The sequence below is a fragment of the Nocardia sp. NPDC050175 genome (genome assembly GCF_044459885.1).
GTDB lineage: Bacteria > Actinomycetota > Actinomycetes > Mycobacteriales > Mycobacteriaceae > Nocardia.
On the sequence record NZ_JBITJI010000002.1, the window covers coordinates 1 to 56,050 of the forward strand.

The following is a 56,050-nucleotide window of genomic DNA, read 5'->3' on the forward strand; positions in this document are numbered from 1 at the left end:
TGCGTCCTGCCATATCGATCAGTGTCCCTTCTCGGCCCTCACCAGGCCAAACAGGACTCTAATACCGAGTGGTCTCATTCATCGGGGACGGCCCAAACCCACATATCTGGGGACAACCCGCCAGCGCAAATCCGGTTTTCCAACTCAAGCGCGTTGACGACTCCGGATGGTTCGACAACTACACCGAAAGCTTCGATGCCATCTGGGCAGACGCGAAACCCTGGATACCCTGACGAAAGGCCGATCATGGGCAGGATCGAGTACTACTACGACCCGAAGGCACCCAAGCCCAATTCGCTTGTGGTGGCGTGCAATCTGCTTGTCACAGACGAGCACGAGGCGATTCTGTTGCAGCGGCGTCGTGATACGGGTCAGTGGGCGTTGCCTGGCGGAGCTATGGATATGGGCGAGACGCCCGCCGAGTGTGCCATCAGAGAATGTCAGGAAGAAACCGGTATCATGGCTGAAATCACAGGCTTCCTAGGCGTTTACAGCAACCCGAATCACATCGTCGCCTACACCGATGGCGAAATACGTCAGCAGTACGAGAACACTTACATCGGCCGACCAGTCGGCGGGGAGCCCACTATCAACGACGAGGCCGACGGCGTAACATTCGTGTCGCCTGCGGATTTGGACCAGTACGACATACACCCGAGCATGCGCCAACAGATCGGCGATTATCTGTCGGGAAACTATCCCTACCTCGGATGAGCCAATAGAGCTTGCTCGATCCACGTCACTGTCGCAAATATATCCGGCGCAGCACGCTGAATGAACCGACCCACCAAGGTATCTGGACCGTAGCGGCTCAGAATTTCTGCCACCCGGTCGCCCGCTGTGGTCCGCGTGCCATCCGGTGTTGTTGTTATGTCGCAGTAGGTCAAGGCATCCACCAGCAGCGGATCATCCAGGATAGGAAACTCTGACTCCAGTTCGTCACGCAAACCGCGCTCGTCCGCTTCCAGCAAAGCGAAGGTGTGGTTGGCAACCAGGCGGACAAGCCGCTCGTCGGCGCGATGCTCGTCCCGCAGGAAACGGGCACCGTCCAACGGATGAAACCCGGTCACTGCAAGCCTGGGCGCGTAGCCAACGTCATGGAGGATGGCGGACGCTTCGAGCAAATCCCGGTCACAACTCAGTTGTGCCGCAAGCTCAACCGCGGCTTTGGCTACTCCCTTCGAGTGCGCCCAACGTCGACGCAGCGGTATCTCCAACTCGCGCTTAGCCAAATCCCAAGCCCAAGACGACGACTCGAAGACGGTCATCGTCCAACGCTAACCGTTGTTGGGTGCACTTGGTGGTGATTGCGCGACACCTGGCGGCCCACCCCTTACCCCCCAGCGCATACCGAAGCGTTCCTTATAGCAGGCGCGAGCCTGTACGGGTTACCGGGTTGTGCGCGAAAGAAAGGGGACCTGGGTGGCTATACCCTCCTCCCCTCTCTGTTCACGGCCCACCCTCAGGCATGCGGGCCAAATCTATCTCGGTGAGGGGGAGGGGGGTCGAGCGTGCGGTTTGCTCGATACACCGTTCAATCATCGGCTCGGCAAACCGGACTGCCGATCATGTAGACCATGCTCGACTGGTGGGGCTACTGGGGGAACTGTGAGCTGCGCACCGAAGATGTAACTCGGCCCGCGCGGTAATGGGATGCCGACACATCGAGCGCAGCTAGCGACTACACGGGATTGGTGAGTTACCAACATGACTCGCGTTCCCGGCAATCGGACGGCGCATCATGAAGTAGGGTGCGGCCATGGTTAGCTATCGCGACCTCTTTGAGGTCAATCTTCGCTACACCGACTATGTCCGAGAGAAGTCTTTAACAATCCATCAGTACATGAAGAACATCTCGGCCAGCGGGGCGGGTGTCGAGAACGAAGTACGCCAGATACTCGAATCCATCCTTCCTGCTCGTTTCAAGGTGACGTCCGGTTACATCATCAGTGCCGAAAGCCGAGCGGAGGAACCGGCAGTCAGCCCGCAGGTCGACATCCTGATCGTGGACACCCTCGTTCCGCACTCGCTGTGGGTGGTCGATCAAGCGCACGGAATCGAGATGGTTCCCGTGGAAGCTGTAGTGGGGATAATCGAGGTAAAACGAACCTTGGATGCTGGCAGCATTGCTTCCGCGACCGAGCATATTCGAGATATCGTGACTGCCTCGCGGGTACGAAAGGACGATGAAACTCAGTACTTGCCAGGTGGACTCGTGGTTGGAGGTGGCCTAGACAGTCCTTATCGTGGAAATCCGTTACTCGGCATAATTGGCCTAGTAGCGGCCGATGATTTTGCCGATATACCTGGAGCGATCACGAGCAAGGCTATAGCAAAGGCCTCGGCTAACTCCAATGTCGCGATGCTCGATTTCGCACTAGCGCTTTCCGGAACGTTTGCGGCAGTTGCAGATGAAAACGGCAGATATGAGGTCGCGACGGTGCGCGCAAGCGATCGGCTTTCACGCCTCCTGACTGCTGAGTCGTCAACGCGGCATGGCAGCGGCGGGCGGGTTGCACTGGCTCATGGGCTCGGCTACATCCAGGCGTACATCGGCAAGACTTGTGGTCGCACGGCCAATGTCGAGAACTATTTCTTCAATGACTCCATCAGGTAACTGAGTTTACGAGACCAGGGTGTATTGCCGGGTGGCAGGTACCCACGGGGTCACCCCCTCTCCGGTCGTTCTGGCCTGCCCTCAGGCATACGGGCCAATATCCCCCCGAGTGGGATTCGTGGTCGAGGGACGGGAGGATGCGCCGGAAGCGTGCGATAGGGATGTCTGAGTGGGTGCGCCCTTGACCCTCGGAATCCGTATCCAGAAGACACAACCAAGCGGTGCGGGGTGGCTCAGGTAGTCGGGGGAGGGGTCCCTGGCCCGGTTGGTTTCAGCCAGACGCGAGCATTCGGTGACAAGAATCTGACAAAGAACGCCGGTCGAAGGTGATCTATGACCGGGTATGCGAGTGAATGAAGATCGCTGTACACCAGGATGTTTGACTGAAATTGCCTGATCGTGGTAGTGGGGTGACGGAGCGTTCAAATCCCTCCGCCACCGCCAAAGCCCCTCACCTGATTCAGGTGAGGGGCTCTTTGTTGTGAGGCGTCAGAGGATGATTCGGTCTTTGCCCAGCTCTTTCGTTCCAGTCCTGTTGTAACAACTCGGGTGTTTCGGCCTAGCTCTCGATCCTCAGGGCCTCGGCGATCTTCTCCACGCCCATCTCCGAATCGGTGGCCACCAGGTGCACCAGTTCGAACGCCTCATCCTCGGATAGTGCCGAAAAGTAGCGGCCATTGATCCACAGCATGATTTCCATGGCGGACCACGCGGTGCGCTTGTTGCCGTCCACGAACCCGTGATTGCAGATCAAAGAGTGAAGCAGCGCAGCTGCTTTCAACTCCATCGTGGGGTACGCGTCGGTTCCGAACATCCCGGAGGAGGGACGACCCGCGGAGGAAGCCACCAGACCCGCATCGCGTACGGCCGCAGTGCCGCCCAGGTGGCGGGCATTGAGGTTCACGATGTCCTCCGGGGTCAGGTAGATCATGCGTCGGCCAACCGCTTGAACAGCCCGGCCCGACGTGCGAACACCTCGTCAGCGGCCTCGGCGACCAAAGCTGCGCGAGTCTGCTGCGCGGCCCACTGCTCCACGGCCTGCACCACGGCTGCGTTGGCGGATATGTGCGAAGCCTCGGCGGCCTGCTCGAGGCGAGCCTTGGTCTCGTCGGGGAATCGAACACTCATCGTCTTGGTCATACCGAAATGATACCACATAGGTGAACCATTTTGGTATCACTAGGAGGGTGGGCGCCCGGAAACGACTCGGCCCCGCACCCGAAAGGGGTCCGGATATCGCGAAGATGTTGGGCTGTTCCCGGGCCACCGTCTACCGCTACATGTCGGGTCCCGTTGGCCGGTGCCACGGTCTTCGGCCGCAACAGACCGCGCGGGATGCGCATGTATGTTCGAGCGCGAGTGTGAACCCGAACCGGCCCTGCCTTGCTGTTTGCAAGAAATCGCCTGGTAGCGCTAACTCGGCAACAGGGGTTCAAATCCCTCCGCCTCCGCCAAAGCCCCGCACCTGTTCCGACAGGCGCGGGGCTTTTCCTTTCCCATTGCCTCGGCATGGCGCGGATATCTATCCCGTTTTGATGCAGGAACTTCCGGTGTAGAGGCCGGTTCCGTCGACGTTGATGGTGGTGAACTTCGTTGACGTGTATTGCCCTGGGACGCTTTGGATTGCGGTGAGGTTTTGGGGGCCGGTTTGAGTGGGGGTCCACGTTGTGGTGACGGTGTTGTTGGCTGGGTGGTGGATGGGGTCGCCGGGGAGGCGTTCGCCGTTGCCGGGGATGACGCCGCCGGAGAGCCAGAAGAAGACGGTGCCGGGTGGGGTGGCGGCGTCGGTGAGTGTGGCGGTCACTCGGTAGTGGCAGCCGGTGACGATGCCTTCGGAGCCGAGGTCGACGCTGACGCCGGTCACCTCGGCGTTGGCCGGTGGTCCGGCCAGCACTGCGGTGGCGGTCGCGGCCGCGAAGGCGGCCGCGCCGACTGCGGCGCGAGAGTAGGACCTGCTCATCGTGCTACCTCCCTGACTGGAATTTCACGATTGCCTCACCGTTGCGGCTTACCCAGTCCAGCAGACTGTGCAATCGTTCCGCTACTTCCATACCCATCGGGGTGAGTGAGTATGTGACTTTCGGTGGGGTAGTTGGTTCCACGGTGCGGTCGGTGAGGCCGTAATCGGTGAAGGTGCGCAGGTTCTGCGACAGCATCTTCTCGCTGATGCCGCCGATGTGGTCGCGCAGGACGTGGAACCGCATCGGTCCGTCGCGCAGGGCGGACAGAATCAGCACGCCCCAGCGGCTGGTCAGCTTATCGAGGACGGTGCGGCCGGGGCAGTCGGTGTCGAATATTGCCTGCCGTGTGGTGCCGGGCGAGCTATTGACCAGGGAACCTACCTTCACGGTTAGAGCTTACTTTGAGGTGGGGCCTTACCAAAGGTTAGTCGCTTTCGTATGGTGAGCTCATGGCTCAAATAGCGAAGGTTTTGGTGATCGGTGCGACCGGTCATGTTGGCGGACAGGTTGTTTCGCAACTCGCGGAGACCGAGGTGACGGTGCGCGCGCTCGCTCGCAAACCCGAGGCGGCGTCATTTCCGACCGGCGTCGAGGTCGTGCCCGGCGATCTGACCGCGCCGGAAACGCTGATCCGCGCGCTCGACGGAGTGGACGCCGTCTACCTGACCTGGCCGAATTTGCCCGCCGACAACGTGATTCCGGTGGTCGAGGTGATCGCCGAGCACGCGCGCCGCATCGTCCTGCTGTCCTCCGCCGCGGTCCGCGACGATCTCGAGGAACAGGACAACCCGATCGGCAAGGTACACGCGCTCCTCGAAGAGCCGATCAGGAATTCCGGACTGGAGTGGACTTTCTTGCGCCCCTACGGTTTTGCGACCAACACGTTGGAGTGGGCACCACAGATCCGCACTGGCAACGTCGTGCGCGGCGCATACGGAGCCGCATCGATGACCTTGCTACACGAGGCGGATATCGCGGCGGTCGCGGTGCGGGCACTGATCACAGACGAGCACATCGGTGCGCGATATGAGCTGAGCGGTCCGGCCTCACTGAGCAGGGCCGAGCAGGTAGCGATCATCGGTGCGACGCTCGGTCGCCCACTGGTCTGGGAGGAGATCACCCGCGAACAGGCCGAGGCGCAGATGGATTGGGTACCGGCGGAATTCGCCGACTACATCCTCGGCGGCCTGGCCGCGATGGTGGACACGCCGGGGCTGCCGACGTCAACGATCCAGGAGGTCACCGGATCACCCGCCCGCAGCTACGCGCAGTGGGTCGCCGATCACGCCGCCGACTTCGCCTGACACCTATCCGATACGCAGACAGGAACTTCCGGCATCGAGCCCACTGCCGACAACGTCGACGGTGATGAACTTCGACGACGTGTACTTGCCCGGTTCACTCTGCATGCCGATCAGGTTCTGTGAACCGACCCGGGTCGGCGTCCAGCTGAGGGTGACGGTGTTGTTCTCCGGGTGATGCACGGCGTCACCCGGGATCCGCTCCCCATTGCCCGGGATTACGCCGCCGGCCAGCAGGAAGAACACCGAGCCGGGCGGAACCTCCGAATCGGTGACCGTCGCCGTCACGGTGTAGTGACAGCCGGTCAGCAGCCCTTCGGGCCCGGCGGCGACGCTGACGGATTCGACGTCGGCGTTCGCCGGTGGACCGATCATCACGGCGGTGACGGCAGCGGCCGCGAAGGCCGCGCCACCCACCACGGTTCGAGAGAAAGACCTGCTCATCGTGCTACCTCCTGGAAGGTCGGCATGCGGGCGAGCTGAAAGAAGCGTAATCGCTGACCGGACCTGGCAACCGGCAGTCGTGCCGAATCGTGCGCCGACCCGGGCTTCCTTGCCCTTCATGCAGGCGCTGCGGACTTGTCCACGGTAGCGCCGATACGCCGCGTCGAGGTGAGTACGGCAGCGCCGAGCACCACACACAACAGGGCAGCACCCGCTCCCACCGGAAACAGCCCGACCTGCCAGATCGAGTACACACCCCAAGCGGCCAGCACCGTACCGACCACCGCGGGCACCGTCGTGTCGCGCGCGGCGTACCGCGCACAGAACGCATCCCAGCGCATGCTGACCCGCACCACGAAGAACAACACCACCCCACCGACCAGAATCCACAACGGCCTTGTCTCCCACCAGATTTGCGGATCGTCCGGCAGCAATCGCGACGGCGCCAGCGTCGCCGCCCCGGTCAACATCGCGATCACGGGCACATGCCACAGATAGATCGTCATCAACAACGGCACGATCGCGGTGATCACCCGCCGCACCGACCGGCGCGGTTCCCACCCACCAACCCGCCGGTCCACCCACGTCAACACCGCCAGCTGAACGACGGCGAGAATCGAGATGGCCGAAGTGGGCGGCGCCAGATTGGACACCGGCGCATCGGCCACCCCGAGGGTGGTCGGAAAGTACGGGCCCGCCCCGACCATCACCACCAGCAGCCCGACGCCGACCCCGGCAAGAAGCAGTACACCGGCATCGGTGACCGTCCGCAACAGCCCGCGCGCGTGTACCACCCCGAGCTGATGACAGAACAACCACACGAAGACCAGATTCCACTCGGCGAACCGCCCCGCACCGCCGAATCGCAAGGCGTCCACCGCAATCGAGCACCCCAGCAAAACCAACGGCAACAGCAGCGGAGCCCGATCGTGCAGCACCACCGCGCCAGGTGCCACCGCCACTGCCATCAGATACACCGCGAGAAACCACAGCGGACTGGCGACGACATGCGCGGCCGTCGCCGCCGTCCGCTCGGAGTAGACACCGAGTACCGCGATCACCGGAGCCAGCACCGCGACCAACGCGAGCACCGGCGTGACCAGCCGCCGCGCCCGCGGACCGAGATACTCCCCATAACCCAACCCGCTTGCCCGCCAACGATCCACGATCAGCGTGTTCGCGAATCCGCCCGCGAGAAAGAACAGCGGCATCACCTGAATCAGCCAGGACAACGCCCAGATCGGCCGCCCGTGCAGCGCGGGCTCGCCACGCAGCACACCGTCGGTAACGGTGACCCGCACCGAAATCCAGTGAATGACAACGACGACCCCGATCGCGAAGACCCGACCGAGATCGATCGTCCAACTGCGCGGTCTAGTCACACTCATGGGCGTACCCGCCCCGGCTGAACAGCGGATGAAATGCACCGCACGCCTGCGGTATCGAACCGGCGAGCGATAGTTCGGCGGCAACGGATATTTCGGGCGAATGGGGGTATACGCCGGATAGCTAAATGCGGGAAGGACGTGGTGGCCCATGCGCCGTCGTGCAGTCCGCTCGAGACCGATGAGCGAGAGAAACATGAGAATCGGAAGCCTTATTGTCCTGGTCTGGTTGCTGATCGGCGTTGTCGCCGCAGCTCAGCGGGACTACTTCGACAGCGGACCGGTGAATTGCGCCGGGTTCGGCACCATCGCCGTCACGGTGATCGCAGGCCCGCTCAACTACATGGGCGTGAATCCCAAGGTCGACGATTGCAATGTGCCGCAACCAAGTCCGTAATCCACGGCACCGGTGACCGCGTACCGCACACCGGCCCAACCTGATTCGGCGAACCTCGCGTCCGGCAACGGGCGCGAGGTTCGTTGCGGCGCGCAGGCCGTGTCGCCGCGTTCGGCGCGTCGCGTTCGGGACCCGATAATGAGGGTCGCTCAGAAGACGCCGACGAATGAGGCACTATGCGACTTGGCAGCCTGATTGTCGTGCTCTGGCTCGTGATCGGTGTGATCGCCGCAGGCCAGCGCCACTACTTTGACAGTGGCCCGATCAATTGCGCCGGATTCGGCACCACCGCGCTCACCGTCTTGGCCGGTCCGCTCAACTACGTCGGCATCAACCCGAAGATCGCCGACTGCAACGTTCCGCAGCCGAGCCAGTAGGGGATAAACGCTGATCAGGCGGGGTATTCTCAGGTGGGGAGCACGGAAAGGGAGCGACGACATGCGCGACCAAGAGATTCGCAGCCGCGGTTTTCGCGGCCGAGCAGTGCGCCACACCGGTACCAGAGTGTTCAGCACACTGTTGCTCATCTGGTTGGCCATCGGCCTGATCGCCGCGGGTCAGCGTCACTATTTCGAGAGCAGCCCGACGAACTGCGCGGGTTGGGGCACGATCGCCCTCACATCGCTGGCCGGCCCGCTCAACTACATGGGTATGAACCCCAAGGTCGATGACTGCACGTTGCCGCAGCCGAGCCAATAAAAACCAGCCCCCACCCGGAGAACCGCGTGGGGGCGAATTCTGGAAAATCAGCCGACGTCGGCGGGCAGCTTCGCATCGCCCGGCGTCGGTTGCCCGCGCAACGCGAACAACTTCGCGCCCTCCACATCGATGTCCGGCACGATCTTGTCCAGCCACTGAGGCATCCACCAGGCCCACTTGCCCATCAGCGCGAGCAGCGACGGAATCAACACCATCCGCACCAGGAACGCGTCGAACAGCACGCCGGCCGCCAGCGCGAAACCCATCATCTTCGCGGTCACGTCGGTCTCCAGCAGGAACGAGCCGAACACCGAGATCATGATGACCGCGGCAGAGGTCACCACCCGGGCCCCGTGGTGATAACCGCTGATCATCGCCTCCTTCGGCGGCTTGCCGTGCACGTATTCCTCGCGCATGCGCGTCACCAGGAACACCTGGTAGTCCATCGCGAGGCCGAACACCAAGCCGACCAGCATGATCGGCAGGAAGCTCACGATCGCACGCGGATCCTGGATCAACCCGAGCTTGCCCTCCTGGAAGATCAGCACCGTCGCACCGAAGGTGGCCGCCATCGACAGCAGGAAGCCGAGCGCGGCGGTCAGCGGCACCAGGATCGATCGGAAGACCAGGATCAGCAGGATGAACGCGGCGCCCGCCACGATCGCCATGTACGGCACGATCTTGCCGAGCAGCACGTGGTCGATATCGGCATAGATGGCGGTGGTTCCGGTGATGCCGTATTTCATCCCGTACTGCGATTCGAGCCTGCCCTCGGCCGCGCGGGCGTCCCGGACCAGGTCCTTGGTCGACTGGTCGTTCGGCCCTGACTTCGGTACACCGTTGATGAGCGCGCCGAGTCCGTCCTGACTCAGCCGCGGCTCGGTCACGTAGTCCATGTCCGGTGAGGCCGCGAGCTCGTCGTGCAGCGAATTCAGTGCCGCGGTGCGCTTTTCCGCCGGAACATTCGCCAGATCGACCGCGACCTGCAGCACGCCGTTGCTGCCTTCGCCGAACCCGGCCGTGCGCAGCTCATAGGCCTTCCGGACGGTGGAGGTCTTGGGCATGCTGTCCTCGCCGGGCAGCCCGAGGTTCATGTTCGTCGCGGGCAGGGCGAGCAGCCCGAGCACGACGATACTGAGCACCAGTGCGACGGCGGGCGCCTTGCCGATGGCCTGGGCGAAGCGCATGCCATTGGTGATCGAGTTGTCGTCTTCCGGATCGTGCTGCGCGATGAGCGGCAGCTTCGGCTTGAACAGGTGCCGCCCGAACGCGCCGAGCAGCGCGGGCATCAGCGTGATCGCGGTGAGCACCGCGAACCCGGCCGCGATCGCGCCGCCCAGACCCATGAAGGTCAGGAATCGAACGCCGACGATGCTGAGCCCGACCAGCGCGATGATGACGGTGAGACCGGCGAACACCACCGCCGAGCCCGCGGTCCCGAGCGCGGTGCCCGCCGCCTCGTCCGGTGAATCCTGTACTGCCAGTTCATGTTTGTATCGCGAGACGATGAACAGCGCGTAGTCGATGGACAACGCGATACCGATCATCGACGCGAGGAACGTGGTGAAGCTGGGGATAGAAAGGAACGAGGTACCGAGGAAGATCAGCGCGGTAGCCGCACTGAGCCCAACCACCGCCGTGATGATCGGCACGAACGCGGCGACGATCGCGCCGAACGCCACGATCATCACGATCAACGCCACCGCCATGCCGATCATCTCGGACTGACCGCTCGGCGCCTGCTGCTCCGTCGCGATGGTGCCGCTCAGCTCGACCGTCAAACCCGCGCCGCGCGCCTGGTCGGCCACGTCGTAGGCGGCCTTGCGGCTCTCGGCGGTGACGTCGGTGAAGTTCTTGATGCCGAACGGCACGCTGAAGAACGCGACCGTGTCCCGGTCGGTCTTGTTGAGCACGTTCAGCGGTGCGCCGCTGCACTTCGAGGCGTCCGGCTCGGCGACGAGACAGCCCATCTCCTCGGTCGCGGTGATCGGGTTCGGGATCGGCTTGCTGTGGTCGACGATGCCGAGCTGGTTCAGCTTGTCGATCAGCGCGTCGATCGCCTGCCGGTTGACCGGGTCGGTCAGCTTCTGGCCCGCGGGTGCGCCGAGCACGTAGGTCCCGGTGACGGCGTCGAATTTGAACGCCTCGGACATACCGGGGAAGTGCTGGTCGAGGATCTGCGTCGCGCGCTCCGACGGCAGGTTCGGCATGCTGAAGTCGTCGCTCATCGGCTCCTTCAGCTGGGTGCCGAGCACGCCGAGGATCAGGAAACCGACGATCCAAATGGGCAGCACAATCCACTTGTGGCGGAAGGCGAACTTGCCCCATCGGTATAGATACACGGACACAGGGTTCTCCTCGCGGTGGTCGAGTCGGGCCGGATCGAGCGTCTGAACGCCCGCGGGCCGACTGCGCCCGCCGGGGAACTACCGAGCTGGAGAGGTCGAACTTCTTCTGAGTCTGCTGCGGACGGCGCACAAGATCAAGAACCGACCGCGCAAACAACTCGGCCCCGCACCCGAAGAATCGAGTGCGGGGCCGAGTGCGGAGTGATCAGCTGACGCCGACCGGCACCTTCGCCGTTTCCGTCGACCGCTGCTGCAGTTCACGCAGCTTGGCGCCTTCGACGTCGATATCGGGCACGATCCGGTCCAGCCACTTCGGCATCCACCAGGCCCACTTGCCCATCAGGACGAGCAGCGACGGGATCAGCACCATCCGGACGATGAACGCGTCGAACAGCACGCCGGCCGCCAGCGCGAAGCCGAACGACTTGGCGGTCACGTCGGTCTCGAGCAGGAACGAGCCGAACACCGAGATCATGATGATCGCCGCCGAGGTCACCACGCGGGCACCGTGGTGATAACCGGCGACAACCGCTTCCTTCGGTGACTTGCCGTTGACGAACTCCTCGCGCATTCGGGTCACCAGGAACACCTGGTAGTCCATCGCGAGGCCGAACACCAAGCCGATCAACATGATCGGCAGGAAGCTGATCAGCGGATGCGGATCCGCGATCAGCCCGAACTTGCCCTCCTGGAAGATCAGCACCGTCGCACCGAACGTCGCACCCATGGAGAGCAGGAAGCCGAGCGCCGCGGTCAACGGCACCAGGATCGAGCGGAACACCAGGATCAGCAGGATGAACGCGGCACCGGCGACGATCGCCAGATACGGCACGATCTTGCCGAGCAGCACGTTGTCGACGTCGGCATAGATGGCGGTGGTGCCGGTGATGCCGTATTCCATGCCGAACTCGGCCTGCAGCTGGCCTTCCGCGTCGCGAGCGTCCTTGACCAGGTCCTTGGTGGCCTGGTTGTTCGGCCCGGACTTCGGCACGCCGTCGAGCAGCACGCCCTGCTTGTCTTCGCTCCACTTCGGCTCGGTCACGTAGTCCATGCCGGGGTAGGCGGAGAGCTTGTCGCGCAACGCCTTGACCGCGTTGTCCCGGTTCTCCACCGGCACCTTGGACAGGTCGGCCGCCACGTTCAGCACGCCGTTGCTGCCCTCACCGAAGCCCTCGGTGCGCAGCTCGTAGGCCTTGCGGATGGTGGAGGTCTTGGGCTGGCTGTCGTCGCCGGGCAGGCCGAGGTTCAGCCCGGCCGCGGGCGCGGCGAGCGCACCGAGCACCAGGACGCTCAGTCCGAGCGCGAGCCAGGGTGCCTTGCCGATCAACCGGCCGAAGCGCATGCCGTTGGTGACCGAGTGGTCGTCCTCCGGATCGTGCTGCGCGACCAGCGGCAGCTTCGGCTTGAACAGGAACCGCCCGAACGCGCCGAGCAGCGCGGGCATCAGCGTGATCGCGGTGAGCACCGCGAACGCCGCGGCGATCGCGCCGCCGAGACCCATGAAGGTCATGAACTGCACGCCGACGATGCTGAGTCCGCCGAGCGCGATGATCACCGTCAGGCCGGCGAACACCACCGCGGACCCGGCCGTGCCGAGCGCGGTACCGGCCGCCTCCTCCGGCGAATCCTGTACCGCCAGTTCATGTTTGTAGCGCGAGACGATGAACAACGCGTAGTCGATGGACAGCGCGATGCCGATCATCGAGGCGAGGAAGGTGGTGAAGCTCGGTACCTCGATCACCGAGGTGCCGAGGAAGATCAGCGAGGTGGCCGCGCCGAGACCGATGATCGCGGTGAGGATCGGCACGAAGGCGGCGACGATCGCGCCGAACGCCACGACCATCACGATCAGCGCGACGCCCATGCCGATCATCTCGGACTGGCCGCTCGGCGCCTGCTGCTTCATCGCGATCGAGCCGCTCATCTCGACCGTGAGCCCGGCATTGCGCGCGTCGGCGGCGACCGCGTAGGCCGCGTCGCGCTGCTGGTCGGTGACGTCGGTGAACTTCTTGATGGTGAACGGCACGTTCATCACCGCCACCGAGTCGGGCACGGTCTTGCTGAGCACGTTCAGCGGTGCGCCACTGCACTTTCCGGGATCCGGGTCGGCCAGACATCCCATCTTCTCGGCGGCCGCGACCGGGTTCATGATCGGCTTGCTGTGGTCGACGATGCCGAGGTCGCCCAGCTTGGCGATGAACGCGTCGACGGCCGTGCGGTTCGCCGGGTCGGTGAGCTTCTGGCCCGCCGGTGCGGCGATCACGTAGGTGCCGGTGACGGCGTCGAACTTGAACGCGGCGGACGCGCCCGGAAAGTGCTTGTCGAGAATGTCGTTCGCGCGCGCGGACGGCAGGTCCGGCATGCTGAAGTCGTTCGTCATCGGCTTCTTGAGCTGCGCACCCAAGCCGCCGAGAATCAGGAAGAGCAGCAGCCAGACGGGGAGCACTATCCATTTTCTTCGGAAAGCGAACTTTCCCCATCTGTAGAGGTACACGGACACGAGAGATCTCCTAGCGGTGCTGGGGGACGTGCTGATTCAGGCCGGTGACAGCACTCGCGGGGTGCCCTGCTTGTCCCCGCCTCCACGTGACGCTTTCTGCCTACCGTGCGGTAGGTAGACTATTCGAGGACTAAGCGGAGGTGCAACCTCTATTTCGCCGACACTGTTAGCTCGGCGCACGAATGGTGAGAGGATCATCCGATGACCGCGCGATCTACCCACGGCAGCGTTGCCGCTGGTCGAGGCACGAAATCCGCGATCCGCGACGCCGCGGTGAAGCTATTCGGCGACAAAGGATTCGAGCAGACGAGCCTGCGCGAGGTCGCGGATGCGGTGGGAATCACAAAGGCCTCGCTCTACTATCACTACGCCTCGAAGCTCGACCTGCTACACGCGATCATCGATCCGATCATCGATCACATGCATTCGGTGGTGCTCGATCTGGGCCAGGCCACCCGCGACGCGGACGGCATCAGGGACGTGCTGCGCAACTATCTGCGCGGCCTGGTGCACCACCGCGCCGCGGGCGCGCTGGTGCTGCGCGACACCGTGACGATCCTCAACGCGATGGCCGACCGGCATCCCGATCTCGTCGAGGACGATCAGACGCTGCGCGAATGGCTGGCCGGACCGGACGCCACCGATGAGGCCAAACTGCGCGCGGGTGCGGTGCTCGCGATGCTCGGCGTCGCGCTGATGTCCAGGGAGTTCGCGCCGGGCGCCGACGATGCGCTGGTGGAAACCACCATGCTCGATGCGGCGACCTGCGTGCTCAACGCGCGCAACAGCGCGTAGATTGCAGCTACTCGACGGACCAACCGGAAAACGCCAGGAGATGCTGTGCACATCACCGCGAAGGTCGACTACGCGGTGCGGACGTTGCTCGAGATCGCCCGCGCACCGCAGCTGAACCCGGCCGTGCTCGGCCCCGTCGTGCAGGCCGCGCCGGTGGTGAAGGCCGAGGCGATCGCAACGGCCCAGCGAATCCCGCCGAAGGTGCTGGAGACGGTGCTCGGCGACCTGCGCAGGGCCGATCTGGTGATCAGCAGGCGCGGTCCCGACGGCGGCTACTGGCTGGCCCGCCCGGCCACCGAGATCTCCGTCGCCGACGTGATCAGGGCGATCGAGGGCCCGCTCGCGTCGGTGCGCGGCGAGCGCCCGGAGGACGTGACCTATCAGGGCGCGGCCGAATCGCTGCAGCGTGTCTGGATCGCCTTGCGCGTGAATATTCGTGCGGTACTGGAGAATGTGTCGATCGACGACGTCGCCAACAATCGGCTACCCGAGTTCGTCGACGCGCTCACGAATGATCCGGGCGCATGGGCGCGTAGAGAGCGCCCGCTGAATTAGGTCCGCTGAATCAGACATATCGCCCGCTGAATCAGATGCCAGGGCCACCGAATTGGACGCCAGGCGCGGGTAAGCGCCTCGACGGGAGGGCATTTATGCAGGTCAGAAATGTTTGCGACGCACGTCACTGTTCGCCGGTATTCTGCGATTCATCATGCTGATTCGACTTCTGCGCACCTATCTGTACCCCTACCGCGCCCAGCTGGCGGGGGTCGTTGTGCTGCAGTTGATCTCGGTGATCGCGATGCTGTATCTGCCGAGTCTCAACGCCGATCTGATCAACAACGGCGTCACCAAGGGCGATATCGGATATATCTGGAGCACCGGTCTACGGATGCTCGCGGTCACCTTTGTCCAGATCGTCAGCTCGGGCTGCTCGGTCTACCTCGGCGCGCAGGCGGCGATGAGCGCGGGCCGCGATATGCGGGGCGCGCTGCTGCACCGAGTCGGCACCTTCTCCGCGCGCGAGGTCGGCATGTTCGGCGCGCCGTCGCTGATCACCCGCAATACCAACGACATTCAGCAGGTGCAGCTGCTCATCGCGATGTCGGCGACCATCCTGGTGATGGCGCCGATCATGTGCATCGGCGGCATCATCATGGCGTTGCGCGAAGACCTCGGCCTGTCCTGGCTGCTGCTCATCGCGGTGCCGGTGCTCGGGCTGTCGATGGGCTGGATCATCAGCAGGATGGTGCCCGGGTTCCGGGACATGCAGACCAGGATCGACGAGGTGAACCGGGTACTGCGCGAGCAGATCACCGGTATCCGCGTCGTCCGTGCCTTCGTCCGGGAACGCCAGGAAACCTGGCGCTTCGGCGTCGCGAACACGGAGCTGACCGATACCGCGTTGCGCGTCGGCAGGCTGATGGCGCTGATGTTCCCGCTGGTCATGCTGATCAGCAATGTCACTGCGGTGGCGGTGATCTGGTTCGGCGGGCACGCCGTCGACGGGGGCACCATGCAGATCGGCTCGCTCACCGCGATGCTGTCCTACATCATGCAGATCCTGATGGCCGTGATGATGGCCTCGTTCCTGGCCATGATGGCGCCGCGCGCCGCGGTCTCCGCCGAACGGATCGGGGAGGTGCTGGAGACCGAGTCCTCGGTCGTGCCGCCGCCGCTGCCGCAGCCGTTCAAGGGCGACCCGGCCGAGGTCGACTTCCAATTCGCCGAGTTCGCGTACCCCGGCGCGGAGAAGCCGGTGCTGAAAGCCATTCGGTTCCAGGTACAGCCGGGCACCACCACCGCGATCGTCGGCTCCACCGGTTCGGGCAAGACCACGCTGCTCAATCTCATTCCGCGGCTGATGGACGTCACCGACGGCGCGGTATACCTGGGCGGCACCGACGTCCGGCACATCGACCTCGAGGTGCTGCGCGCACAGATCGGCCTGATCCCGCAGAAGGCGTACCTGTTCTCCGGGACGGTCGCCAGCAACCTGCGCTACGGCAATCCGGACGCCACCGACGAGGAACTCTGGCGGGCGCTGGAGATCGCGCAGGCCGACGACTTCGTCCGAGAGATGGCGCAGGGCTTGGAAACTCCGGTCGCCCAGGGCGGCACCACCGTCTCCGGTGGCCAGCGCCAGCGGCTCGCCATCGCGCGGGCACTGGTGAAGCAGCCGAGGGTCTACCTGTTCGACGACTCGTTCTCCGCGCTCGACCAGGCGACCGACGCCAGGCTGCGCGACGCGCTGCGGCCGGTGACCGGTGACGCCTCGGTAATCATTGTGGCGCAACGGATTACCACGATCCGCGACGCTGACCAGATCGTGGTGCTCGAGGACGGCGAGATGGCCGGAATCGGCACGCACGAACAACTGATGCGTGACTGCAAGGAATACCAGGAAATCGTGTCATCCCAGCTGAGCGCGGAGGAGGTGCGATGAGGCCAGGAATGCCTGCCCCCGGTGCGCCGGATGCCAAGGCGAAGTCGTTCGGCCCGTCGCTGAAGCGGCTGCTGCACCGGCTCGCACCGGAGAAGAAGCTCGTCTGGCTCGTCATGCTGCTCGCCATCACCTCGGTGGTGCTGAACACGCTCGGTCCATACATGCTCGGCAGGGCGACCAACCTGGTCTTCGACGGCTTCGTCGGCAAGCACCAGCTGCGGTTCCCGCCGGGGACCACCAAGGATCAGGCGATCGACTACCTGCGGGCCAGCGGCAACAACACCTTTGCCGACATGGTCGGCGCCATGGACGTCACCCCCGGCGTCGGCATCGACTTCACCGCTGTCGGCCATGTGCTCCTGCTGGTGCTCGCGCTCTACATCGGCGCCTCGGTGTTCGGCTGGTTGCAGGCCTTCCTGCTCAACATGGTGATCAACCGGACGGTCAAGCGGCTGCGCGGCGAAATCGAGGACAAGATCCATCGACTTCCGTTGCGCTACTTCGATTCCCAGCCGCGCGGTGACGTGCTGAGCCGGGTCACCAACGACGTCGACAACGTGTCGCAGAGCCTGCAGCAGACGATGAGTCAGCTGATCGTCTCGGTGTTCACGGTGCTCGGCATCCTGGTGATGATGTTCTGGATCTCGCCGCTGCTCGCGCTGATCGCCCTGCTCACCGTGCCCGCCGCGATCGTGGTCACCGCGCTGATCGCGAAACGCTCCAAGCCGCACTTCGTGGACCAGTGGAAGCACACCGGTCTGGTGAACGCGCAGGTCGAGGAGGCCTACACCGGGCACGAGATCGTCACCGCGTTCGGCCGCAACCAGGAGGTCGGCGCCGAGTTCGACAAGCGCAACGAGGAGCTCTACCAGTCGAGCTTCAAGGCGCAGTTCATCTCCGGGCTGATCATGCCCGCCATCATGTTCCTCGGGAACGTGAACTTCGTGCTGGTGGCGCTGGTCGGCGGCCTGCGGGTCGCGACGGGTCAGCTCTCGCTCGGCGAGGTGCAGGCGTTCATCCAGTACTCGCGTCAGTTCAGCCAGCCGCTCACCCAGATCGGCGCGATGGCCAACCTGCTGCAGTCCGGCGTCGCCTCGGCCGAGCGGATCTTCGAGATCCTCGACGCCGAGGAGCAGAGCCCGGATCCGATCGCGGCCGATACCCGCCCGGTCGACCGCGGCGAGGTCGAGTTCGAGGGCATCTCCTTCCGCTACGAGGAGGAGAAGCCGGTGATCGAGCGGCTGTCGTTGATCGCCGAGCCCGGCCACGTGGTCGCGATCGTCGGTCCCACCGGCGCGGGCAAGACCACGCTGGTGAATCTGCTGATGCGGTTCTACGAGCTGGACTCCGGCGCCATCACCATCGACGGTGTCGACATCACCCGGATCAGCCGCGACAACCTGCGCTCCCGCATCGGCATGGTGCTGCAGGACACCTGGTTGTTCAAGGGCACCATCCGGGAGAACATCGCCTACGGCAACCCGAACGCCGGCGAGGAAGACATCCTCGCCGCCGCGCGGGCCGCCTATGTGGACCGTTTCGTGCACGCGCTGCCCGACGGCTACGACACGGTCATCGACGAGGAAGGCTCCGGCGTCAGCGCCGGGGAGAAGCAGCTGATCACCATCGCCAGGGCGTTCCTGGCGAAGCCGTCCATCCTGATCCTGGACGAGGCGACCAGCTCGGTGGACACTCGCACCGAACTGCTGGTGCAGCACGCGACCGCGGCCCTGCGCCGCGACCGCACCAGCTTCGTCATCGCGCACCGCCTGTCCACCATCCGCGACGCCGACCTGATCGTCGTCATGGAGGCGGGCCGCATCGTCGAGCACGGCACCCACGAACGCCTGCTCGAGGAACGCGGCGCCTACTACCGCCTGTACAACGCCCAGTTCGCGGCGGCCTCGGCCGACGTATAGCGCTCGACCAAGGGCCGCTTCGCCGTTCGCCACGGCGGGGCGGCCTTTGTCGTGCCTGCGGTGGGGGCTGTCGTGCCTGCGGCGGGGGCCGACATCGCGGCCGATTCCGTGCTGGGAGGATGTTCGGGTGTCAGACCCTGGTTCCTTCTCGTTCACCGTCGGTAACCGCCTCGACGGGCGGCACGGCCGATCAGGTGTGATCAACACTCCGCACGGCTCGATCGCCACGCCCGCGTTCATTCCGGTGGGCACCAAGGCGACGGTGAAGGCGGTGCTGCCGGAGACGATGAAAGAGATCGGCGCGCAGGCACTGCTGGCCAATGCCTACCACCTCTACCTGCAGCCGGGTTCCGACATCGTGGACGAGGCGGGCGGGCTCGGCACGTTCATGAACTGGCCGGGGCCGACCTTCACCGACAGCGGCGGCTTCCAGGTGATGTCGCTGGGCGTCGGCTTCAAGAAGGTGCTCGCCATGGAGGCGGTCGACGTACGCAGCGACGACGTGATCGCGAAGGGTAAGGAGCGCCTGGCCACCGTCGACGACGACGGCGTCACCTTCCGCTCGCACCTGGACGGCTCGAAGCACCGGTTCACCCCCGAGGTGTCCATGGGCATCCAGCACCAGCTCGGGGCCGACATCATGTTCGCCTTCGACGAGCTCACCACCCTGCTCAATACCCGCGGCTACCAAGAGAAGTCACTGCAGCGCACGCACGAGTGGGCGCAGCGCTGCCTCGACGAACACGAGCGCCTGACCGCCGCCCGCACGCACCGCCCGTACCAGGCGCTTTTCGGCGTGATCCAGGGCGCGCAGTATGAAGACCTGCGGCGCAAGGCCTGTCGCGGCCTGGAATCGCTGCGCGGCAGCGAGGGCACGAGTTTCGACGGTTACGGCATCGGCGGCGCGCTGGAAAAGAGCAACCTCGGCACCATCGTCGGCTGGTGCTGCGACGAACTGTCCGAGGACAAGCCACGGCACATGCTCGGCATCAGCGAGCCGGAGGACATCTTCACCGCGGTGGAGCACGGCGCGGACACCTTCGACTGCGTGAACCCGTCCCGGGTCGCCCGCAATGCCGCCATCTATGTCGCCGAGGGCCGATTCAACATCAACACCAGTCGTTTCCGGCGCGACTTCACCCCGATCGACGACACCTGCGACTGCTACACCTGCGCCAACTACACCCGCGCCTACCTGCACCATCTGTTCAAGGCCAAGGAAATCCTCGCGGCAACGCTGTGCACAATCCACAACGAGCGCTACACCATTCGGCTGGTCGACCGTATTCGCGCGAGCATCGAGGGCGGCTATTTCGATGAGCACAAGGCCGAGACGCTCGGTCGCTGGAAGGGCCGAGTTCCGACCCCGTGAACCGGTGGCCCCGAACTCCACCGCGTGGAGTTCGGTGGCCGCCAACATCTTTCAGCTCAGTAGCGCGGGTTCTTTGCTCGGTGCGTAGGTCGGCTCGTTCTTCTTGAGCCAGGCGATCACCCGGTAGGTGATCGGCAGCACGATGACCTCCGCGAGCGTCTTCCACACGAAGCCGACGATCACGTAGTTCACGAACTGGCCCCACGAGTCGATGCCGATGGCGGTGGCCGCGATCGAACAGAAGATCAGCGTGTCACCGAACTCGCCGACCACGGTGGAGCCGATCAGTCGCGCCCACAGGTGCTTTTCCTTGGTCCGTTCCTTGATCAGCACCAGCGTCGCGGAGTTCAGCATCTCACCGACGAAATAGCCGGCCAGCCCGGCCGCGACCAGCTGCGGCGTGGTGCCGATGACGGTGCGGAACGCGTCCTGGTTCTCGTAGAACGTCGCAGGGGGCAACTCGATAGCGATCTTGAAGCAGACCACCACCAGCAGCAGGATGCCGAAGCCGTAGTAGATGGCCCGGCGGGCGGACTTGAAGCCGTAGATCTCGCTCAGCACGTCGCCGATGATGTAGGCCAGCGGGAAAAGGAACCAGGCGCCGTCGGTGCTGATCGGCAGCACCTCCACCGGCCCTATCTTCACCGAGTGGTCGGTGAAGAACTGCACGCCCTTGGTCGCACAGATGTTAGAGATGATCAGCGTTGCCGTGAACAACGCCACGATCGGTGTGTAGTACCCCCGCGCCACCTGGGCGAATGCCGCATGGTCGGGCGCGGGGTGCCCAGATTCGGGCGCTTCGGTTTTATTCGGCTCACTCACCCGCATCATCCAACCAGGTTGTGGAATACCCTGTAGCAATGACGAATCCCGGCGATTCCGACGAATGGTGGAAACAGTACGGCGGCCAAGGCGTATCGCCGGAATCCGGTGCGCAGAGCTCGGTTCCGCAATACCCGAACGCTGAACAGCCATCGGGGTATCCGTCGGCGCCGCAGTACCCGCAGCAACCCGCCCAGCCCATGACCCCGCCGCCGCAACAGCAGTACCCGGGCTACCAGCAGCCGCAGCAGGCATATGGGCAGCAACAGCCGCAGCAACCCTACGGCCAGCCGCAGCAACCGTACGGTCAGCAGCCGAACTACGGTTACCAGCCCGCCTACCAGCCGTACGGGCTGCCGCAGCAGCAGGGCACCAACGGCATGGCGATCGGCGCGCTGATCGCCTCGCTCGCCGGATTCATCACCTGCGGCATCGGCTCGATCGTCGGCATCATCCTCGGCGTCATCGCCTTGAACCAGGTCAAGCAGAGCGGCCAAGAGGGCAAGGGCATGGCGCTGGCCGGCATCTGGATCGGCGTCGGCGCCATCGTGATCGCCATCCTCTGGTTCGCCGTCGTGCTCATCGCCGGAACCACTTAGTCTCGACCGCACCAAAACGTCAGGGGCGCACCCGATAACGGGTGCGCCCCTGCGCGTGTTTTCAGCCGATCGGCGTCAGGACTTGACGACCTGCGTGCCACCGGCGAACTTGTCGTGCCAACCCTGCTTGTTCGGGTCCTGCGAGATGGTGATCATGATGTAGATCGCGAGCCCCAGCGAGACCAGGCCACCGACGCACGGAATGATGTTCGCCGCGACGAAGATGTTGCGCTTCAGCGAGGTGACCGGCTCGATCTTGGCCGCGCCGCCGGGCGCGAGGACCTTCAGGCCGAGCACCTTCTTGCCGATGGTGGTCCCCTGCGAGGTCTCCATGCCGACGAAGTAGGCGAGCTGCACCAGGGTCCAGACCAGGCCGAGGCCGATGGCCAGCCCGAGGCTGTTCTTCACCAGGAAGTAGATGATGAGGTAGGGGATGTAGAGGATGAGTGCGTCGATGACGCGCGCACCGATGCGGGTGCCGAGGTCACCCGGCTGCCCACCGTACTGGTTGAAGCCGCCCGGCTGCTGCGGGTACTGGCCGTACTGATCCTGCTGGCCGTACTGCGGCGCCTGACCGTACTGCGGCTGCTGGCCGTATTGCGGCGGCTGCTGCCCGTACTGCGGCGGCTGCTGGCCGTACTGTCCGCCCTGGGGGAACTGTTGGCCGCCCTGCGGGAATTGCTGACCGCCTTGCGGATGTTGCTGGCCGCCTTGCGGGTACGGCTGCCCATACGGCTGCCCGCCCTGCGGATATTGGTTGGGGTCGTACCCACCGCTTGTCATAGTTTGTCCTCGTCGAGTGATCAGTAGTTGGACGAATGCGTACGTTACGGACATCGACTGCGTTGCAACAACCCATTCCCGTCGAGTATCCACGGTTCGTGTGGCAGATGTGCCGGGTCGAAGCTGTCGAGCAGTTCCGCCGCCGAGGTGGCCGGGTAGCCGAGCGAGTGGGCCAGTACGGCCACTACCTGGTCGGGCGTGTTGCCGAGCGCGCGTTGATCGGCCAGCGTGACCGCGCCGTCGCGCTTAGCCAGACGTTGTCCTTCGGCATTGAGTACCAGCGGAACATGGGCGTAGTGCGGCACCGGAAGATCGAGCAGCGTCGCGAGATAGGCCTGACGCGGGGTGGACGGTAGCAGGTCGTCGCCGCGCACCACCTGATCGATGCCCTGCGCCGCGTCGTCGACCACGACCGCGAGGTTATAGGCCGGGACGCCGTCCGCGCGCCGCAGCACCACGTCGTCCACGGGTGCCCGGTAGCGTCCGTGCAGGTCGTCGACGATCTCGAATTCGGTTGCCGCCGCCCGTAAGCGCAGCGCCGCTGGACGTCCTTCCTCGCGAAACCTGGTGCGCGCCTGTTCGGTCAGGGTGCGACAGGTGCCCGGATAGGCGCCGAGCGGACCGTGTGGCGCCGTCGCCGCCTGCTGGATTTCCTTTCGCGTGCAGAAGCATTCGTAGGTGAGTCCGGCGGCGGTGAGTCGATCGATCGCGTCCTGGTAGTACGGGAGACGCTCGGACTGCCGGACCACCGGGCCATCCCAGTCGAGTCCGATCGCGGCGAGATCGTCGAGCTGTCGTTGCTCGGCGCCCGCCCGCACCCGGTCCAGGTCCTCGACCCGGAGCAGGAAGCGCCGACCGGTCGAGCGGGCGAACGCCCAGGCGAGCAGCGCCGTGCGCAGGTTGCCCAGGTGCAGATCACCGGACGGGCTCGGCGCGTACCGGCCCGCACCCAGCTCAGGCACGGGCCCGGCCCGGGCGCGATGACGTGAACACGGTGCCCATCGTAGATATCAGCCGCGCAGCTGCGGCATCAGCTCCGTCGGCGCGATCGGTGTCTGCGCGTCCAGCGCGTCGAGCAGGGCCTGCGAGTGGGCGATCAGGCCCGCGCGGTCGATGCCGTAGGTGTCCGCGCCGTCCTCGGGCCGGTACTCGGTCAGCCGGGTGATCGCGCGGGTGAGCAGGGTGCGCGCGCCCTTGGGATTACCGCGCTGGATGTGTGTGACACCGACAGCAAGTTGGGCAAGGGCCTGCCACAGCATCCGTTCGGCGAACGGTCCGTTCTTCCACGCGGCCTCTAATACCTCGTGCGCGTTGAATGCCAAACCGTCGTCCAGCAGTTGCTGAGCGAAGGTGAGCGTTTGCTCCGGCGGCAGGTCCAGATCGTCGGGAATTCGGGCAACTCCGGCACTACCGGGTGGCATCGGGCGGCCCAATCGGTCACGCGGACGAGAGTTAAGGGCGCGACCTGCGTCGTCGCGATCGCGGTCAACCATGACTTCCATCATGCCCGCACCCGGCGGTGGCGTCGATGAGCCAGTGTCCACAGAAAGAAACTATGACGGATCACGGAGCAATCACATCGGCCGAAATGTTTGCGGAAGTCCGATCAGAGGAATGGTCAATACCCGCTGGCAATGTTTCCGCAACATTTCATCTTCGCAAACTTGGCAGTTGCGATGTTTCAATAAGCAAGAGATGGGCAAACTTTCGATAGACCTGCTAGTGTTTATCGCGCGGGGGCAACCTCGCGGGGTGTATTCACTCCGACGTACAGTGCGATAACGACGCACCGTTGAGTTGCGCGCTTCTAGCAGGCGCACAGGGGATTCGGCGTTGGTTGGCCGGGTGCCGGTGCTAGTTAGAACGATGTCAGAAGAAATCTCGTTCTCGACGCAGCAAAGGAGCTAGTGCCGTGGAGGTTGATTTGACGGATGCTGTGTGGCGCAAGAGCACATACAGCGGCCCCGATGGGAACTGTGTGGAAGTCGCCTTTCTAGTCGACGGCAAAATCGCGGTCCGTGACACCAAGGACAACGGATATGGCCCGGTGCTCGCGTTTGCCCCGGGGCAGTGGGACACATTCCTAACTGGAGTGGCGCAGGGGGAGTTCGGCTGCGCCTGATAGCAACAGGTCGTCTGAACAGGCACTACGGGCCCCGGGTCGGCACGGACTCGGGGCCGCGCAATATTCGGGCATCGGATTTCCGGCGTCCGAATACTTGCATGTCGCCGATAAAGCACGCCGGTCAGCTATTGGTCGTCGACTAACGCGCACTGCCGTTGCCGCCCGCGCCGTTCCGGCTATCGCGTTCCTGGTAATTCCGCAGCACCGCGAGCTGGCGCCGTTCCTCGTTGTGGTCGGCCTCGTGATTGCGCTCGGATTCCTCCGACGGATCGGCCCGGAAGAAGCTGCCGGTCCCCGGCTTGCCCGCCAAGCCGAGCTTGCTCATCTTCTTCGGCACCGGCGCGCCCTGGTACTCCAGCGGGATCGGATGGCCGTGGTCGTCCACCGGGCCGAGCGGCTGATGCAGCTCGATGTACTCACCGTCCGGCAGCCGCCTGATCACGCCGGTCTCGACGCCGTGCTCGAGCACGGCGCGGTCGCCGCGCTGCAGGCCGAGGCAGATCCGATACGCCACGAAGTAGGCCAGCGGCGGCAGCAGCAGGATGCCGATCCGTCCGGTCCAGGTCGTCGCGTTCAACGAGATGTTGAACTTGTAGGCGACGATGTCGTTCACGCACGACAGGGTGAGCACGACGTAGAACGCGATCGACATCGCACCGATCGCGGTGCGCACCGGCACGTCCCGCGGGCGTTGCAGCAGGTTGTGATTCACGGCGGAGTCGCCGGTCAGCCGTTTCTCGATCCACGGGTAGGTGATCAGCGCCGTGAACACCAAGCCCATGATCAGCGCGCCCCACACCGGGGCGGGCACCGTGTAGCGGCCCAGATATAGCTCCCACGGTGGGATGAGGCGCATCATGCCGTCGGTCCACATCATGTAGAAGTCCGGCTGCGAACCCGCGGAGATCTGAGAGGGGTTGTACGGACCCATGTTCCAGATCGGGTTGATCTCCAGCAGGCCGCCCATGATGGCGACGATGCCGAGGGTGAACGCGAAGAACGAGCCCTGATCCAGCGAGAACACCGGCACGATGCGCGCGCCGACCACGTTGTTCTCGGTGCGGCCCGGACCGGGGAACTGGGTGTGCTTCTGATACCAGACCAGCGCGACGTGCGCCGCGATCAGCGCGAGCATGATGCCGGGGAACAGCAGCACATGCGCGATGAACAGGCGCGGAATGATGATGGTGCCCGGATAGTCGCCGCCGAACATCAGCCAGTGCATCCAGGTGCCGACGATCGGTATGCCGAGCGTGATGGACGAGAACGCGGCCCGCAGGCCGGTACCCGAGAGCAGATCGTCGGGCAGCGAGTAGCCGAAGTAGCCCTCGAACATCGCCAGGATCAGCAGCAGCGAGCCGATCACCCAGTTCGCCTCGCGCGGCTTGCGGAACGCGCCGGTGAAGAACACCCGGAACAGGTGCACGATGATCGACGCCGCGAAAAGCAAGGCGGCCCAATGGTGTACCTGCCGCACGAACAACCCGCCACGCACCTCGAACGAGATGTTCAGCGCCGTCTCGTAGGCCCGCGACATGGTGACGCCGCGTAACGGCTGGTAGGCGCCGTTGTAGACCACCTCGGTCATCGATGGGTCGAAGAACAGGGTCAGATACACGCCGGACAGCAACAGGATGATGAAGCTGTACAGCGCGATCTCGCCGAGGAGAAACGACCAGTGCGTCGGAAAGACCTTGTTGATCGACCGCTTGAGAAAGTTCGCGGCCTGATATCGCTCGTCGGCGGAATTCGCCTGCGCGCTGACCTTGCGACCGAGTTGAGTTGCCATGGTCGACACCCCGCCCCTGGGAGAGTGGTATGCGTTCTACTACAGACGGTAGCAGGTGGATCCGGTGGAATCGATAGGTTTTGCTCGATCTGCTTGCGGAACAAGATCATTCAGCCGATGTCGGGCCAGTTCGGTCTGCGCCGCAGGCGGTGCTGCCCGGCGCTCGAGTGGCGCGGGCTGACGGGTTCGATACTGTCGGGTAGTGGGTTCGATGGCGGCGCAGGACGCGACGATGTACTGGCTGTCGGCCCGTACCCGCAACGACCTGTTTCTGCTGTACTGCTTCACCGATACCGGGCGTCCCACTGCGGACCTGCGCACCTTCGTCGCCGAACGTAGCGCGCGGATCGCCGATCTGCGGGTCCGAGCGCGTGTCGTGCCGGGCGATCTCGATTACCCGTCATGGGTGCGGTGCGAGTTCGCCGCCGACCAGCTCGTTGAGCATGTGCTGGCAGAACCGGATTGGGCGCATCTGCAGGCGGCGCTCGGCGAAGTGCTCGACACCGGGGTGGATGCGGCCGTGCGGCCGTGGCGATTGCACGTGTTCCGTGGCATCGTCGACGCGCCTGGGCAGAACCGCGCGGGGCCGGTGCTCGTCGCGGTTCTGCAGATGTCGCACGCACTCGCGGACGGTCGGCGCGCCGCCGAGATCGCGCGGGCGTTGTTCGCCGAGGCGGAGCCGGAGGACGAAGCAGCCCCGAATTCTGTTGGGTGGTCGATCAGATCGGCGACTTCCGCGCCGGTGGATGCGGTGCTGGCGTTGCCGCAGCTGCCGATTCGTTTGGTTCGGACCGCTCTCCGTGGTTACCAGGCGTTTCGAGCTCAGCAGAAGCTCGCGGAGCTGACCGAGGCGGGCAGTCTGCCGTCGCCTGGGCCGGACTTCCCGCCAAGCCTGGTTAATCAGGCGGCAACGGAAGCTGATTCGGCACATCAAGTACGAATGATTGTGTGCGACTCGGCAGCTTTGCGAGTTCCCGGGCGCACGGTGACCGTTGTCGTGCTGACCGCTGTGTCGCTTGCACTTGGGCGCTATCTCGATGGGCGGGGTGGGGCAGTGGAGCGGCTCGGTGCGCAGGTGCCCATGGCGCTGTCCGATACCGCAATGTCCAACGCGCGCAACAACTATCGAAGCCTCAGCGTCGATCTCCGCATCGATGAACCCGATCTCCGACGTCGTGCCGACAAGATCGCGACGGCGATGGCCGACCGGCGGATGCGCGCACAGCATCCGCTGCTCGGTGCGCAAGATCGCGTCACCTCCATCGTGCCCGCTCCGCTGCTCCGTCGTGATGTCGACCGGTACCCACTGGCTGCGGTTCCCGACTCCATCGCAGGTCACACCGTTGTTTCCAGCGTGCATCGCGGCCCAGCGAACCTCGTGTTCGGCGGCGGCCGGGTTCGCTTCACCGGTGGCTTCCCGGCGATCGGCTCGGTCATGCGGTTGACCCACGGAGTCCACGGACTCGGGGAGACCGTCACGATCTCACTTCATGCGGATTCTGCGACAATTCCGGATCTCGACGCTTATGCCGAACTGTTGCGCACCGCATTGGACGAGACGTGCCGAGTCTTGAAGTGATTGCGCCACAGTTCAATTCGGATGGCTGGCAAATCTAGCTGTCGGCGGGTTTCTGCCACACCAGTGCGTACCGCCAGTAAACGAGCCGCCGCACCCGTGCCCCGGGAAGTAGCGCGACCGCCTGCTGCCGCACCTGACGAGTAGTCAGCGGCGGATCGAGAACCACCGGCATGGCAGCGTGATTCGGCTCGATGGCATGCCAATCTTTACGGCCGAAGCCGCGCAGACCAGCGAAGACGACCCCGAGAACCCGGTGACCGATCACTGCCAAGATTTCGACCGGCAGTTCCCGCAGCAGGTCCGTGCGCGGCAGCGCCACGACAGCCAGTACCCCGCCTGGCCGCAGCGCGTCGGCCAACACCGGCAACATCCTGTCGAGCGGCAGATGGTGCAGCGTGCTGATCGACACGATCGCGTCGTAGCTCGCCGCGGGCAGTGGCTGCTCCAGCACGTCCCCCAGAATGCAGGTGACATTGTCGGGCGTCGCCTGCTTCGCGGCATCGATCATCACCGGCGACCGATCGATGGCATCCACCTGCTCGACCTGCCGCGCCAGTTCGGCCGCGAACGCGCCGGCCCCACATCCGACGTCCAGCACCCGTGCACACGGCTTCGGCAGTCGTCGCACCAGAAACCGGTGGTAGAAGCTGTTGTGATTCCACTCCAGTCCAGCCATCAATCCCACTTTGCCACAGTATTTCCGGGCATCGACGCCGACCGCACCGCGTCAATCGAGCGCTGATGTCGCCGTCACTGTGTCGCCGCTGACCGTCGATGTGGCCGTCCCGAGCAGCCTGCGCGCCGCCGAATTATCAACCGTGGTCACCGCTACCACCCGCCGCGCACCGATCTCCGCGGCAACCGTCCGCAGTTGCTCGGCAACGGACCGGCCCACACCACGTCCACGATCCGAGCGGCCGATCCATACTCCCGCCTCGAACCCCTCCACGCCCGGCTGCAACCGCGCGGCACCAACCACCCGGCCGCCCACCACGATCAAATAGGTGTACTCGACCGGCGCATCCGCCAACAGTGCCCGCCCGCGATGGAAATCCAGAAACGCCTGCTTACGTTCGGCATTCCACCCCGGCGCACCGTCCACCGGCGGCATCACCTCCAGCGGATCCGCGTCGGCAACCGCCGCATCGAGCAGCAACGCGAGATTGTCCGCCGTCAGCGGCTCGAGTTCGACCGGCTCCGTATTCCTGTGCACACCCCGAGCCTCCTGGAACGGTCATGCCTGGTCAACGGAATTCCTGGCGGCGTTCGGGGGCGGCCCGCCGGGTAAAGCCCAGGCTACGATGGCCGGGTGAACGACCGGCGTGCTCGGAGCGGGGTGGTCACTTTCCCGCCCTGCTCTCGTCATTCCGGCGGAAGTCGGCACCGTGACGGACGAGCCTGCGCGGGCGATCGCTTCGGCTCCCCATCGACAGCGCGCCGGACGTGGTCGGCGACTCGACGTCTGAGAGGACGGGATGCTGCGCGCTGGTGAGGTTTTCGCCGGGTATGTGATCGAGCGTCGGCTGGGTCGCGGCGGAATGGGATCGGTGTATCTCGCGCGGCACCCGCGGCTGCCGCGCCGGATCGCGTTGAAGCTGCTCAGTTCTGGGCTGCAGGCCAACGACGAGATGCGGGCCCGGTTCGAGCGTGAGGCGGAACTGGTCGCGCAGTTGGACCATCCGAATATCGTCGCGGTGTACGACCGCGGCGTCGAGGACGGCATCCGCTGGATCTCGATGCAGTACATCGACGGCATCGATGCCGGCGCCCTCGACCCGCGCGCACTGGACCCGGCTCGCGCGGTGGAGATCATCGCCGAGACCGCGAAGGCCCTCGACTACGCGCACGCCGTCGGCGTCCTGCATCGCGACGTGAAACCGGCCAACATCATGCTGTCCCGCCCAACGGCAGGCCAGGACGAGCGAGTCCTGTTGACGGACTTCGGCATAGCCCGCCTACGCGACGACGCCCACCAGCTGACCCGAACCGGAATGTTCGCCGCCACCTTGGCCTACGCCGCCCCCGAACAACTCTCCGCCACCCCCGTCGACCACCGCTCCGACCAATACGCCCTCGCCTGCACCCTCTTCTGGCTCCTCTCCGGCACCGCCCCCTTCACCGCCGACAGTCCCGCCGCCATGATCGCGGCCCACCTCCAACAACCGCCCCCGCTACTCAGCACCCGCCAACCACACCTGCTACCCGCGCTGGACGCGGTGCTGACAAAGGCATTGGCCAAACGCCCCGCCGACCGCTTCGACTCCTGCACCGAATTCGCCACCGCCGCAAGACAAGCACTATCCGGCGGCGCACACCCGGACCGCCGATCACCAAGCGGTCCAACAACAACCGGCCACGCCCCACCCACCGTGCCGCAGCCATGGGTACCGCCGCGCACAGAACCGGGAGTGCCGGGCGAGTCCGCCCACGGGCAGTCGCCGGATAACCGCCCGCGACAAGCAGAGCCGAATGCGCCTACGTGGCAGTCGGAGTCGGCCGGGTCCGCGCACGCGCCGTCGTCGGATCCGGGCGCGTGGCAGGCGGTGCTGAGTGGCTCGACGCAGGAGGTCGGGTCGAGCGAGCGTGCGCGGCAGGCAGAGTCGGAGTCGGGTGGGCGCGAGCGCGGGTTGGCGTCGGGCGCGCGGACACGGCAGGCGGATCTGAGTGCGTCGGTGCACGGGGCCGGGTCGAGCGAGCGCACGTTATCGGAGGAGCCGAGCCAGCGTGTGCAATGGGCGGAAGATCGTGACGGGTCGCGGGAAGCACTGGTAGCAAGGCATTCTGGCGGGCGAACCGCTCGCACTATCGGGCTTACCGGGGCAGCGCTGGTGGTTGTGGCTGTGATTGTGGCGGGGATCATTTGGGCGAACTCGGGATCCTCTTCGGACACTGCGGCGTCGCCCACCGCATCATCCGGGCCCGGTGCGCCGCACCCCATTGATTGGGTGCGGGCGGTGGCTCCCGGGACTACCGATGCGTCACGGGCCTTCGAGCCGCTGACGCAGATCGATGCCCAGGGCAAGGAGGTTGCGAAACCCAGCGCCGCGTTCGCTGCGGCGGGCGATGGTCAGGCGACCTGCGCGCCTGTAACCATCGCGACGACAGCGGGTGCCACGCATACCGCCGGTGGTGGGGTGAAGTTGGCCCTCGATCAGTTCGCGAAGACGAATCCGGGATGTGCCGTCGCACTGCGGGAATTCGATATCACGGGGGACGCGCAGGCGGCGGCCGGTGTTGCCGCGCAGATCGCGAACGACCCGTCGATCGTCGCACTGGTGGGTCCGGTGTTCTCCACGGAAATCCAAACCGCTGGACAGGTCTTCAGCGATGCGGGGCTCCCGTTCCTGACCCCCTCGGCCACCGATCCCGCGCTGTCCACCAACGGCTGGCACTCCTTCTTCCGCGGGTTGGCCGCCGATGACGTCCAAGGCACCGCACTGGCGAAGTACCTGGTCAACACTTCGCACTTCCGCAGGATCTGCGTCATCCAGGACAAGACCGGTTATGGCAGCAGCCTGGCAGGCAGCGCTGTCTCCAGCCTCGGCTCCGCCGCCGACCCGAAGTGTGCGGCCGCTATCGGCAGGGGCGATCGTGACTTCACCACGGTCACCACCGATATCGCCGCAGCCAAGCCGGACGCGGTCTTCTACTCCGGCTTCGACGAGGAGGCGGCCGCCTTGCTGCAACAGCTGAGACGGGCGGGCGTCACCGTGCCGTTCGTCTCCGCGGAGAGTACCGTCACGCCGGATTTTGTTGCCCAAGCTGGTGATTCGGCAGCGGGCGCGATCATGTCCTGCTCTTGCGGCCCGGTCGTCACTCGGTTCGTCAGTGACTACGAGGCTATCAACGGCCGAGCTCCCGGCCCGAGTGCCGTCGAAGCCTACGACCTCACCACGATCATCCTGAAGGGCATCGCCGCCGGCCGCACGACCCGCGCCGGCCTGGTCAACTACCTGCGTGCCTACGAGGGCACAGGGCTCGCCCGCACCTACCGCTGGTCCACCACAGGCGAACTCGCAACTCCCCAAACCTGGCTCTACAAGGTCAACTAACTCGCACCTGCTCTGCCCGCCGAACGCTGTGCCGATCGATCAACTCCACCACCGAATAGCGACGGTCTATTCGCTGGTAGCACAACATATTTGCGACTCACCGACGGCCGATAACCTGTTGCTGTATCGAGAGAGACTTTCTCGCAATGCTGCTACCGTGGGTGAACCGTCAGCTTCTGGGCGGTTGCCAGGACTAGGGGGATTCGCCGGTGCCACACCCGTCGAAAACACGTGTCCGGCAGGGGCTGTGAGGTAGGCGCGGTGAACCTGCGGTTGCCGCACTGCGTTCCGGTCCTCGACGTGCACTCGTTAGCAATGGTCACCTATGGTCGGTTGACACCTGATACACCTCCGACCTTTCCCGAGGCACCTGGCCGAGCCAGGTGCCCGCGCACCGACCGTCTGGAGTCACGTCCTTGACCACGTCACCATTCACCGAGACCGCCGCACCCGGCGTCTGCCCCGTCCAGCACGGGTCGCCCATCGACACCGATGGCCCCCGAGTGCAGCTGCACACCCCGGAGTTCGCCGCCGATCCGCATCGCGCCTACACCGAGATGCGCAGGCAGTACGGCTCGCTGGTGCCGATCGAGCTGGCCCCGGACGTGCCGGCCACCCTGGTGGTCGGCTATCAGGCCGCATTGCGAATCCTGAACGACCCCGAGCACTTTCCGGCCGACCCGCGGACCTGGCAGCAGCACATCCCCGACGACTCGCCCGTCAAGCCGATGATGGAGTGGTACCCGAACGCGTTGCGCAACAGCGGTGCCGCGCACGCGCGCTACCGGCAGGCCTACACCGTCGCCATCGACGGAATCGACCTGCACGCCCTGCATGCCACCGTCGAGCGGATCGCCATCCCGCTGATCAACACCTTCTGCGCGAAGGGTTCGGCCGACCTGGTGACCCAGTACGCGTTCCCGCTGGTCTTCGAGGTGCTCAACCAAATGGTCGGCTGCTCAGCGGAACTGGGCCAGCGGGTGGCGACGGGCATGGCCGCGCTCTTCGACACCGTCAACGCCGCGCAGGGCATGCAGATGCTCAGCGAGGCGCTGCTGGAGTTGATCGGTCTGCGGCGTGCGGAGCCCGGCGACGACGTCACCTCCCGACTAGCCCATCACCCGGCCGAACTCGACGACACCGAAATGCTGTGCCAGCTGATCAGTTTCTACGGCGCGGGCATCGAACCGCAGCAGAACCTGATCATCAACACCCTGCTGCTGATGGTCACCGACGACCGGTTCGGCGGCGACGTCCTCGGCGGCAGCATGTCGACCCGCGACGCCCTCGACGAGGTGCTGTTCAACGATCCGCCGATGGCGAACTTCTGCACCTCGTACCCGAGGCAGCCGATCCTGATCGACGACAACTGGTTGCCCGCGCACCAGCCGGTCCTGATCAGCCTCGCGGGCTGCAACAACGATCCCGAGATCCGCGGCGGCGACCGCACCGGCAACCGCTCGCACCTGGCGTGGGCCGCCGGACCGCATGCCTGCCCGGCCAAGTCGGTGGCCTACCTGATCGTGCAGGACGCCATCGATCAGCTGCTCGACGCTCTCCCCGAAATGGAACTCGCCGTGCCCGTCGACGAATTGGTTTGGCGGCCAGGGCCTTTCCACCGCGCGGTCGCGGCACTGCCGGTCGTCTTCCCCAAGTCCCCTCCGTTGAACATGATGTAAGGAGCGTCCGATGGAGCATGAACCGATAGTTCTGGACACGACCGGTGCCGACATTCAAGGCGAGTCCGCGCGGATCCGGGCCCGCGGACCCGTCGCGGTAGTGGAATTACCGGGCGGTGTGCCCGCGTGGTCGGCCACCGACGCCGCAGTGCTCAAGAGCCTGCTCGCCGATCCGCGGGTGTCCAAAGATCCTCGGCAGCACTGGTCTTCGTTCATCAACGGCGAGATCACCGAGGCGTGGCCGTTGCTGCCCTGGGTCGCGGTGGACAACATGTTCACCGCCTACGGTGCCGACCATCGGCGGCTGCGGAAATTGGTCTCGCCCGCGTTCACCCATCGCCGCACCACGGCGCTGCGGCCGCGGATCGAGGCGATCACCGAGAACCTGCTGAACGCGCTGGCGGCCACGCTGCCCGGCGAATCAGTGGACCTGCGTGCGGGATTCGCGTATCCGGTGCCGATCCAGGTGATCACCGAAATGATGGGCGTGCCGGAGCATCTGGGCGGCGGCCTGCACAAATGCGTCGACGGATTCTTCGACACCTCGTTCACGCCCGAGCAGGCACAAGCCAACTATCTCGAAATGTACCGGCTCATCAGCGAACTCGTCGCCTATCGCACCGAGACACCCGGTGACGACGTCACCAGCGTCTTGATCGCCACCCGCGACGAGGACGGCTCCCAGCTGGTCGAGAAGGAACTCGTCGACACGCTGATGCTCGTCATCAACGCGGGGCACGAGACCACCGTAAACTTGCTCGACCAGGCGATTTTCGCACTGTTGACCCACCCGGAACAGCGCGCCGATGTGGTCGAAGGCCGGGTGCCCTGGTCGGACGTGGTGGAGGAGACGCTGCGCTACGAGGCGCCGGTCGCGCACCTGCCGTTGCGCTACGCGGTCGACGACATCGACATCGGCGACATCCGAATCCCCAAGGGCGAGGCCATTCTCGCCTCCTACGCGGGTGCCGGACGCGACCCGAACCTGCACGGCGCGACGGCCGACCAGTTCGACATCCACCGCACCAACAAGGACCACCTGTCCTTCGGCCACGGCGCCCACCACTGCATCGGCGCCCCGCTGGCTCGACTCGAAGCGGCGGTCGCGCTCCCGGCCTTGTTCGAGCGCTTCCCGAACCTCCGGCTCGCGGTGGATCCGGTGGAGTTGCAGCCGGTCGGCAGTTTCGTTTCCAACGGTCACCGTCAGCTGCCGGTGTACCTGGGGGAGTAGGTCGATCTGCTTGGGGTGTCGTGCGGACGACACCCCAGGCGAATTCATTCGATGAAGACCAGCGCGGCCACCGCGAGGGCGATCAGCGCGACCACGTCCACCCATGCGACGCGCTTGGTCTTGCCGTTGAGCTCGTGGAAACCGACGGTGCCGGCAAGCGCGAGATAGCTGATCAGGCTGATCGCCGCTGCGGTCATCGCGGCAACTCGGATCGGCGCGAAGAAGGCCCCGACGATGACTCCGGCTCCGACCAGCGCGAGCAGCAGCGCACGATGCCGCAACAGCAGTTCCTGGTCGCGATTGCCGAGCTCGGTGCCGTAGACCGCCACGGCGCGACCTGGTGCGCAGGCGACGATGCCGGGAACAATGTGGATAACGCCGATCAGCACCAGCGCTGCCTGCGCGAGGTATTCGAATCGCATAGTCGAGTCCTTTCCGTTGGTCGTGCAAGCATGGCGAGCATGGGTGGTACGGCACTTCCAGAAACACGCTGTCTCGCGACCGTGTGGTTGTGGCCTGGACACGCGGTGTATCGGGGCCCCTCGCTGCGGCTCGACGCGCACTGCGGCTCGGTGCTGTGTCTGGCGGTCGGCGTCGATGCGCCGTTCATGCTGCGTGCCGACGGGCTGGAGCAGACCGTTCATACCGCGCTGATTCCACCTCGGATGGTCCATCAGGTCGTGGCTACCGGCGAGCAGATGCTGTTCTGCTACATCGATCCCAGCTCGCCCCAGGCGAAGACGAGCTGGGATCGGATGACCACCCGTTTCCATGGATTCGGTCTGCACCACCGCGACGAACCCGACCTGATAAGCCATGCCGCGCAAGCGGATTTCGACCCTGTCGCCGCAATCGACCTAGCTTGCGGTTCGGCGGCGGCGCCTATCGATGACAGGATCGCGGCCGCGGCGGCGATCCTGCTGGCCCACCCGGCCCGGGCGAACTCGGCCGCCGAGCTGGCCGCCGAGGCGCACCTATCGACCTCGCGGTTCCTGCACCTGTTCGCCCGGCACGCGGGCACCAGCTTCCGCCGCTACCGAATATGGGCGCGCATGCTCAGCGTCGGCCGGGCCATCGCGAAGGGCGCGGACCTCACGACGGCGGCCGCGGACGCGGGTTTCGCCAGCCCCTCCCACTTCAGCGATACCTTCCACGCCATGTGCGGACTCAGTCCCAGCGCGCTGCTGGCCGGCGGCGCCCGAATCGTCGTGCTCGACTCACGGGCAGCAGAGACGCGGTAAGTGGTGTAGCCGAAAGGGTTTCGATGTTGTGCTGATCATCGACCCATGAACGAGTAGTTGCCGTCATGGTGCGCGGTGCCGGTGCGTCGGGACAATAGGGTGCTAACGCGGCGAAGAATTCGTCGGGGTCGAGCAGGGTCTCCGGAGTGTGCACGCCGGGTCTGGTGGGCAGCCTGAGGGCGGCGACGGCGAGTGGGACGCCGGTGATTTCGGCCATGGACAGCCCGGGGACCTGTGCCAGCGCGGTGGCGACGGTGCCGGGTGCGCCGTCGTGCGTCCCGCTGAGCACGGCGAACAACGGCGGAAGCGCGCCGGGGCGGAGGCCGTCCGCTGGATCCGAGGGCAGTCGCTGTTCGGCCGCTTCGACGATCCGCGCTGCCCTGGCTGCGGTGAGCATGTGGTGATCGACGCTATAACGCAGTGCCGCAAGGGCTGTGATGATCCATCGGTGCCCGACCACCACGTTGATGTTGTCGCGAGCGTGCGGGTAACCCCGATGCAGGGTGACGGCCTCGGGATGCCCGAAGCTCCAACCACGACCCGGTCCAAGCCCTGGGTAGTGGAATCGTCTCTGCGTCAAGGCGGGCCGGTCGACGAGGTGGCCGTCCTGCAGTATCCGGATCGTCCCGGTTGTCTGCTGAATCCCATGTGCGACAGCCGCATTCGGCGTTCCGTTCGCCTCGGCAGGAGACGCCGTCGCCACGTCGATGCTCCACCCGGTGATGATGTCGGCCACGGTGTCGAGTTCGCGAGCCGCGGTTACCGCGAGCAGATTGGCGATTCCGGGGCTGGCCCCCATTCCGACCAGCGCGGTGACTCCTGCCGTCCGCGCCTGTTCATCGAGCTCGAGCAGCTGCAGGGTCGGTTCCCAGTCGTCGCAGATGTCGATGTAGTCGCGACCCGCCTCGATTGCCGCCGACAGAATCCGCGCCTCGAAGCGAAAGAACGGACCCACCGTATTCACCACGAGGTCACAGTCGCGCAGCGCGGTCGCCAGCTCGGCCGCATCGAGCACATCGACACTGATCCCGGATACCTTCGGGCCCAGTCGATCTGCGACTGCCCGCGCATTGCGCTCGCAAAGGTCGGTCACCACAACATGTTCGACAGCGTCATCCTCGGCCAGCACGCGCGCGGCAACCCGCCCCATCTGACCGGCACCACCGAGCAGCAGGATTCGCATCTCTGCCCTCCATATCTATTTACTATCGTGACAGTAAATAGACCTGGAATGCGTGACTCGGCAGTCGAATTCCGATCCGCTCCCCATCAGGCGAACTGCGCGAGCAGCCGCGCGTCCAAGTCTCGCAGATAGTCGCTGCCGTAAGGGCCGCGCTCGAGCCCGATCAGCAATGCATCCGGCAGGTTCTGCTCGATCTGCGGCGAGCGCGATCCGGCGGCGAGCGCGATCGTCGCGACGGTATCCACATCCCCGGTGAAAGCCACTGAGACACGCAGGATTTCGCTGAGGCTGGTGCTCGAGGTCAGCGCGGTGAGCGCGGCGCGCACACTCATCCAGCCCTTCGATCCAACCTTGCCGCGCCACGGCCGCGCCCAGCTCGGGTCGAGCCGTGCACCGAGCCAGCCGGGCAGGTCGGATACCGGCCCGAGCTGCCAATGGCAGTAGTGCACAGCCAGCGCGGCGGCCTGCGCCGCGGCGATTCCGCCGGGTGTGTTGTGGGTGACGCGCGCCTGCACCTCCGCGTAGTGCAGGACCTGGTCGACGGTCGGCAGCAGACCGATCGGCCCGGCACGCATGGCGGACCCGCTCTTGTCGCTGGACGGGTCGATGCGGCGCAACAGGTCCGCGCCGGTGCGCACGGTGTCGAGGAATTGCTGAAACCGAGTGGCGTAACCATCCCGTGGATCACGGTGATAAGCCCGCACGAAATGATCGGCCAGCTGCGCCGGCTCCCACGCCTCACCCGAGACCAGCAGTTCCGCGATGGCCAACGTCATCTGGGTGTCGTCGGTATACGCACCCGGCCGGACGCCGAGATGAGTCGGATGCTGGATGTACGCGTCCAAAGTGTTGTAGTCGGCGACGAGTTTCGGATCTGCATACTCGAAACCCGCACCATAGGCGTCACCCACGGCCAACTCGACCAGCATTCGATCCCCTCCCAGCGCCCGATTCTACAGTGCAGCAGGATATTTCGAAGCTAGAATCGACTGGCCGAGCGACGCCCTTCTCGCTGCCCTGCGACCATCATTCTCGGCGACGCACTGTGACGTGGGTATCTCGTCTCGAGAGTCGCCGCTCCAGGCATGATCTTCGGTCGTCTACACGTGGCAGGCCGGCCACCGGCCGAGGCTAGGATCCCCGGGGTGTCTGTACCGAAAGCCGAATTGCATCTGCACATCGAGGGAACGCTGGAACCGGAGCTGGCCTTCGCGCTGGCCGAGCGCAACGGGGCCGAGCTGCCGTTCGCGTCGGTGGACGAGCTGCACCACGCCTACCGGTTCGAGGATCTGCAGTCGTTCCTCGACCTGTATTACCGGCTGACGGATGTGCTCCGGGTCGAGCAGGACTTCACTGACCTGGCCGAGGCTTATCTGGTCCGCGCCCGCGCGGCCGGCGTTCGGCACGCCGAGATCTTCTTCGACCCGCAGGCGCACACCGCCCGTGGGGTGCCGTTCGCGACCGTCATCGACGGCCTGTGGGCGGCGCTGCGTGACAGCGAGCAACGGTACGGCATCACAACCAAGCTCATCCTGTGCTTCTTGCGCGACCTGTCGGTCGAATCCGCGCTCGAAACCCTCGAAGCCGCCGAGCCGTACCTCGATCGGATCGTCGCGGTCGGACTCGACTCGGCGGAGGTCGGTCATCCGCCCGCCAAGTTCGCCGCGGTCTATGAGCGGGCCCGCGAGCTGGGTCTGCGGGCAGTAGCGCACGCCGGCGAGGAGGGTCCGGCGGCGTACGTGGCCGAGGCACTGGATGTGCTCCGCGTCGAGCGCATCGACCACGGCATCCGAGTGCTGGACGATCCAGCGCTGGTCCAGCGACTCGTTCGGGAGCGGATTCCGCTGACGGTCTGCCCGTTCTCCAACGTGCGCCTGCGGGTGATCGACAAGCTCACCGACCACCCGCTGCGGCAGATGCTCGAACTCGGCCTGGTCGCCACGGTGAACTCCGACGACCCCGCCTACTTCGGTGGCTACGTGCAGGACAACTTCGACGGCATCCGAGACGCCTTGGACCTGACCGTAGACCACCTACGCATCCTGGCCCGCAACTCCTTCGAAGCCTCATTCATCGACGAGCCAACCCGTGCCCGCTACCTCGACGAGGTCGACGCCTACCACTTCTGACCCGACCAGGCGTCGCCGGTTTCCCTCGGAGTGAAAGCCATTCCGGATCCGCGTTATCTGCGGGCGAGGCAGATCGTCAGGCCGTTGGTGACGCCCGGATCGAAGGTGATCCAGGCGGGCGATTTCGCTGGACAGTTGCCGTCGTTGGACTGGTGCCGGTCGATCACCTCGTGGGTGGCCGCCGGGTCCGCGCAGTCGACGCGTCGCGATCGGTCGGCGGGGCCGGTGCCGCCGGAGGCGACGCAGTCGCCGACCTTCGAGTAGATGACGGCGTTGTCGGGGGCCGGGCCGAGGCAGATCGCCAGCACCAGATCCGCCTTGTCGTTGTGTGTCATCGAGAAGGCGCTGGCGCCCAGCACATCTGGGCACTGTGGCTTCGTCGGCCGTTGATGCAGTGCGCGGACCGTCAGCACCCGAAGGTTGGCATCCGGGGAATCGCATCGCACTATCTGGTGTAGATCTCTGCTGGTGCAGTCGCCGACCTGTGCCGAGTCGAGGTTCTGCGGATCGTTGATGAGCACGCACAGCACAATGGCTCGCCCGCCGAGTGAAGCCTGTGCGAACGCCTGCCTCGCTTGCGGTTGATCACGGCACGCCTGATCGGTGACCGGAACCTGTCGATGCAACTCGATGCTGAGCACCCGGGTCGACTTGTTGGCCGCGCACGGAATGCGATGCACGCTGTCACCCGCGCCGGTGACCTCGACGCAGTCGTCGGGCCGCAACGCACCAGGATCGTTGGTGTTGAACCGGGTCGGGGTCAGACACAACGTGACCTCGGCGTTCGTCCCCGGGGTTTCGCCGACGGCCTTGGTGACGTCGGAATACCTCATGCACGCCGACTCCATCGGCCACACCACTGCCTCGCGAGCCGTGATGCGATACGTCGCTTTGCTGTCGGCACAGCCGTATTCGATCGGTATCGCGGTGTCGATCGAGACGCAGTCGCCGACGGCCAGCGCAATCGGTTCCGGCCGGAGCAGAAAGTAGCCGCCGACCGACAGCGACCCGACCAGCACGAGCACCGCGGCCAGCCCGAGCCACACCCACTTCCGGCGCCCACTCGATCGCACGGGCATCGAACCCGGTTGCGCGTCAGGCGACGCCCACGGACCCCCCATCCACGGCTCACCGACAACGTGCTCGCCGCCGGGAACCCCATACGGTGCCTGACTATCCCCAGGTCCTTCCCCCGCACCCGAATCGACATGGTTGTACCACTGGTCTTGCACGATCTTCCCCCACCGGCCGAACACTCAGCCCTCGAGCACCCGCGCACCTACGCGGAACCGATGATCATACCGCGCGAAGATCCCACCGCAACCGATCGAAAGTTGTTCAGGCATAACCGCATCGATGAAACCCGCACCGCATGGCCCCATAACAATCACGCTGCGGATATTTCGTGTTGAACAGTCTTGCAACGTGATTCACTCGAAAAGTGATCTATTCCGCTGGCTGTTCACTGAGAAATATCGCGGGGGTCGCGATGGTGCTGGCCTTGTCGGCCGTGCCCTGGCCTGCGGTGGCGGATGGGCCTGCGGGTGGGCACGGCTCGGTCATCTCGACGCGTTCGCTGACCGCAGATCCTGGTATCCCCGAGGCGCGCAACTATCTGGTGTCGTATCGGTCGGTGGATGCGCATGGGCAACCGGTCGAGGTATCGGGCACGCTGGCCGTGCCGCAAGGCCAACCGCCCGCGGGCGGTTGGCCACTGATCTCCTGGGCGCACGGCACCACCGGTGTCGCCGATGTGTGCGCGCCCTCACGTGATACGGGTCCGGACTATCTATCCCACGACTACACCTCGCTGGTGCGCGACGTGCAGGCCAAGTGGGTGGCTGCCGGTTATGCGTTGGCGCAGACCGACTATCAAGGGTTGGGCACCGACGGTGCACACGGCTATCTCATCGGTACGGCCGAACAGCGTGCCGTCGCCGACCTCGCGCTCGCCGCCCGCGAGATAGATCCGGCCGTCGGCACTCGCTGGGTCGCGATCGGTCACTCCCAGGGCGGGCAGGCCGCCGTCTTCGCCGACGCGCAAGCGCAGGGTTGGGTGCCCGAGTTGCAGCTGCTCGGCGCGGTGGCGTTGGCTCCGGCTTCCCATCTCGGCCCGGCCATCGAGGCGGCAAAGCTAGCGGCGAACGCCGGGGGCGGACAGCTGCCCGGAAATGCCGCGTTTCTACCGCTGCTGATTCGCGGCGCGCAGACCGTCGCCGAGATCGACCCGGCCAGATTCCTGACTCCCAAGGCGCTGGCGCTATTACCGCAGGCTGACGATCGTTGTATCGGCCAGTTGCGCGGCGAGGATTCCTGGGGTGGTCTGCGCGCGGGCGAGGTGTTCACCAGGGACGCCGACACCAGAGCACTCACTCGCGTCCTCAACGACAACGACCCCAGCTCCCTGACCTTCACCACCCCGTTGCTGGTGCTGCAGGGCCGCAGCGACACCACGGTGGCGCCCCAGGGCACCGATGCGATGGTCGCTCAGCAACTTTCGTCCGGCCAGCCCGTCAACTACCGCAACTACCCGGGCATCGATCACCGCGGCGTCCTCGACGCGTCGTTCGATGACGCGCTGGTCTGGGTGAACGCCCGCTTCGGCCGCTGATCCATCGGCCCGGACTGGTCCATCACAACCGGCCGGGTCGACCGCGTATGGCGGGACTCTCCGGCACTGAATCGCGAATAGTGTTGCGGCTACGTGTTCTGCAGGGTCGGCACCGATCCCGGGCGGGAGGCCGACGCCGCAGGCCAACTTATCGATGTCGACGCCGTGCGCGGCGGCGAACCCGCCCTCCGTCCCCTCTTCGGAAAGGGCACCTGAATGACCGGACCCGCGCTGAACCGAGGACCGTTTTATCCGCTGTGCGGCAAAAGAAAAAGCCCTGACCGAGTGGTCAGGGCTTTTTCGTGGCGGAGGATAGGGGATTTGAACCCACCCATTTCCGCAGGAGAACTCCGCGACCAGCCAGTTTCGTTGCAGTTCAGGCTGTTTCGGCGCTGCTGACAATGCAAACGTTAGGCTCAGGCGTTGACGCGGTCAACGGCGTCACCGAGTCATTCGTCCTCGCCCGTGAGATGAGTCGCACACGGCAGTGACGGCCGTCATCGGGCGGTTTCGGGCGGCGATACCGCTTTTGCCCACTGGCGTAGTTGAAGTCGGCCATCTTGGTTGCCGGTTGAGATCGTGACCGTGACGAAGGCGATCGGTCAGGCCATTCTTCGCACGTACGTTCCCAGAGTTTCGATCGTAGTCATGCGTCCTGGTCGGGGCGTTTGTGTCATGGGCAGTGTCCTGGTCGCAGCTATTCGATCGTCCCTGGTGGTGTTTATCGTGTTACGGTTGTTACCGCAAATATGCAGCAATTATTGCGACGAGGAGGCCTCGAATGACTACCGTTATCGAACGCGCCATCCCAGTGCAAGACTTCTCCGGCATCGTGGGCCAGCACATTATTTACACCTACGCCAACGGCTGGACGTATGAGGTGTACGTCAAGAACGAGTCGACCATCGACTACCGAGTCCATGGGGGCGATGTCGCCGGGCGTTGGGTGAAGGATCAGCCCGTCGCGCTTGCCAGGGTGGCGACGTCGATGTTCACGGTGTCGTGGACCGAACCTACGGGTAATACCGTCAGTTTGTTGATCAACCTGGCGGAGCGCTGGTTGCACGGCGCGTTCTGGTTTGCGAAGTGGGTTCACGACAATCCCAAACTGACTGTCATGTTCCAGAACGACCACCTTGACGAGATACGCGCCCTATGCGGCAAAGGACCAGTCAGCCCGCAATTCATGCTGGACGAGTTCGCCACCATCACATTCGCCGAGAGTAGCGGCATCGACAACGAAGATATCATTGCCTGTGCCCCTGGCGATCTGCCAAAGGGATACATCACCCGCACCAACTGAGCATCGACTGCGCCGCCGTCCAAGCCGACGGCCGCGCAGTCGGCGCCACCGGAGTCGATCCAATCGCGTGGAATCAGTCGCACCCCCGATGCGCTCACGTGCGGATGGCCGAGGCCGGGATCCGCCAGAAGTGTTCGATGTCGGCCGCAGAGAGTTCGGCGTCGAGGGCGTTTTCGACCAGATGCGCCAGCATCCATGACGTCTGCAGTGCGGCGATCGCGTCCGGTGCGATAGCGAACTCGGCAGTAGTTGGTGCCGCCATGGCGGTGCGGAAATGTGGCCTCGTGCACCGGGCCTGGATTCCCCTATCCCGGGGTGTGTTGACGCGGTCAACACGTCCTCCACCTGCGGAAACGACTGTGAGCGACTCCAAAACGGCCCTGGACAAGCCTTTTGGTCAACCACACTGAGCATTTGCCGATACGGATATGTTATGACGAAAAACGCCCCTGACCAGCTAGTTACGTCTGGTCAGGGGCGTTTGCCACTGCGGAGGATAGGGGATTTGAACCCCTGAGGGCGTTAACCCAACCCGCGTTCCAGGCGAGCGCCATAGGCCACTAGGCGAATCCTCCGTGGAGCAGCATACCGGGTGGGGGACGCTTGACGCCAAACGGGTCCGTTCGGACCAGGAAAGTCCCAGTTCGGCCCGGTTTTGACCCCGTTTCGGGTACCCGGCGCAGGGGGCTGGGCGCGGGAGCGGCTACACTGGCCGACGGATCCCGCGCGGCGCGCATCCTGTGAACTCCCCCAGGGCCGGAAGGCAGCAAGGGTCAATGGGCTCTGCCGGGTGCGCGGGGTCCCCTTAATTTTTGAGGGGCCCGCCAGGCCTGCAGCCCGGCTGTCGAATAACGCCTCCAAATCCGAGCAACGCACGGGTAACGTGAACTACGGTCCGGCGACGCACGATGCGCTCGGCGGGCTGGAACGTCTGGCCGCCGCACATCGGTCCGGCCACAACCCACGTCCCCGCTGCTTCGAAAGGCTGCCCAGGATGCCCCGGCAAACGCAGATCGGTTTGATGAGCCACGAGGAACTCGTGTCCGAACACGAGACTCAGGACGCGAACTATGCGACGCTCAAGACCGAGAAGCTCACGCTGGACCTGACGCGAGGAAAACCCTCGCCGGAACAACTCGACCTGTCGCTGGACCTGCTTTCGCTGCCCGGCGACGGTGACTACCGCGACGGCACCGGCACCGACTGCCGCAATTACGGCGGCCAGCACGGACTTCCGGAGTTGCGTGCGATCTTCGGCGAGCTGCTCGGCATCCCGGTGGACAACCTGCTGGCCGGCAACAACGCCAGCCTCGAGCTCATGCACGACGTGCTCACCTTCGCGATGCTGTACGGCACCAACGACTCCGAGCGTCGCTGGGCCGCCGAGGACAAGCTGAAGTTCCTGTGCCCGACCCCCGGCTACGACCGGCACTTCTCGATCACCGAGGTGCTCGGCTTCGAGATGATCCCGGTCCCGATGCACCACGACGGCCCGGACGCGCACGCCATCGCCGAGTTGGTCGCGAACGACCCGCAGATCAAGGGCATGTGGGTGGTGCCGAACTACTCCAACCCGTCCGGCGTCACCTTCTCCGAAGAGGTTGTCCGGGAACTGGTTTCGATGCCTGCCGCGGCTCCGGACTTCCGGCTGATCTGGGACAACGCCTACGCCGTGCACCCGCTGACCGACACCGCGGCCCCCGTGTACGACGTGCTCGGTATGGCCGCCGCGGCCGGAAACCCTAACCGCCCCTTGGTATTCGCCTCCACCTCGAAGATCACCTTCGCCGGTTCGGGCGTCAGCTTCCTCGGCGGTTCCACCGCGAACCTGAACTGGTACCTCGGGCATGCGGGGAAGCGGAGCATCGGCCCGGACAAGATCAACCAACTGCGTCATCTGCGTTTCTTCGGGAACGCCGACGGCGTGCGCGCGCACATGCAGAAGCATCGCGCCATCCTGGAGCCGAAATTCGCTGCGGTGCTGCGGATTCTGGAGGACCGGCTGGGTGCGTCCAAGGTCGCGTCCTGGACGGAGCCGAAGGGCGGCTACTTCGTCAGCCTGGATGTCATGGAGGGCACCGCGGGGCGGGTGATCACCCTCGCCAAGGACGCCGGTATCGCGCTCACCGCCGCCGGTTCGGCGTTCCCGTTGCGGAATGACCCGGAGGACAAGAACATTCGGATCGCGCCCAGCTTCCCGAAGCTGCCCGAATTGGAGAAGGCGATGGACGGCCTGGCCACCTGCGTGCTGCTCGCGGCCACCGAGAAGCTGCTCGACAAGTAGACGAAAACAGCGGGCGCGTACCGAGGTACGCGCCCGCTGTGTTGTCTGAGGTCAGTTCGGTTTGTGCGCGAGCACGGCGAACATCGTCACCGAGAGGTGGATGTCGCCGCTGGCCGCGCCTGCCTCCAGGTCCTCGACCAGCCGGTCGCGCTGCTCCTCGGTGATCACGCCGCGCGCCACCGCCATCGCGGAGATGCGGGTGACCAGCGAGCCGACGCCGACGGTGCGATCCTGCACCAGCGCGTGCGAGCCGATGTCGTCGATCACCAAGCCCGCCTTGGTCAGTTGCCCGGGCAGCTTGCGGCCGGAGAACGGGTTGGTGGTCGCGGAGATCAACGTGTCGACCACCTCACGAACCACCTGGCGCTCGCCGGGATGCACGATCGCGGTGCCCCAGTCGCTGTCCATCACCACGACGCGGCCGCCGGGACGCAGCACGCGCGCGATCTCGTTGGCGGCCCGCGCGGGCGCGGTCAGATGCTGAAACACCCGCTCGCACAACGCGGCATCGAAACTGCCCGCGCCGAACGGCAGGCCGTAGGCGTCGCCGGAATGGAACTTGGCCGGCGAACCGGTCTGCGCGGCACGGCGTTCCGCGGAGGCGAGCAGGTTCGGGTCGGGCTCGACGCCCACCGCCGCGCCGCCGGGGCCGACCGCGTCGGCGAAGGCCATCACCTCCGTGCCGGTGCCGGAGCCGATATCGAGTGCGTGTTCGCCGGGACGCAGCGCGAGCGCGTCGTGCGCCCAGTCCCGCAACCTGCGGATGCCGGGCAGCGTGGCTTGTAAGTCGCGCACGTCGACGAGTTGATCCTGGCCTGCTCGATCGAAGCGATCGGGGCGCAAAGTGTAGGTGTCCATGGGCCCGTTTCCATCCCTAGCCGTGGCCACCTCGTGGGGTGCCGATGTAGGTACTGCCGTCTGCTGAGGCATGCGGTGGAGCCTACGCGGGGGCCTATAGCGGTGCACGGCAGGGATGTGAGGCCCGTCACGGTGCCGTCGGTCAGGAGGGCTACGGGTACGTGACGGCGTACAGGTACACCGTCGCGGCCAGCACCACACCGAGTGCGGCACCGGCGACCACCTGGCCGCGAGTGTGATCGCCGAGCCATACCCGCGACCAGCCGATCAGCGCGGTCAGCAGCAGCGCGAGTAGGAACCACGGCGAAGAGATCAAGGCCAGCAGGACTGTCGTGCCCGCGCTGACAGTCGTGTGCACGCTGACCTTCCAGCCGCCGAGCATCGTCACGAGGCCGATCCCGACCAGCACCGCAAGCGCGGCCACGGTCCAGGCGATCAACTCGCGCGGTGCGCCCTGGACGGTCTCGATCATGAGGCCCGCGTACACGATCGCCAGGATCACCGGTATCACCCAGCGGCGGTCGTCGATCTCGGTCACGTGGTGATCGCTCGCGATGCCGCGCCGCACACCCGTCAGGATGACGATCATCGGGATCACGCCCGAGATCGTCGCGACGAACAATCCCCACGCGGGCGCATCCACCAGGAACCCGGCGATTACCGCGGTGACGGTATTGATAATCCACGGCGCACCGAGTTCGGTCAGCATCCGCGCGGCCCGCTCCGCTGGCGTCACCGGTTTACCTCTAGCGACTGCCCAGCGGTCACCGCGTACCCCCCTTGCATACCGTCATCCAACCACGCGAAGATCCGCGACGCCTACCTACTTTGACGGGGGAGACAGTGCGGTTCGATCGCGATGAGCAGGACGCCTTCACGCCGTCTTGACAAGTGAGATGATCGAGTCCGTCCGAGCATGTTTGTCACGGTGGGAAGGAATGGCGGATGAGTCGCAAGCTTTGCCTGGCGCAAGACGTCGAGGCGGACGAGCTATTGACCGAGGACCACTTCGCCACCCTGCTCGGCATGCTGCTCGACCAGCAGTATCCGATGGAGCACGCCTTCCGCGGCCCGAAGAAGATCGCCGACCGGATGGGCGGCTTCGACATCCACCGCATCGCCGAGGCCGATCCCCAAGAATTCGAAGACCTCTGCGCCACCCCGCCCGCCATCCACCGCTACGGCCGCTCCATGGCGCGGCGCGCCCAGGAACTCGCCCGCTACATCATCGAGAACTACGACGCGAAAACCGAGAACCTGTGGAAGAACGACAAGCCCGACGGCGCCGAGGTCCTGCGCCGGCTCAAGGCGCTGCCCGGTTTCGGCGACCAGAAGGCCAAGATCTTCCTGTCGCTACTCGGTAAGCAGCGCGGGGTCCAACCGGTGGGCTGGCGCGAAGCGGCAGGCGCCTACGGCGACGAAGGTTCCCGCCGCTCCGTCGCCGACGTGACGGACGCCGAATCACTGGCCCAGGTACGGGAATTCAAGAAGCAGGCGAAGGCGGCCGCGAAACAGGGGTAGTCGGCGCGGGGGATTCCGCGAAATCCGGTGCAGTGGCGGGTTACTGGCAGTGGGCGGGCATTGCCGGGGACGGCGGTTTACCGGATGGTTTTGGGCGGAAGGGAGTGGTCTGATGAGGCGACGTCCAGCGGCGGTCGGATATTTGCGTCGAGATATTTCCGGAGCGCGGCAGCAGTGGGATGAGGTACTGATCCGGAGTCTGGCGCAGCGGTTCGGTTATGACCTTGCCAAAACGGTGGTGTTCGGTGCGGAGACCGAGGATGTCACCGAGCGGTTGGTGACGGTGGCGCGGCGACTCGATACGGACGCCGTGATCGTGCCGAGCACAGCGCATTTCGAGGGTGACGTGCCCGACGAGCTGGTGCAGGTGTGCGATGTCATCACCGTGGCGCCGGAGTACACGTATGCCCGTCGGCCGAGCACCCCTTTTGCGGACGGGGTGGAAGGTCCCCGGCCCGCTTGACCTTCGCGACTAACTCACGGCCGAAGCTGACGCCGTGAAGGTATTGCATTGGGTCGTGCGGTTCTTGTCCAGACCCGATTCGAACCACTGGCCGCCGTTTTCCGAGGTGCCGTGGTCGCGCATGTCGCCCGCTTGGTCGCCGCGACCGTAGGCGTCCTTGCGCGCGAGGGTGAGCTGGGAGTTGGTGAGTGACCCGCCGCCGGAGGACGAGTTGAGGTACATGCCGTCGAAGCAGTTGGCCTGCAACTCGACTCGGCGCGACAGCTCGAGACCGCGGGTGGTGCGGGGGCCCGCGTCGGCGCGGTCGCTGTTGGCCTTGCGCAGGATGCCGGACATGGCCTGCACGTGGTGGCCGTACTCGTGCGCGAAAACCGACAGGTAGACGACCCAGTTGTCTTTGAAGAAGTCGGTCTGCAGCTGACTGATCGGCATGTAGATGGTTTTGTTCGCCGGGCAGTAGAAGGCGGCGAAGTTGCTGGTCGAGCCGGTGCACGGGGTGGTGATGCCGGTGGTGGTCGCGCTGACGTTGAGTGCGGGCGCGGTGAACGGCAGATTCGCCTTCTGCAGCACCGGTTTCCAGGCCGCCTCGAGGCAGCCCGCGGCGCTTTCGAAGAACTTGCGTGCGGCATCGACCTGCGTGCCCCACGGGGAGTAAGCGCAGCGCGACGGGATGAGCGTCGCGCTCGGGTCGGCCAGCAGTGGATTGGCGCCGGTCTCGGCCGGGCCGGTGGCGCCGTCGGGGGCGAAGGTGAGGCTCGGTGCGGGACCCGTCGCGGCGCTGTCGTCCTTGCCGGTGGATATCGCGTTGCGCACCAGGCCGCCCGCGACCAGGAAAACCACGACGACCAGCACGGCGATCCACGCGCCGCCACCACCGGACCGGCGGCGCGGGGTGTGCGGCGGACGTCCGGGCGGACCGTAGGGCATCGGCGGCGGTGCGCGATGTCCGGGCGGCGGACCGTATCCGGGCGGCGAATAACCAGGTGGCGGACCGTATCCCGGCTGCTGGCCGTAACCGGGCTGTTGGCCGTACGCCGGCTGCTGCCCATATCCTGGCTGCTGTCCGTACCCCGGCTGCTGGCCATAACCTGGCGGTCCGGGCGGCGGACCGTACCCGGGCGGCGGACCGTAACCCGGCGGCGGCCCATATCCGGGCCCAGCGGGCTGTCCGTACCCGGGCGGGGGCGGAACAGGTCGCCCACCAGGCGGAACCGGTCCATATCCGTACGGTGGTTGTGTCACGCCCCCGTACCCCCTCGTCTCAATGATCACCGACAGCCGATGACGCAGAATAGCAAGCTGTCTAAAGTAGGCAGCCATGCTGACTTTTCGGGGGGGCGCCGTAGGCGCGCTGCTGCTCGCCACCGTGGGATTGCTCGCGACCGCCCCGATCGCCCACACCCAGCCCGCCCCGAGCGGTGTCACCATCATCGCCGATCTGAAGCTCAGCCGCGAGGGTGTGCTCGAGGTAGTCGAACAGGTCGACGTGCCTGCGGACGGCTCGTTCCGGATGTCGCTGCCGTTGCGACTGAAGGTGAGTGACGACGTCGAGCGCTATTTCAAGGTCACCGACGTCGACACCAAGGGTGCGGGCACGGCGACGGTGGCGAACGATCAATTCACCATCGAGGCGAAGCCAGGGGAGTCGACGTTCACCTATTCGGTGCACAACCTGGTCAATGACGCACCGGGCAGTCAGGTGTTCAACTGGCTCGGGGTGATGGGCAGCGATATCGCGTCGATCAGCGCCACGCTGATCAGCCCGAGCTTCGAAATGGGCATCGTGGACTGCAAACTCGGCCCGCCCGGCAACACCAGGCCGTGCGCCGACGTGCAGACCGAGGTCGACGGCGTGCTCCATCTGGAGCAGACCGATCTGAAAAAGGGTGACGCGATCGACCTCACCCTCCAGTTGCCGCCGGGCAGCGTGCCGAGCAATGCCGATGTGCGCGACACGGGCGCTTCCGGGCCGTTCGCCATCACCGCGCCGGTGCTCATCGCGTTCGGCGTGCTGCTGGTCGCGCTGGCCGGACTCGCCGCCTTCGTACTGCGCGCACGCCGCCAAAATGCCGCTGCCGCAACCGGATCGGAGACCCTCGACCCGCTGGTGCGTGACGGCGAGCGAGTCCAGTTCACGTCCCCCGACGGGGTGCTGCCCGGCGAGGCGGGCCTGCTGCTGGACGAGCACGTCGACCCGGTCGATATCGCCGCCACGGTGGTGGATCTCGCGGTGCGCCGGTACATCTGGGTCACGCCGCTCGGCGAGACCGACTGGCGGATCACCCGGGTGAACGCACCCGACGACCAGCTGCGTGACTACGAGAAGGTGGTCTATCGGGCGTTGCTACCCGACGGCACCGACGCCGCCACCATCACCGAACTACGCGCGCCGGGACGGGTGCAGTCCGGACCGGTGCGCACCGCCCTCGTCGCCGACGCGGTCACCCGCGGCACCTTCGTCAACCGCCGCCGCCCCGGCCTGGCGCTCTGGCTGGGCGGTGCGCTGATCGTCGCCGGTATCGCCGCGACGATCGCCCTCGCCCTCACCTCGGGCCACGCACTGGTCGGTGTCGCGATCGCGCTGGCAGGCCTCGCCACCGTGCTGCTGCCGAAGTACCTGCCCGTCCGGACCACCCACGGCCTAGCCCTGACCGGCCAGATCCGCGCCCTCCAGCGCGGCCTCGAATCGACCAGACGCGAACAGGTCCCACCGATAGATCAGGAAACCGTCTTCTCCCGCGCCCTACCGTTCATGGTGATCGGCGGCCGCGCCGACAACTGGATCCGCGCCTTCCGCGACCTGAACCCCTCCGCCGACTCCCAACCCGGCCTCTACTGGTTCGGCGGCTTCGACCGCGACCGCAACCTCCAACGCTTCGCAGGCCACTTCCCCTTCTTCATCACCGCCCTCGAAGCCCTCTTCGCCACCGCGGGCGACCCACACCGCTAGCTCTGACTCGCACTTGACGTACGTTGCGTGTTCTTGACGCAGGCTGCAACCTACGTCAAGAGGATGCTTCGTACGTCAAGTCGTCGGGCTCTGGGCGTGCACCTTGGTGGGGTGCGTCGGCATGGATGGCGGTTGACTTGGTGCACGCATTGGGAAAGTTATTGCGGGGCAGGGGGATCTGCGGGGTGTGTGTCGAGGGCTGAGCGCTTTGCGTTGACAATGGTGCGGCGGAGTAGGGCGCGGGCGGTGGCCAAGTCGGCTGCGCGGCGGTCTAATTCGGACAGGCGGTCCTGTAGTGCGGGTAGGACGTGGGGGCAGGCGCGGAGTGCGCCGTCGTCGTTGGTGCAGGGGAGCAGCTGGCCGATAACGCGGGTGGGGAGGCCGACGGCGAGTAGGGCGCGGATTTGGCTGACGCGTTGCTCGGCGGACTCGTCGTAGTCGCGGTAGCCGTTGCCGCGGCGTTCGGCCGTGAGCAGGCCGACGCGTTCGTAGTAGCGCAGCAGGCGTTCGCTGATGCCGGTGCGGTCGGACAGCTCACCGATCAGCATGATTTGACCTTGTCATGGTGTCAGGGATCAACACTCGTCGGTGTAACTCGATTCCTGAGGAGGACCGTTGATCATCGACGCGCACAGCCACGTACACGTTCCGGTCGAGGACCACATCGCGCTGCTCGACGAGGCGGGTGTGGACAAGACCGTGCTCTTCATGTCCAGGCCGCATCCCGAACGCGCCGAAAACCTGGCAGAGCTGCGGCAGGAGATGGACCTGTTGCACCGAGCGCTCGCCGGCGGCGGCAACGAGGCCCGCGAAATCGCTTGGCGCGAACTGGATGCGGCGCTCGCCGCGTACCCGGACCGGTTCATCGGCTTCGGCTCGGTGCCGCTGGACGCACCGGACGTCGGCTTACTTGTCGACCGGGACGTGGTCGGCCGCGGGTTGCGCGGTATCGGCGAGCTGACCCCGCCCGCAGGCCAGGCAGCGCTGCTCGAGCCGGTGTTACGCGCCGCCACCGACCATGGTGCGCTCCCCGTGGTCGTGCACGGCGCCGCACCCACTACCGCCGCAGACCTGCACACGCTGGCCAACCTGGCGCGAAGTTATCCCCAGGTTCCGCTCGTGGTGTCCCAGCTCGGCGGTGCGCACTGGATGGACGCCATCGAGTTGGTCCGCGACACCCCCAGCATGTACCTCGAACTGTCCACCGCCAGCATCGTTTTCGCTGTCCGCATCGCCATCGCCGAGGTCCCGGAGCGCACGCTCTTCGGCTCGGACGTGCCTTACGGTGACCCGGTCACCGCACGCCTCACCGTTGAGCGAGCGACCCGCTCGCCACAGGTACGCGAACTGGTCCTCGGCGGCACCGCTCAGCAGCTACTGAGTTGACACCGAGACCTCTCCGATGAGGGGGACAAAGCCCTGTTTCGGTGTCGGCACGGCCGCCCGGCGTTCAGTCGCTCAGCGCCGTCCGGCGGATAGCGGCGAGCGGGTCCGCGTAGAGCACGCTCAGTGAGGTGACCACTGCCGCGAATTCCTGGACCTTGCCGCCGAATCCGCTGATCCGGATGTCGGTGGGCGGGAGGGTGGAGCCCTGGTTGAACGCGCGCGCCACGTGTGTGACGGCGGGACGGTAGCCGGTGAAGGCTTGTCCGCCGAGGATCACCCGGTCCGGGTTGAGCATGTCGCGGACCATGGCAACGGTGTTGCCGAGGATGGTCGCGCGTTCGGCGAGCAGCTCGCGGGCCGGTTCCGAACCCGACTCGGCCGCACGGTACAGGTCGACGATGGTCGAGCCCGCGGTTCCGTTGTGCGCCGGGATGATGCCGCGCCCGACCGCCCGCGAGTGCAGCGAACGATCGCCGACGGTCACCTCGAGGCAACCGCGCCTGCCGCAGGTGCATTCGACGTCGGAGCCGGTGGGCAGGTGCGCGATCGAGCCGGGGCCGTTGCTCGGCGTGTGCACGCGACCGTCCAAAGTCACTGCGACACCGGCGGTTTCGCGAACGTAGAAGTACAGGCTGCTGCCGCGTTCCGGACCGGCGACGCGACCGTTGGCCGCATCACGCGATTCGATGGTGGGCAGCAACAACTCCGAGGCCGCCATCGCCTCGACGTGCGGCGCCACCGACACCGGCAGCTCGAGCACCTCGCCGAGCACGGCGCCGATCTGCGCGCCCTGCCATTCCAGCTTGGGATGGTCGACCACGCCGGTGAGCGGATCGACCCGCCCGCCGATGGCGACGCCCGCCCAGAGCGGCTTGCGCCGATGCCACCGCTGCAGGAACGCCTTGGCGCTGCGCGCGACGGTGGTGGTGGCGAATTCCTGGCCGGTCTGCGGGGTGGCGATGGCCAGGCCGCCGAGGATGCGGCCGCGCAGGTCGGCCGCCACGATCTTGGTGACCGCGGCGCCGATGTGGATGCCGAGGGTCAGGTACGCCTCGTGGTCGATCTCGAAGGGCACCCGCGGTCGTCCGACCGCACCCGACGCCGTCAGGTCGGGCCGTTCGCGCAGCAAACCGGCGGCAAGCAGCGCGGACACCTGACGGTTGACCGTGGCGATGCTCAAACCCGTTGACCGCGCGGCATTGTCACGCGAGACGGGACCACCGGTGGCGGACCGCAGGACCGCGGCCGCCGGGTTGTCGGCGATGCGCAGTTCCGGGGCGACCACGGGACGCTGGACGCGGACGCGGACGCGGCCGCTGGCAATCCTGGTGACGGATCGTTCAAGGGTAGGAAGGGACATGGTGAAGATTCCTTGCCGAGGTCCCGCGCCGGGCGAGACGTGCCTACATGGGCGACTAGGCAGCAAATGAGCCGAAAGAACAGCTCAGCTGCAGCAAGGGCGACAACACAGTTCGCGCGTCAGCGGCAACCGCAAACCGAGCGCAGCGGTCACATAGGTGACCCGCAGTGCGTTCGAGCGGCCAGCAGACATGTAAATGAAATTAACACCGGTGACCGCAACTCACCAAGCCTCAACCCGCCGCTGTGTTCTCGCACACACCGTTTCCCCAGGTCACGGCTCGAGCGAGGTGGGACATCCGCCGCCGTCAGTCCGCCCCGGACTCCTGAAAGCGGGCGTGCGACGCGTGAAAAGGCTCGCCCGGCCAAGAGTCCAGCCGCATAGTTACGGCGGCCTGAAGTCTCGGCCGGGACGCATGACTGGCTGCTTGCGGCGGTTTCCGGCGTCCCCGCCGTATCGGCGCGAGCCGAAGCAGGTGCGCTAGTCCGCTGTGAACCATCCGGCGGCCTGTGCGGCCTTGACGGCCTCGCTCTCTGCTTTGTCAGCGGCTATGCGGTTCGGCACGGTATCGCCTGGGATCGCGTCCGCGAATTCGGCGGCCAACGCGTCGTCGGCTTCCATGTCGTCGGTGGTCGGCAGGTTGGGCGATGAGCCGGCAAGGATCTCAGCGCGAGCCAGTGCGGTCAGTGCGGTCTTCTTCGCGGTCAGCAACTGAGGTGTGAGGTCCCTGTCGTCGTGCGTTTTTCCGTCACTGCCACCAGATTTTCTGAGCAAGTAGTCCGCCAGACCTGCGGGGGTATCCGACTTGCGCGACTCGACCGACGACGGGCGGAAGTACAGGTCGCCTCCTTGCCGGGCGGTATAGAAGCCAGTGTAATAGGCAGCGCGGATCGCTGTGCTCTTATATGCGCTGACAGTTCCCGCATTCTTGTCATCCGTCGCCTCACCGAACAGGGCCTTTCGGTTCTGTGGTGTAACGCCGATATTCCCCTTCATGTCGAAGGGGGATATCGCCTCCGGATCTTCCGGGACCGGGACGCTGCTTCGCCGGGCTTCCGCGCTCCGGGTCCGTAACCGCGCGCACTCCGTCGCGGCGTCCGCATCCTTTTCCTGCTGCTCCGAGCATACTTTGGGTGCGGTCGACGGGTCAGCGGACGCGATGGCAGGGGTCGGAATCAACAGCCCCGCGCCGACGGCGAGCATAGTCTGTACGAGAACGCCTGAACGAACGAGCATGAATCCTCCAGGTTCGATGTGCGCTGTTCGGTACCGATGAATCTGACCATGCTTCGTGCCATATGCAGCCTGACTCGCCGCCCGAAGAAGCATTCGTACCCACGGGAATTAAGGACTGGCCGAGCGGAGGATGCCTTCGCCGACGAAAAATTCCGCCCAGCGAGCGGATGCTGGGCGGGATTTTGTCGCGGTAGTGGCGACCGCGTTTATTTCGCCGGGGCGAAAGGCTGATTGATGGTGGTTAACTTCAGTTAAGGGTGTCGACGTCGTACGCTGGGGTTATGCCATTGAACCCCAAGGATTTCCCCGATTTGGCTCCGTGGATCTATGGGCGGAACTCGCAGGATAAGAACAAGGGTCTGTCGGTGCCGCAGCAGGTGCGGTGGGGCACCGAGGAGTGCGCTCGGTTCGGGTGGCCGGACCCACGCGTGACGACCGACACCGATATCGGCGCGACGAGGCACACGGTCAAGCAACGTCCTGGCTATAAGGATCTGGTGGCCGGGTTGGCCGAGCCTGCCCCGGAGGGCACGCAGTGGGTGTTGATCACTCGCTCGTCCTCGCGAGCAAATCGCCAGTTGCTGGACTTCGCGTTGCTTCGCGAGATGTGCGCCAAGCTGGGCGTGTACTGGTATTCGGGCGGTCAGCTCTACGACATGAACAACCCGCAGGATCGCCGGATTCT

54 protein-coding genes, 1 tRNA gene and 1 other RNA gene (1 of these 56 cut by a window edge) are annotated in these 56,050 nt (G+C 65.4%); 28 read left to right on the forward strand and 28 right to left on the reverse strand.

Features of this window, described 5'->3' with window-relative positions:
* The first annotated feature begins 246 nt into the window (after window positions 1-246).
* Window positions 247-714: an NUDIX hydrolase gene (locus ACIBK2_RS05580; protein WP_396964080.1), complete on the forward strand. Its 468-nt coding sequence runs from the start codon at window positions 247-249 to the stop codon at window positions 712-714.
* Here ACIBK2_RS05580 and ACIBK2_RS05585 read toward each other — a convergent pair.
* Window positions 702-1,268, reverse strand: a complete 567-nt coding sequence (locus ACIBK2_RS05585) for an HD domain-containing protein (protein WP_396964082.1) — start codon at window positions 1,266-1,268, stop codon at window positions 702-704. The two genes, ACIBK2_RS05580 and ACIBK2_RS05585, sit on opposite strands and share 13 nt — an antisense overlap.
* A gap of 491 nt (window positions 1,269-1,759) precedes the next feature.
* On the opposite strand from ACIBK2_RS05585, the gene ACIBK2_RS05590 reads away from it, so the two are divergent.
* A complete protein-coding gene (locus ACIBK2_RS05590) occupies window positions 1,760-2,617 on the forward strand; it encodes a DUF6602 domain-containing protein (protein ID WP_396964084.1) in 858 nt (285 codons plus the stop codon).
* Window positions 2,618-3,176: 559 nt separating this feature from the next.
* Here ACIBK2_RS05590 and ACIBK2_RS05595 read toward each other — a convergent pair.
* The 4 genes from ACIBK2_RS05595 to ACIBK2_RS05610 all read right to left on the reverse strand — a co-directional run bounded on the left by ACIBK2_RS05595 (window position 3,177) and on the right by ACIBK2_RS05610 (window position 4,965).
* Window positions 3,177-3,548 (reverse strand): type II toxin-antitoxin system death-on-curing family toxin, encoded by a 372-nt coding sequence (locus ACIBK2_RS05595; RefSeq protein ID WP_396964086.1) that lies wholly within the window; start codon window positions 3,546-3,548, stop codon window positions 3,177-3,179.
* Entirely contained in the window at window positions 3,545-3,757 is a 213-nt protein-coding gene (locus tag ACIBK2_RS05600) for a hypothetical protein (RefSeq protein WP_330183974.1), read from the reverse strand. The genes ACIBK2_RS05595 and ACIBK2_RS05600 overlap by 4 nt, the downstream gene beginning before the upstream one ends.
* A 382-nt stretch (window positions 3,758-4,139) precedes the next feature.
* A complete protein-coding gene (locus ACIBK2_RS05605) occupies window positions 4,140-4,577 on the reverse strand; it encodes a hypothetical protein (RefSeq protein WP_396964089.1) in 438 nt (145 codons plus the stop codon).
* 4 nt (window positions 4,578-4,581) lie between these two features.
* On the reverse strand, window positions 4,582-4,965 hold the full coding sequence (locus ACIBK2_RS05610) for a winged helix-turn-helix transcriptional regulator (RefSeq protein ID WP_396964090.1): 384 nt from the start codon (window positions 4,963-4,965) through the stop codon (window positions 4,582-4,584).
* A gap of 62 nt (window positions 4,966-5,027) precedes the next feature.
* Here ACIBK2_RS05610 and ACIBK2_RS05615 point away from each other — a divergent pair, with 62 nt between their 5' ends.
* A complete protein-coding gene (locus ACIBK2_RS05615) occupies window positions 5,028-5,882 on the forward strand; it encodes an SDR family oxidoreductase (protein ID WP_396964093.1) in 855 nt (284 codons plus the stop codon).
* A gap of 3 nt (window positions 5,883-5,885) precedes the next feature.
* On the opposite strand, the gene ACIBK2_RS05620 is transcribed toward ACIBK2_RS05615, so the two are convergent.
* The gene (locus ACIBK2_RS05620; RefSeq protein ID WP_396964095.1) at window positions 5,886-6,323 is read right to left on the reverse strand and encodes a hypothetical protein; all 438 of its coding nucleotides are present in this window, start codon (window positions 6,321-6,323) and stop codon (window positions 5,886-5,888) included.
* Window positions 6,324-6,439: 116 nt separating this feature from the next.
* Window positions 6,440-7,711 (reverse strand): acyltransferase family protein, encoded by a 1,272-nt coding sequence (locus ACIBK2_RS05625; protein WP_396964097.1) that lies wholly within the window; start codon window positions 7,709-7,711, stop codon window positions 6,440-6,442.
* Between the two features lie 193 nt (window positions 7,712-7,904).
* Here ACIBK2_RS05625 and ACIBK2_RS05630 point away from each other — a divergent pair, with 193 nt between their 5' ends.
* The 3 genes from ACIBK2_RS05630 (at window position 7,905) to ACIBK2_RS05640 (ending at window position 8,804) form a co-directional block, all read left to right on the forward strand.
* Entirely contained in the window at window positions 7,905-8,105 is a 201-nt protein-coding gene (locus tag ACIBK2_RS05630) for a hypothetical protein (protein WP_396964099.1), read from the forward strand.
* A 176-nt stretch (window positions 8,106-8,281) separates the two neighbouring features.
* The gene (locus ACIBK2_RS05635) at window positions 8,282-8,482 is read left to right on the forward strand and encodes a hypothetical protein (RefSeq protein ID WP_396964101.1); all 201 of its coding nucleotides are present in this window, start codon (window positions 8,282-8,284) and stop codon (window positions 8,480-8,482) included.
* Window positions 8,483-8,543: 61 nt separating this feature from the next.
* Window positions 8,544-8,804: a hypothetical protein gene (locus ACIBK2_RS05640; RefSeq protein WP_396964103.1), complete on the forward strand. Its 261-nt coding sequence runs from the start codon at window positions 8,544-8,546 to the stop codon at window positions 8,802-8,804.
* A 47-nt stretch (window positions 8,805-8,851) separates the two neighbouring features.
* Here the strand turns inward: ACIBK2_RS05640 and ACIBK2_RS05645 are convergent, their stop codons facing one another.
* Complete coding sequence (locus tag ACIBK2_RS05645) at window positions 8,852-11,152, reverse strand: MMPL family transporter (protein WP_396964105.1); 2,301 nt, start codon at window positions 11,150-11,152, stop codon at window positions 8,852-8,854.
* A gap of 205 nt (window positions 11,153-11,357) precedes the next feature.
* Complete coding sequence (locus tag ACIBK2_RS05650; protein ID WP_396964107.1) at window positions 11,358-13,652, reverse strand: MMPL family transporter; 2,295 nt, start codon at window positions 13,650-13,652, stop codon at window positions 11,358-11,360.
* Between the two features lie 201 nt (window positions 13,653-13,853).
* On the opposite strand from ACIBK2_RS05650, the gene ACIBK2_RS05655 reads away from it, so the two are divergent.
* From ACIBK2_RS05655 to tgt, 5 genes are all read left to right on the forward strand, one after another.
* Complete coding sequence (locus tag ACIBK2_RS05655; RefSeq protein ID WP_396964109.1) at window positions 13,854-14,447, forward strand: TetR/AcrR family transcriptional regulator; 594 nt, start codon at window positions 13,854-13,856, stop codon at window positions 14,445-14,447.
* A 45-nt stretch (window positions 14,448-14,492) separates the two neighbouring features.
* A complete protein-coding gene (locus ACIBK2_RS05660) occupies window positions 14,493-15,002 on the forward strand; it encodes an Rrf2 family transcriptional regulator (protein ID WP_357379929.1) in 510 nt (169 codons plus the stop codon).
* A 154-nt stretch (window positions 15,003-15,156) separates the two neighbouring features.
* Entirely contained in the window at window positions 15,157-16,890 is a 1,734-nt protein-coding gene (locus tag ACIBK2_RS05665) for an ABC transporter ATP-binding protein (protein WP_396964112.1), read from the forward strand.
* A complete protein-coding gene (locus tag ACIBK2_RS05670) occupies window positions 16,887-18,809 on the forward strand; it encodes an ABC transporter ATP-binding protein (RefSeq protein WP_396964114.1) in 1,923 nt (640 codons plus the stop codon). Before ACIBK2_RS05665 ends, ACIBK2_RS05670 begins: the two co-directional genes overlap by 4 nt.
* Window positions 18,810-18,936: 127 nt before the next feature.
* Complete coding sequence (gene tgt, locus ACIBK2_RS05675; protein WP_396964116.1) at window positions 18,937-20,181, forward strand: tRNA guanosine(34) transglycosylase Tgt; 1,245 nt, start codon at window positions 18,937-18,939, stop codon at window positions 20,179-20,181.
* Window positions 20,182-20,232: 51 nt separating this feature from the next.
* Here the strand turns inward: tgt and ACIBK2_RS05680 are convergent, their stop codons facing one another.
* Window positions 20,233-21,003, reverse strand: a complete 771-nt coding sequence (locus ACIBK2_RS05680; RefSeq protein WP_396964118.1) for a queuosine precursor transporter — start codon at window positions 21,001-21,003, stop codon at window positions 20,233-20,235.
* A 38-nt stretch (window positions 21,004-21,041) separates the two neighbouring features.
* On the opposite strand from ACIBK2_RS05680, the gene ACIBK2_RS05685 reads away from it, so the two are divergent.
* Complete coding sequence (locus ACIBK2_RS05685) at window positions 21,042-21,602, forward strand: DUF4190 domain-containing protein (protein WP_396964120.1); 561 nt, start codon at window positions 21,042-21,044, stop codon at window positions 21,600-21,602.
* A gap of 75 nt (window positions 21,603-21,677) precedes the next feature.
* Here ACIBK2_RS05685 and ACIBK2_RS05690 read toward each other — a convergent pair whose 3' ends face one another.
* The 3 genes from ACIBK2_RS05690 to ACIBK2_RS05700 are packed head-to-tail and all read right to left on the reverse strand — an operon-like array spanning window position 21,678 to window position 23,878.
* On the reverse strand, window positions 21,678-22,385 hold the full coding sequence (locus ACIBK2_RS05690) for an RDD family protein (protein ID WP_396964122.1): 708 nt from the start codon (window positions 22,383-22,385) through the stop codon (window positions 21,678-21,680).
* A gap of 44 nt (window positions 22,386-22,429) precedes the next feature.
* On the reverse strand, window positions 22,430-23,347 hold the full coding sequence (gluQRS, locus tag ACIBK2_RS05695; RefSeq protein WP_396964124.1) for a tRNA glutamyl-Q(34) synthetase GluQRS: 918 nt from the start codon (window positions 23,345-23,347) through the stop codon (window positions 22,430-22,432).
* A gap of 48 nt (window positions 23,348-23,395) precedes the next feature.
* Window positions 23,396-23,878 carry a DUF309 domain-containing protein gene (locus ACIBK2_RS05700; protein ID WP_396964126.1) on the reverse strand — a complete coding sequence of 161 codons (483 nt, stop codon included), beginning with the start codon at window positions 23,876-23,878 and terminating at the stop codon, window positions 23,396-23,398.
* A 419-nt stretch (window positions 23,879-24,297) separates the two neighbouring features.
* On the opposite strand from ACIBK2_RS05700, the gene ACIBK2_RS05705 reads away from it, so the two are divergent.
* Window positions 24,298-24,507 carry a DUF397 domain-containing protein gene (locus ACIBK2_RS05705; protein WP_396964128.1) on the forward strand — a complete coding sequence of 70 codons (210 nt, stop codon included), beginning with the start codon at window positions 24,298-24,300 and terminating at the stop codon, window positions 24,505-24,507.
* A 142-nt stretch (window positions 24,508-24,649) separates the two neighbouring features.
* Here ACIBK2_RS05705 and ACIBK2_RS05710 read toward each other — a convergent pair whose 3' ends face one another.
* The gene (locus ACIBK2_RS05710; RefSeq protein ID WP_396964130.1) at window positions 24,650-26,299 is read right to left on the reverse strand and encodes a cytochrome bc complex cytochrome b subunit; all 1,650 of its coding nucleotides are present in this window, start codon (window positions 26,297-26,299) and stop codon (window positions 24,650-24,652) included.
* 211 nt (window positions 26,300-26,510) lie between these two features.
* Here ACIBK2_RS05710 and ACIBK2_RS05715 point away from each other — a divergent pair, with 211 nt between their 5' ends.
* Window positions 26,511-27,878, forward strand: coding sequence for a WS/DGAT domain-containing protein (locus ACIBK2_RS05715; RefSeq protein WP_396965816.1), 1,368 nt, complete (start codon window positions 26,511-26,513; stop codon window positions 27,876-27,878).
* Between the two features lie 34 nt (window positions 27,879-27,912).
* On the opposite strand, the gene ACIBK2_RS05720 is transcribed toward ACIBK2_RS05715, so the two are convergent.
* Window positions 27,913-28,554: a class I SAM-dependent methyltransferase gene (locus ACIBK2_RS05720; protein ID WP_396964132.1), complete on the reverse strand. Its 642-nt coding sequence runs from the start codon at window positions 28,552-28,554 to the stop codon at window positions 27,913-27,915.
* A gap of 51 nt (window positions 28,555-28,605) precedes the next feature.
* The gene (locus ACIBK2_RS05725; RefSeq protein ID WP_396964134.1) at window positions 28,606-29,091 is read right to left on the reverse strand and encodes a GNAT family N-acetyltransferase; all 486 of its coding nucleotides are present in this window, start codon (window positions 29,089-29,091) and stop codon (window positions 28,606-28,608) included.
* Between the two features lie 262 nt (window positions 29,092-29,353).
* Between ACIBK2_RS05725 and ACIBK2_RS05730 the strand changes: the two genes are divergently transcribed.
* The 3 genes from ACIBK2_RS05730 to ACIBK2_RS05740 all read left to right on the forward strand — a co-directional run bounded on the left by ACIBK2_RS05730 (window position 29,354) and on the right by ACIBK2_RS05740 (window position 34,840).
* Entirely contained in the window at window positions 29,354-31,930 is a 2,577-nt protein-coding gene (locus tag ACIBK2_RS05730; RefSeq protein WP_396964136.1) for an ABC transporter substrate-binding protein, read from the forward strand.
* Window positions 31,931-32,346: 416 nt separating this feature from the next.
* Window positions 32,347-33,609: a cytochrome P450 gene (locus ACIBK2_RS05735; protein WP_396964138.1), complete on the forward strand. Its 1,263-nt coding sequence runs from the start codon at window positions 32,347-32,349 to the stop codon at window positions 33,607-33,609.
* Window positions 33,610-33,619: 10 nt separating this feature from the next.
* A complete protein-coding gene (locus tag ACIBK2_RS05740) occupies window positions 33,620-34,840 on the forward strand; it encodes a cytochrome P450 (RefSeq protein ID WP_396964140.1) in 1,221 nt (406 codons plus the stop codon).
* Between the two features lie 44 nt (window positions 34,841-34,884).
* Here the strand turns inward: ACIBK2_RS05740 and ACIBK2_RS05745 are convergent, their stop codons facing one another.
* Window positions 34,885-35,262, reverse strand: a complete 378-nt coding sequence (locus tag ACIBK2_RS05745; protein ID WP_396964142.1) for a hypothetical protein — start codon at window positions 35,260-35,262, stop codon at window positions 34,885-34,887.
* A gap of 39 nt (window positions 35,263-35,301) precedes the next feature.
* On the opposite strand from ACIBK2_RS05745, the gene ACIBK2_RS05750 reads away from it, so the two are divergent.
* A complete protein-coding gene (locus ACIBK2_RS05750) occupies window positions 35,302-36,081 on the forward strand; it encodes a helix-turn-helix domain-containing protein (RefSeq protein ID WP_396964144.1) in 780 nt (259 codons plus the stop codon).
* Here the strand turns inward: ACIBK2_RS05750 and ACIBK2_RS05755 are convergent.
* Together ACIBK2_RS05755 and ACIBK2_RS05760 are read right to left on the reverse strand one after the other, a co-directional pair.
* A complete protein-coding gene (locus ACIBK2_RS05755) occupies window positions 36,008-37,264 on the reverse strand; it encodes a saccharopine dehydrogenase family protein (protein WP_396964146.1) in 1,257 nt (418 codons plus the stop codon). The genes ACIBK2_RS05750 and ACIBK2_RS05755 overlap by 74 nt on opposite strands.
* An 86-nt stretch (window positions 37,265-37,350) precedes the next feature.
* Entirely contained in the window at window positions 37,351-38,193 is an 843-nt protein-coding gene (locus ACIBK2_RS05760) for an ADP-ribosylglycohydrolase family protein (protein ID WP_396964148.1), read from the reverse strand.
* Window positions 38,194-38,409: 216 nt separating this feature from the next.
* Here ACIBK2_RS05760 and ACIBK2_RS05765 point away from each other — a divergent pair, with 216 nt between their 5' ends.
* Window positions 38,410-39,393 carry an adenosine deaminase gene (locus ACIBK2_RS05765; protein ID WP_396964150.1) on the forward strand — a complete coding sequence of 328 codons (984 nt, stop codon included), beginning with the start codon at window positions 38,410-38,412 and terminating at the stop codon, window positions 39,391-39,393.
* A 53-nt stretch (window positions 39,394-39,446) separates the two neighbouring features.
* On the opposite strand, the gene ACIBK2_RS05770 is transcribed toward ACIBK2_RS05765, so the two are convergent.
* Window positions 39,447-40,472 (reverse strand): hypothetical protein, encoded by a 1,026-nt coding sequence (locus tag ACIBK2_RS05770; RefSeq protein ID WP_396964152.1) that lies wholly within the window; start codon window positions 40,470-40,472, stop codon window positions 39,447-39,449.
* Between the two features lie 410 nt (window positions 40,473-40,882).
* Between ACIBK2_RS05770 and ACIBK2_RS05775 the strand changes: the two genes are divergently transcribed.
* A complete protein-coding gene (locus ACIBK2_RS05775) occupies window positions 40,883-42,004 on the forward strand; it encodes an alpha/beta hydrolase family protein (RefSeq protein ID WP_396964154.1) in 1,122 nt (373 codons plus the stop codon).
* A gap of 781 nt (window positions 42,005-42,785) precedes the next feature.
* Complete coding sequence (locus tag ACIBK2_RS05780; RefSeq protein WP_396964156.1) at window positions 42,786-43,307, forward strand: phenolic acid decarboxylase; 522 nt, start codon at window positions 42,786-42,788, stop codon at window positions 43,305-43,307.
* A gap of 94 nt (window positions 43,308-43,401) precedes the next feature.
* On the opposite strand, the gene ACIBK2_RS05785 is transcribed toward ACIBK2_RS05780, so the two are convergent.
* Together ACIBK2_RS05785 and ACIBK2_RS05790 are read right to left on the reverse strand one after the other, a co-directional pair.
* Window positions 43,402-43,569, reverse strand: a complete 168-nt coding sequence (locus ACIBK2_RS05785; RefSeq protein WP_396964158.1) for a hypothetical protein — start codon at window positions 43,567-43,569, stop codon at window positions 43,402-43,404.
* 228 nt (window positions 43,570-43,797) lie between these two features.
* A tRNA-Ser gene (locus ACIBK2_RS05790) sits at window positions 43,798-43,882 on the reverse strand.
* 139 nt (window positions 43,883-44,021) lie between these two features.
* Here ACIBK2_RS05790 and ffs point away from each other — a divergent pair.
* Together ffs and ACIBK2_RS05800 are read left to right on the forward strand one after the other, a co-directional pair.
* An RNA gene (gene ffs, locus ACIBK2_RS05795) (signal recognition particle sRNA small type) lies at window positions 44,022-44,116 on the forward strand.
* A gap of 185 nt (window positions 44,117-44,301) precedes the next feature.
* Entirely contained in the window at window positions 44,302-45,591 is a 1,290-nt protein-coding gene (locus ACIBK2_RS05800; RefSeq protein ID WP_396964160.1) for an aminotransferase class I/II-fold pyridoxal phosphate-dependent enzyme, read from the forward strand.
* A 51-nt stretch (window positions 45,592-45,642) separates the two neighbouring features.
* On the opposite strand, the gene ACIBK2_RS05805 is transcribed toward ACIBK2_RS05800, so the two are convergent.
* On the reverse strand, window positions 45,643-46,449 hold the full coding sequence (locus ACIBK2_RS05805; RefSeq protein ID WP_396964162.1) for a methyltransferase domain-containing protein: 807 nt from the start codon (window positions 46,447-46,449) through the stop codon (window positions 45,643-45,645).
* A gap of 151 nt (window positions 46,450-46,600) precedes the next feature.
* Entirely contained in the window at window positions 46,601-47,185 is a 585-nt protein-coding gene (locus tag ACIBK2_RS05810) for a phosphatase PAP2 family protein (RefSeq protein ID WP_396964164.1), read from the reverse strand.
* Between the two features lie 209 nt (window positions 47,186-47,394).
* On the opposite strand from ACIBK2_RS05810, the gene ACIBK2_RS05815 reads away from it, so the two are divergent.
* Window positions 47,395-47,970 carry an HhH-GPD-type base excision DNA repair protein gene (locus tag ACIBK2_RS05815; RefSeq protein WP_379281823.1) on the forward strand — a complete coding sequence of 192 codons (576 nt, stop codon included), beginning with the start codon at window positions 47,395-47,397 and terminating at the stop codon, window positions 47,968-47,970.
* Window positions 47,971-48,082: 112 nt separating this feature from the next.
* Window positions 48,083-48,433 carry a hypothetical protein gene (locus ACIBK2_RS05820; RefSeq protein WP_396964167.1) on the forward strand — a complete coding sequence of 117 codons (351 nt, stop codon included), beginning with the start codon at window positions 48,083-48,085 and terminating at the stop codon, window positions 48,431-48,433.
* A gap of 9 nt (window positions 48,434-48,442) precedes the next feature.
* Here ACIBK2_RS05820 and ACIBK2_RS05825 read toward each other — a convergent pair whose 3' ends face one another.
* Window positions 48,443-49,360: a neutral zinc metallopeptidase gene (locus ACIBK2_RS05825; protein WP_396964169.1), complete on the reverse strand. Its 918-nt coding sequence runs from the start codon at window positions 49,358-49,360 to the stop codon at window positions 48,443-48,445.
* Window positions 49,361-49,751: 391 nt separating this feature from the next.
* Between ACIBK2_RS05825 and ACIBK2_RS05830 the strand changes: the two genes are divergently transcribed.
* Window positions 49,752-51,383: a DUF2207 family protein gene (locus ACIBK2_RS05830; protein ID WP_396964171.1), complete on the forward strand. Its 1,632-nt coding sequence runs from the start codon at window positions 49,752-49,754 to the stop codon at window positions 51,381-51,383.
* A 158-nt stretch (window positions 51,384-51,541) separates the two neighbouring features.
* Here the strand turns inward: ACIBK2_RS05830 and ACIBK2_RS05835 are convergent, their stop codons facing one another.
* The gene (locus ACIBK2_RS05835) at window positions 51,542-51,931 is read right to left on the reverse strand and encodes a MerR family transcriptional regulator (RefSeq protein WP_396964173.1); all 390 of its coding nucleotides are present in this window, start codon (window positions 51,929-51,931) and stop codon (window positions 51,542-51,544) included.
* Between the two features lie 67 nt (window positions 51,932-51,998).
* On the opposite strand from ACIBK2_RS05835, the gene ACIBK2_RS05840 reads away from it, so the two are divergent.
* Window positions 51,999-52,769 (forward strand): amidohydrolase family protein, encoded by a 771-nt coding sequence (locus ACIBK2_RS05840; protein WP_396964175.1) that lies wholly within the window; start codon window positions 51,999-52,001, stop codon window positions 52,767-52,769.
* A gap of 64 nt (window positions 52,770-52,833) precedes the next feature.
* Here the strand turns inward: ACIBK2_RS05840 and ACIBK2_RS05845 are convergent, their stop codons facing one another.
* Window positions 52,834-54,129: an ROK family protein gene (locus ACIBK2_RS05845; RefSeq protein ID WP_396964177.1), complete on the reverse strand. Its 1,296-nt coding sequence runs from the start codon at window positions 54,127-54,129 to the stop codon at window positions 52,834-52,836.
* 480 nt (window positions 54,130-54,609) lie between these two features.
* Window positions 54,610-55,332: a hypothetical protein gene (locus tag ACIBK2_RS05850; RefSeq protein WP_396964179.1), complete on the reverse strand. Its 723-nt coding sequence runs from the start codon at window positions 55,330-55,332 to the stop codon at window positions 54,610-54,612.
* Between the two features lie 314 nt (window positions 55,333-55,646).
* On the opposite strand from ACIBK2_RS05850, the gene ACIBK2_RS05855 reads away from it, so the two are divergent.
* Window positions 55,647-56,050: the 5' portion of a recombinase family protein gene (locus ACIBK2_RS05855; protein WP_396964181.1), read on the forward strand. 1,156 nt of this gene lie beyond the right edge of the window; only the first 404 of its 1,560 coding nucleotides appear in the window; its start codon is at window positions 55,647-55,649; its stop codon lies off the right edge, out of view.

Excerpts from the sequence above, each read along its gene's own strand:
- ACIBK2_RS05800 (WP_396964160.1), top strand. The coding sequence starts at position 44,302 with ATGCCCCGGCAAACGCAGATCGGTTTGATGAGCCACGAGGAACTCGTG.
- ACIBK2_RS05665 (WP_396964112.1), top strand. The coding sequence starts at position 15,157 with ATGCTGATTCGACTTCTGCGCACCTATCTGTACCCCTACCGCGCCCAG.
- ACIBK2_RS05830 (WP_396964171.1), top strand. The coding sequence starts at position 49,752 with ATGCTGACTTTTCGGGGGGGCGCCGTAGGCGCGCTGCTGCTCGCCACC.
- ACIBK2_RS05600 (WP_330183974.1), bottom strand. The coding sequence starts at position 3,757 with ATGACCAAGACGATGAGTGTTCGATTCCCCGACGAGACCAAGGCTCGC.
- ACIBK2_RS05620 (WP_396964095.1), bottom strand. The coding sequence starts at position 6,323 with ATGAGCAGGTCTTTCTCTCGAACCGTGGTGGGTGGCGCGGCCTTCGCG.
- ACIBK2_RS05630 (WP_396964099.1), top strand. The coding sequence starts at position 7,905 with ATGAGAATCGGAAGCCTTATTGTCCTGGTCTGGTTGCTGATCGGCGTT.
- ACIBK2_RS05845 (WP_396964177.1), bottom strand. The coding sequence starts at position 54,129 with ATGTCCCTTCCTACCCTTGAACGATCCGTCACCAGGATTGCCAGCGGC.
- ACIBK2_RS05720 (WP_396964132.1), bottom strand. The coding sequence starts at position 28,554 with ATGGCTGGACTGGAGTGGAATCACAACAGCTTCTACCACCGGTTTCTG.
- ACIBK2_RS05625 (WP_396964097.1), bottom strand. The coding sequence starts at position 7,711 with ATGAGTGTGACTAGACCGCGCAGTTGGACGATCGATCTCGGTCGGGTC.
- ACIBK2_RS05785 (WP_396964158.1), bottom strand. The coding sequence starts at position 43,569 with ATGGCGGCACCAACTACTGCCGAGTTCGCTATCGCACCGGACGCGATC.
- ACIBK2_RS05770 (WP_396964152.1), bottom strand. The coding sequence starts at position 40,472 with ATGCCCGTGCGATCGAGTGGGCGCCGGAAGTGGGTGTGGCTCGGGCTG.
- ACIBK2_RS05835 (WP_396964173.1), bottom strand. The coding sequence starts at position 51,931 with ATGCTGATCGGTGAGCTGTCCGACCGCACCGGCATCAGCGAACGCCTG.
- ACIBK2_RS05805 (WP_396964162.1), bottom strand. The coding sequence starts at position 46,449 with ATGGACACCTACACTTTGCGCCCCGATCGCTTCGATCGAGCAGGCCAG.
- ACIBK2_RS05755 (WP_396964146.1), bottom strand. The coding sequence starts at position 37,264 with ATGCGAATCCTGCTGCTCGGTGGTGCCGGTCAGATGGGGCGGGTTGCC.
- ACIBK2_RS05615 (WP_396964093.1), top strand. The coding sequence starts at position 5,028 with ATGGCTCAAATAGCGAAGGTTTTGGTGATCGGTGCGACCGGTCATGTT.
- ACIBK2_RS05595 (WP_396964086.1), bottom strand. The coding sequence starts at position 3,548 with ATGATCTACCTGACCCCGGAGGACATCGTGAACCTCAATGCCCGCCAC.
- ACIBK2_RS05775 (WP_396964154.1), top strand. The coding sequence starts at position 40,883 with ATGGTGCTGGCCTTGTCGGCCGTGCCCTGGCCTGCGGTGGCGGATGGG.
- ACIBK2_RS05690 (WP_396964122.1), bottom strand. The coding sequence starts at position 22,385 with ATGACAAGCGGTGGGTACGACCCCAACCAATATCCGCAGGGCGGGCAG.
- ACIBK2_RS05745 (WP_396964142.1), bottom strand. The coding sequence starts at position 35,262 with ATGCGATTCGAATACCTCGCGCAGGCAGCGCTGGTGCTGATCGGCGTT.
- ACIBK2_RS05670 (WP_396964114.1), top strand. The coding sequence starts at position 16,887 with ATGAGGCCAGGAATGCCTGCCCCCGGTGCGCCGGATGCCAAGGCGAAG.
- ACIBK2_RS05730 (WP_396964136.1), top strand. The coding sequence starts at position 29,354 with ATGCTGCGCGCTGGTGAGGTTTTCGCCGGGTATGTGATCGAGCGTCGG.
- ACIBK2_RS05655 (WP_396964109.1), top strand. The coding sequence starts at position 13,854 with ATGACCGCGCGATCTACCCACGGCAGCGTTGCCGCTGGTCGAGGCACG.
- ACIBK2_RS05585 (WP_396964082.1), bottom strand. The coding sequence starts at position 1,268 with ATGACCGTCTTCGAGTCGTCGTCTTGGGCTTGGGATTTGGCTAAGCGC.
- ACIBK2_RS05825 (WP_396964169.1), bottom strand. The coding sequence starts at position 49,360 with ATGCCCTACGGTCCGCCCGGACGTCCGCCGCACACCCCGCGCCGCCGG.
- ACIBK2_RS05700 (WP_396964126.1), bottom strand. The coding sequence starts at position 23,878 with ATGGTTGACCGCGATCGCGACGACGCAGGTCGCGCCCTTAACTCTCGT.
- ACIBK2_RS05605 (WP_396964089.1), bottom strand. The coding sequence starts at position 4,577 with ATGAGCAGGTCCTACTCTCGCGCCGCAGTCGGCGCGGCCGCCTTCGCG.
- ACIBK2_RS05760 (WP_396964148.1), bottom strand. The coding sequence starts at position 38,193 with ATGCTGGTCGAGTTGGCCGTGGGTGACGCCTATGGTGCGGGTTTCGAG.
- ACIBK2_RS05750 (WP_396964144.1), top strand. The coding sequence starts at position 35,302 with ATGGGTGGTACGGCACTTCCAGAAACACGCTGTCTCGCGACCGTGTGG.
- ACIBK2_RS05640 (WP_396964103.1), top strand. The coding sequence starts at position 8,544 with ATGCGCGACCAAGAGATTCGCAGCCGCGGTTTTCGCGGCCGAGCAGTG.
- ACIBK2_RS05580 (WP_396964080.1), top strand. The coding sequence starts at position 247 with ATGGGCAGGATCGAGTACTACTACGACCCGAAGGCACCCAAGCCCAAT.
- ACIBK2_RS05815 (WP_379281823.1), top strand. The coding sequence starts at position 47,395 with ATGAGTCGCAAGCTTTGCCTGGCGCAAGACGTCGAGGCGGACGAGCTA.
- ACIBK2_RS05590 (WP_396964084.1), top strand. The coding sequence starts at position 1,760 with ATGGTTAGCTATCGCGACCTCTTTGAGGTCAATCTTCGCTACACCGAC.
- ACIBK2_RS05780 (WP_396964156.1), top strand. The coding sequence starts at position 42,786 with ATGACTACCGTTATCGAACGCGCCATCCCAGTGCAAGACTTCTCCGGC.
- ACIBK2_RS05740 (WP_396964140.1), top strand. The coding sequence starts at position 33,620 with ATGGAGCATGAACCGATAGTTCTGGACACGACCGGTGCCGACATTCAA.
- ACIBK2_RS05685 (WP_396964120.1), top strand. The coding sequence starts at position 21,042 with ATGACGAATCCCGGCGATTCCGACGAATGGTGGAAACAGTACGGCGGC.
- ACIBK2_RS05715 (WP_396965816.1), top strand. The coding sequence starts at position 26,511 with ATGGCGGCGCAGGACGCGACGATGTACTGGCTGTCGGCCCGTACCCGC.
- ACIBK2_RS05850 (WP_396964179.1), bottom strand. The coding sequence starts at position 55,332 with ATGCTCGCCGTCGGCGCGGGGCTGTTGATTCCGACCCCTGCCATCGCG.
- ACIBK2_RS05710 (WP_396964130.1), bottom strand. The coding sequence starts at position 26,299 with ATGGCAACTCAACTCGGTCGCAAGGTCAGCGCGCAGGCGAATTCCGCC.
- ACIBK2_RS05635 (WP_396964101.1), top strand. The coding sequence starts at position 8,282 with ATGCGACTTGGCAGCCTGATTGTCGTGCTCTGGCTCGTGATCGGTGTG.
- ACIBK2_RS05820 (WP_396964167.1), top strand. The coding sequence starts at position 48,083 with ATGAGGCGACGTCCAGCGGCGGTCGGATATTTGCGTCGAGATATTTCC.